Origin of the sequence: Tatumella sp. UCD-D_suzukii (assembly GCF_000611875.2) — a bacterium.
Taxonomy (GTDB): domain Bacteria; phylum Pseudomonadota; class Gammaproteobacteria; order Enterobacterales; family Enterobacteriaceae; genus Tatumella; species Tatumella ptyseos.
Genome location: NZ_JFJX01000057.1, coordinates 1 through 57,671, shown reverse-complemented (window position 1 = coordinate 57,671; position 57,671 = coordinate 1). Strand labels below are relative to the sequence as shown.

The window sequence follows — 57,671 nt, the reverse complement described above, 5'->3', positions numbered from 1 at the left end:
CATATGGTCAGTGGCGAATTTGATTACATTATGCTGATCCGTACCGCGGATAATCAGAGTTTTAATAAATTACATGCGGAGCAGCTGCTGTTTCTGCCCGGGGTCAGGCAAATTCGCTCTTTTATCGGTTTACGGGAAGTTTTCTCCACCACGCAAATACCGCTTTGAACTGTCGTCCTTTTTAAACCCCCGGTTTATTCTGCTGTCCCCCTGCTACGGCTGCCGGCCGTGGCCGGGAGATTCTCATGCTTTTTTCTTATCGCCGGGCTTTCCGTCATCACATTTTACTCTGGTAAAAACAGTCTCCGGATAATGCCTAGTCAGGCGTTATCCGGAGGGGGGCAGGGCCGGTGCAGAGTATTTATATAATGCATTGAAATATAATATATTTATCCCCGAATCCAGCACCAGGCTGATGTCCTTCGCTCAGGGGGTAGTTAATATTATTTTTCATATTGGGTGTTTATTGAAATTTTGATATGCAGATGAATTTAAGTGCTTATTTAAATTTCATTTCGACGTTATAAAACGAAATTTACAAAAATTCCGGTTGTTGTAAGGTGTTGGACAGGAAATCAGCGACCCTGATCACACTTTTAATGCTTAGGCCAACACCAGGAGATTAATAATGAATCTTGAAAAATTCGCCCGCTATCCGTTAACGTTCGGACCTTCCCCAATCACTCCGATGAAACGCCTGAGTGCTGAGCTGGGTGGCAAAGTAGAGATTTATGCCAAACGTGAAGACTGTAACAGTGGTCTGGCATTCGGCGGCAATAAAACGCGGAAGCTGGAATATTTAATCCCGGAAGCGCTGGAGCAGGGGTGTGATACCCTGGTATCTATCGGCGGCATCCAGTCCAACCAGACCCGCCAGGTGGCTGCTGTGGCGGCCCATCTGGGCATGAAATGCGTACTGGTTCAGGAAAACTGGGTTAATTATTCCGATGCAGTCTATGACCGTGTCGGTAACATCGAGTTATCGCGGATTATGGGGGCCGATGTACGTCTGGATTCGGCAGGATTCGATATCGGCATCCGTGAAAGCTGGAAACAGGCGATGGATGAAACCGAAAAGAATGGCGGTAAGCCTTTCCCGATCCCGGCCGGTTGCTCCGAACACCCTTACGGAGGCTTAGGGTTTGTGGCCTTTGCAGAAGAAGTCCGGCAGCAGGAGAAAGCATTGGGCTTTACGTTTGATTATATCGTCGTCTGTGCGGTGACCGGCAGTACTCATGCCGGCATGGTCGTCGGGTTTGCGGAAGATGGCCCCTCCCGCAAAGTCATTGGTATTGATGCTTCTGCAAAACCGGAAAAAACCCGCGCACAGGTACTGCGTATTGCCCAAAATACGGCAAAACTGGTAGAGCTGGATCGCGAAATTACCGAAGAAGATATTATCCTCGATACCCGCTATGGTGGCCCGGAGTACGGATTACCCAGTGAAGGGACGCTTGAAGCTATCCGCTTATGTGCCCGCACCGAAGGCGTGCTCACCGACCCGGTCTACGAAGGTAAATCGATGCATGGCATGATCGATATGATCCGAAACGGTGAATTCCCGGAGGGTTCCAAAGTGCTTTATGCCCACCTGGGTGGGGCACCGGCGCTGAGTGCCTATAGCTATATTTTCCGCAACGGCTAATCGCCCCGGCCCCGAAAAGGGGGATACTGTGACGTCCCCCTCAAGGCCAGCCTCGCAGAGGTGCAGCCTCTGTCACCGCACGTCCCCGTGGCAAATTTTCCCCCGGTACCATTGCATACACCCTGTCAGCGTCTTCGCTTACCCGTCCGGTTTGTCTTTTACCGGTCAGGGCAGGGCCGGAACCGTCAGACGTGACCTTCTTCCGGGTCTGGTTGCAGCTCTGCGGCACCCGGCGCTGAATGAAGTATGGCATTGGCGATGGTTTCGCCTATTTCCGCACTGACTGTCAGGCCCTGAATAAACGGCCTGTCATGCATCAGATAAGGTAATGCACCAAAAGCAATATGTCCGCGGGCAGACGCCGGTTCCAGTAACAGGTAATTCCCGGCCACTTGCGGTATTTCACCCCCGCTGTTCAGCATCTGTTTGCGTAAACCGGGAAATGGCAGATCGCGCGTTTTCAGGGGTTTCTGTCCCCGGGCATCAATGAAAATATCGTAGATATGCTGCGTCTCCCCGGCAAAAATCACGGTCTTATTACTGTATTTACGTGCACGGTAATCCTGCCCCAGCGGCAGGATTGTGAGAATACCGGCATCGTGTAATGCCAGTAACCGCCGCAAAGATTGTGGCGGTATGGCTGCATAATTATCGATAAAGACCCGCGCCAGCCCGGATCTGAAACGGACACTGTCTTCGGGGCTAAGATGAGGGACTATTCCGGCGATCGCTTCATGCAGGCGGAGGATCACATATCGCCAGGGCACGGTATATTTGGTCAGGGTATTCAGTCGTGTATCCTGCAGATTTTTTCTGGCGTAGCTAAAGGGATCCTGCCGGCGACGGGCCGCAAACCAGGCATCGCAAAAGTTATCAGCATTCAGGTGTTCAAGCCCGGTCTGACGGCTCCAGAGAGGGTCAGCGAGCGTGATTTCCTGCACCATCAGTCTGAACGCCCGGTCAAGTAATCCGGCGCTTCCCCCGGCAACCAGTGCCGCAATCGCCTCCGGAGTCACCAACTGCAAAGGCTGGTAGGGGATAGGGCAATAAAAATCTGCTTCAGGTAATACACCGGAACGAGACATCAGGACAATCTGTAGCGACCGGCTGCTGTCCCGGAGAATAAACTGCGGGCCCTGCACACCGTTTTCGCAAAAATGTCCGTGCTGTGTCACGACGGCCATTGCAGCATCGATCGCACTGAGCGATGTCCCGAGGATCCCCACCCGGCAGGCTGGCACGCTAGCCTTCATCAGTCCGGACCAGGGGCTGGGGAAGAAAGTATGTCGTCGGGTATTTTCGGCAGGCCAGACATGCCCGGTGGCAATCACGGCAAAATCGACCCATTCCGCCACCGGACGGCCCTGTGCTGTCACCTTTATCCCTTCCGGTAACGCCAGAATATCTGTGACCTGGCAAGAGGTATGAACATGCAGGATAAACCCCTGACTTTCCGCCTGATCCACCAGCTGTAAAAACTGCTGCCGGAAGTAGTCGCCCAGCAGGATCCTCGGTAAAAACTGTCGCTCATGGAGAGCACTGGCCGTGATACCAAAGCCAGCGAGCCTCTCAGGGCACTGCGCCCGTAGCCATGCAATATAGGTCGTCATGACCGGCGGGATCTCAATACTGGCGATATTGGCCAGCATCACCGGTGAACTGGCCTCGCGACGATAGGGCATACCGACTCCGGCTTCGGCGGTCTGTTCAAAAATGGTCACCGAACAGGGCGGGTGGTGTCTGATAAGCGATAACAGAGTGTAAATGCCTGTCGGACCGGTACCGATAATGGCGACTTTTTTCATCCCTTTCCCCTGCTGTTTTTTACCGGAAATGACCGGCATTAACTGACCGTGTCGTCTGCCGCAATCCTGCTGAACCGGGTGGCTTACCCGCTAAGTGTGGCTGAAAAACCGGCATTGGAGGAAATATTTATCAGAGGTACCCTTTTCGGGACTACGGGTGAGGGGAAAGGGACGAATTGCACTGACGAGCGGAAAAACTCACTTGTTATGTTCAGTGTCCCGGCTCCCCCGGGAGGATCAATATGACTACAGGCCAGATCCTCAGGGAGGATAGCAGGATGGCAGGCAGGGAACTACGGCAGCGCCGCAGGGAAGACAGATTTATCCGGAGACCCGGGGCGGGCGGTGTGGCGACCGTGGTGGCGGGTAAAGGAAATGCGTAAATGGCGGTACCGGGGGCACCGCCGCCTGTCTTATCACCCGTCAACGGTGGATATTCACGGTACAGCAATCGCCAATGAGACACTCCTTATTACCTGACGTTCCTCGATCCTTTATTGCAACACTAATCAAAATGATTATACTTCTCATTCTCTTTACATTGCTAATCTGTTCTTCCGGGTTGCAGGTACCTCAGAAATGGCGTTATGTCAGCGCTCTCCGGACAGGGAGAGGATGTCGCCTTCCGGGAACCCGTACGGATCCGGTGTCCGGAGTGGCTGGAATAATAAAATATATTTGAGGATGAGCATGTTTGCTGCCAGTTGTTCCGTAAGGCGTGGCCCCCGCACCGGCCATTTTACCCGTATGCCGGCGTTGTCTCTGCTGAGTGTGGTCATTGCCACGGCGTTACAGGTACCGTGCAGTACGGCGGCTGACAGTGACAGCAGTAAGACTGCGACGCTGGTGGTCACCGGCAGCGAAAACTCTGCAGATTCGCCGAAATCTACCGATTATGCGGTGCCGGTGACCCGGGCTGCGACCGGCCTGGCACTGACCAACCGCGATACGCCTCAGTCGGTCAGTGTGATCACTCAGCAGCGGATGCAGGACCAGCAGCTGGAAACGCTGAACGATGTTCTGAATAATACGACCGGACTGTCAGAGTCTAATTCCGGCGCTAACCGCAGTAATTTCTATTCCCGTGGCTTTTTGGTTGATAACTATCAGGTCGACGGCGTACCGGTACTGGTAGATTCGGCCTGGAATCTGGGCGATACCCTGTCGGATACGGCTATTTATCAGCGCGTGGATGTGGTGCGGGGGGCTACCGGCTTAATGACTGGTGCCGGAAGCCCTGCCGCGTCGGTGGATATGGTCACCAAACAGGCTGACAGTAAAACCTTTACCGGGGATCTGAACACCAGTTACGGCAGTTGGGGAAATCAGCGCTATGTCGCCGATCTTTCCGGGCCACTGAGTGAGTCCGGAAAGGTTCGCGGGCGCGTCGTGGCCGGGTATCAGCACAGCGGCAGCTGGCTTGACGACTATCATACGCAAAAGAAATTTCTTTACGGTGTGGTGGACGCGGATCTGAGCGATGCAACCACCGTGTCGCTGGGATATGACTATGAAGAGACCCATGTTAACGGTGCGACCTGGGGCGGGCTCCCCACCTTTTATCGGGATGGTAGCAAAACGAGTTATGCCCGCAGTACCAATATCGCGCCGGACTGGGCCTACAATGATGTACAGTCGAAACGGGTGTTTGCCGGTCTGGAACACAACTTTGCCAATGGCTGGCAATTCAACCTGAACGGCAGCCATACCGAAGCAACCATGGACAGTAAACTGCTGTATATCGACGGGTATTTCGATAAAAATACCGGGCTGGGTATCGGGCCGTATGCCGGCTATGATCTGTTGGGCGGTACCGGATACAATACGGCTAAACGCAGGGAGAATGCTGCCAGCGCCGTCCTTAACGGGAACTATGAGCTGTTCGGACGTCAGCACGAGCTGATGACCGGGGTGACGTATATCCGGCAAAATAACCGTTATTACAGTGCCTATACCAACCTGACGTCAGCAGATGTCGGCGATTTCAATGACTGGGGTAATTACCCGGAGCCGGACTGGGATCCGCAGGCATTGGCCGGTGATGACACTATCCACCAGAAATCAGCTTACCTTGCCACGCGCATTTCGCTGGCTGACCCGCTGCATATGATCCTCGGTGCCCGTTATACCCGTTATACGGCGGATACGATGACCGAGAATATGGTGAAGAATAATATCACGCCGTATGCCGGACTGGTGTATGACATCAATGACACTTATTCTGCCTATGCCAGTTACACCTCTATTTTCAAACCGCAGACCTACCGCAATGTCGACGGCGCGTATCTGAATCCGGTCACCGGGAAAAGTTATGAAACCGGGCTGAAAGGTGACTGGTTCAATAGCCGCCTGACGGCGACATTGTCTCTGTTCCGCATGGAACAGGATCATTTAGGGGCCACAGATTATGCGCTGGTGAAAGGCAGCAATGATTATGCTTATTATGAGCAGAACGGTACTGTCAGCCGTGGTGTGGAATTTGAAGTCAACGGCGCAGTGACGGATAACCTGCAAATGACCTTCGGGGCCACCCGCTATATCGCTAAAGATGGCAGTGGCGCTGCACTGAATCCGACACAACCACAGACGTCATTTAAACTGTTTACCAGTTACCGTTTACCGATGTGGCAGGATCTGACCGTGGGTGGCGGCATCAACTGGCAGAACCATACCTGGGACAGCGTGGCAGGGCCTGACGGCGCAACAAACCTGTATGCCGACCAGGGGAGCTATGCGCTGGTGGATCTGTTCGGACGCTATCGCGTGACCCGCAATCTGTCGGTACAGGCCAACCTCAATAACCTGTTCGACAAGACCTATAATATCGATGTCGGTCGTAATACTGTCTACGGAGAGCCGCGTAATATCTCTGTGTCAGCCAGCTATCATTTCTGATATCTCTGTTAAATGCCCCGTCAGGGGCATTTTTATCTCAGGACGCGGGCTGGTTGACATTAATCAGCTTGTCGACCGGGAAGCCCAGTTCCTGTGCCAGTGCGATATACCGCTGTCTGACCTCCTGAGGCATATCAGGGGTCCGGGATAACAGCCACAGATAGCTGCGGTTCGGTCCGCTGACCAGCGCATAACGATAGTCATCATCCAGCGCAATGACGTTGTAACCGCCATAGAATGGTCCGAAGAAGGAGACCTTCAGCGCGGCAATGTCATGGGCACCGGTAAAAAATGCTTTTCCTTCACTGGTTTTCCAGCGTTTCGACTGCGGATCGTAACCCCGGTTCACCACGCTGATCCCGCCATCGCTGCGCTGACCGTAGGTCGCTGTGACCTGCTGCAGACCACGCTCAAAGCGGTTGTTCAGCCTGGCCACTTCGTACCACTTACCCAGATAGCGGCTGGCATCGAAATTACCGATTGGCGTGACCCCTTTCGGCGGGACCGGCGACTGACATGCGACCAGCGTCAGCGATAAGGCAACCCCTGTCAGTACGGGCCATACTTTCATCATCACTCCTGTTTATTCCGGGATTATTGACCGCCATCACTGCGGTGTTTCTGTGTATAGCATAGCATCCGCCCTGTCCCGGGCCAGCAGAACACGCTGAAAAGGACGTAATACACATACTCAGGCACGTCCGGCCCTGAGAAAGCGTATCTCCCGCCAGTGACTCGTCAATATCGTTGACAAGGCGCTACCGCGAACCGACTGCAGGAAACGTCACTCCGTTCCTGTGAGTGGTGACGATGATAATCACCGTCAGTTGTCAGTAAACAGATCAAGGGTTGTGCGATGACGGAGAGAACAACCCGCGGTAGAAGACTCCTGCGCTCATCCGCCACACTGAGAGGAGACAGACTCTCAGAGGATTGACGATGACAGACACTATTATTTCTCAGCAACTGACCGTAAATGTCCCCGCAGACTATCCGGATATCCAGTCGGCTCTGGATGCGTTTGAAGGCAAAATGATCACGGGGGGCGTGAATATCCAGGTCGCAGATGGGGAGTACCAGATAACGGCGCCCCTGGTCTCACGTATACGTGATTACGACAAACTCACCCTGCGGGGCAATGAGCAGGATTGTTCGAAATGCGTGTTATATATCGATAACTCGGCCAATAAAGACGGCTTTTTGTTTGAAAATGGCTTCGGCATTTCCTGGCTTAACGGATTCACACTGGCCGGGGTGAATGGCTGGACGGCTTCCGGGGTCTGGAATGACCAATGCTACGGGGCGGGGATCCGCGCCACCGGCGGAGGAACGGTGATCCTGGGACCTGCGCTGAGCATTACCAAAATGTACTACGGTCTCCGCGCCATGGACGGTGCATTTATCTCCAACGAAACGGTGCCGGAGTCCGGCAAACCCGGCGGTGGCATCAAGGTCAGTAATGCGGGGGATGTGGCGTTTCATGCCTATGCCGCGACCCTGAAGGTCAATTGCGCAGAAGCCTGGTATGCCTCGCACAGCAGCGAGTCGCTGGGGTTTGGCTTCTGCGCCGAAGCAGGAGGGTTCCTGCAGTGTGAGTATGCTATTGCCAACGGAAATGAACGTGCCGGTTTTTATGCCTTAACGAACGGTACTGTCTGGGCTCACGGGACGACGGCACAAAGCAACCTTTATGGCGTACTGGCCTGGGGAGGGGTTATTGAGTGTAATTCTCTGGGGGATTATACCTCTTCATTTTCCCTCAACACGCAGGCCGGGATCTATGCGACCTATAACGGATTTGTCGGTGCAAACAAGGCCTGGTGCTCTCAGAATACCCACGGGGTGATGAGTGATAATGGCGGTCTCGTCGATATCACCTATCTGCGCAGTGAAAATAATACCGGTAACGGGTTTTACGCCCGTCAGCGGGGAACGATGAGCGGGGGATATTCTTCTGCACAGAATAATCAGAATAATGGTTACCATTGTGAGTACGGCAGTTGTATGGCGGTGAGTCATGCTGCAGCGAACGGAAATACTAACCACGGATTTTACGCCCGGAAAAACAGCGGGATCTATTGTGATGGTTTTGGCGGAACCGGCAATGGTTACTTCTGTTCACCGGTACAGATGAGTATCAGTGGCAGCACCGGAAACAGTGAGGCTTATATCGACGATACCCTGTGAGCCAGCGGCGGGAGGAGAGTACCAGGCATATCCTGTCTCCGGCACCTGCGCCACACCATGCCGCGACCCTGAGCTCCGGTTTGCCCCCGTACCGGCGGGCAACTCCGGGCGACGCTCAGCCGCTCCTCCGTCACGCCCCGGATGTTACAGGTGCTGGCGGAAGATCCATTCGCGCAGCGGTTCAATGGTATAGGCAATACGCCACGTATTACGGTGGCCGGAGGCACCTGCGGTGGACTCTCCGGCCGGGATCACGGTACCTTTGCGGAAGGTGACATAATTTACCGGCGTATGACGGGTATCCATACGGTCATACGCCTGACGAAACTGAGCCGCATCCCAGGTGCCATCCCATTCCGCCCGCGTGATTTTCGCGCCGTATTTCTCAAGCTCAGCAACAATGGCATTTTCACCCGGCCAGGCTTTCGCATCATCTTCAGAAACGACTATCCACAAGTTCTGACTCGCCAGAGGTTTGACCTGTGCCGGATCCCATTGTCCGGCCACCAGCAGCGAGGCGGCGAAGAAACCGGGATAATGAATATCCATAGCGATAGACATCATACAACCGCCGGACTGACCGGTGGTATAGCGACGTTTGCTGTCGATGTTATAGGTTTCGGAAAGGTGCCGGATCAGATTGATGGTGGTTTCCATCATCGACGACGTCTGATTATCGTCATCGGCGATGATTTCATCATACTGCGGAGCCAGCACAAAGCAGGGGCGTTTCGCCTGATCTTCCGGCGAAGCCCAACAGACGGCCCCGAGTCCCTGATAAAGCGTTGTCCGGGTCACATCGCTGGTGGCTCCGGCATCATGCATAAAAAGAACCAACGGCCAGGCGCGCTCTGCGGTATAACCGGCAGGAACAAAGAGATTATATTTCAGATGCCGGCCGGTCTTCTTGTCATGAAATTCAAGCTGACGGAAATCATCGACGATTAGGTTGTTAACCGCGGTACTGTGCTTAGCGGTCTGCTCCGGGGCCACGGTGTGACCATTCGCCAGTGGCAATGTGCCGGTTTGCTGGTAGGTCAGCATCGGTGCCGGATAAACGGTATCGGTCAGCGGAACGGAACCTGCCTTTCCCGGGCCACCCTGGCCGGAACCTGTATGATCCTTTCCGTCATCAGGCACGTTACGCGCCAGCGGGGCATTTTTATCTTCCGGGGAAAGCTGCACGATGACATACCGGCCCCGCGATGAACGCCCGGCCGGGTCTGAACTTTCACTGGTGAATATCCCGGTGATCCGGCGACCGGTGACCGTAAAATCATGGATGTTCAGCTGCGCACCGTCGACTGGTTCAGGATAGTAAAGTGCCAGGCCGGTCGCACGAATACCGTCACCAAACACCTGAGTGATCACCGTCGCTTCCGGCGGAACGGCACGCTTCTCCCGTGTTTTACGTTGACTGGCCGCGGCAAATACCGGCGCAGAAAATTGCAGTGCAATACCGGAAGCCACCGCAAGGCTGATGAATTCGCGTCGTGTTTTTACCATCAGAAACTCTCCTGATCTTTGAGTGGATGTAATGTTTTAATAATGGACTGACCGGCCAGTCCGGCCTCCCCAGGCATAAAAGCACAGCGGGCTTCATCGGTCATGCGATGATAACTAAGGGCATCAGGCAGATATTTGCCCCCCGGCAACATTTATATCGGCAATCACCTGCAGGATCAGCGGGTCGCGCAGGGGAGAGCGGGAAAGGTCGTGTGGTTCACTCATGATATCCACCTTATGATCAGCGAAGACGTCAGGACGATGACTTCATGAAAACATTGCCTATAGACTCGTTTATTTTATGGTACTATTCAAGTACCATTAATCTTTTGTCGTATTTCACTGCTTATCATGACGAATACCTTACACTGCGGACCGGCGAGGCGCGGACGCCCGAAAACACGCGATGCAGCCGGACTGCGGCAGTCGATTATCGACAGTGCCTGTCAGGCGTTCACTGAGCTGGGCTTCGCAAAAACCAGCACTGCGGAAATTGCCCGCAGAGCGAAAATTTCTAAACGCACACTGTACGAAATTTTTCCGGATAAAAAGCAGTTGTTTGCTGCAGTGATCGGTGAACATTACTATCTGCTGCTGGACCTGCCGCGGCCGGAAGGAGAACGATGCACCCCTGAAGCAGCCTTGTTCCGCATCTTCAGGCTGGATATCAGTGAGCAGGAACATCAGACCCGTGAAGCGCTGCTGAATCTGATGATCCGTGAATCCGTGTTATTCCCGGAGCTGGCGGAATATCTTTACCAGACCAAAGCGATACGTTCACGGGAACTGCTCAGACAGTGGTTATATCATCAGCCTCTTCAGGGGGGAATGACGGTGGAAGATATCGACGTATGTACCGGTATGCTGATGGATATTGTGTTTGGTGCACTGTTGCCGCGTCGTCGTGATCAGGACGCTGAGACACGGCAGTTACGTATTGCTCATATTAAGCAACGTATTCGCATTACGCTGGCGGGAATGTCAGCCCTGGGAGCCTCCCCGTCTGCGTTATCGCCCGAATGAGGTGTGAAGGTTTATAGGCTGATCGGGAGATGACCGGTGAGAGACTATCAGCCAGACCTGCGTTCTCCGGAAAGCATATTCTCCGGGTGCAGTGAAACTATGGACGTCCGTTGCCGCCCCCGTGAACTCATCAGACGGGGTCACGGGGCGCAGCATCTGCCGGAAGATCCGGTTATGAGTAATACCAGCGGATAGCTTTTTTAATTAATTCTTCAGTGGTATCGATATATTTTTCAGGCTGCTGTCGGCTCAGGTCATGGAGGATGAGCGGTATTTCTGTGCACCCCATAATAAAGTGTTTAGCTCCTGATTTTTCCAATTTTTCAAGGCAGGGGAGCAAGGTGTCATAAGCAGATTTACTCTTTCCTGATTTATAAAGCAGGATGCTTTTCATTATATTATCCTGATCTTTTTCGTCAGGAAGTAAATAAGTTATTCCGGCTTTTTCCAGCTTATTCTGATAAAGGCGCGTCCGGATAGTGGCAGTGGTCGCTAAAAGAGCAACCGGGTGTTTTTCTTCCGCGATAATACGTTCGCAGGTGGATTCTATAATGCTGATGAACGGAAGATCACTTTGTTTTCTCAGTTCGTCATACCAGTAATGTGCCGTATTGCAAGGCATAATAATACAGGAGGCACCTGCATTTTTTAATATGTTGAGTGAATTAATCATCGCCGGTAAAGGTGATGCTCCGGAATGTATGATATTTTCCGTTCTGTCAGGAATGTCTGGCAGAGAAGCGACAATCACCGGGATATGTTCCTGATCTTTTCTGGCGGGTGTGCTGGCAACGAGTTTTTCAAAAGCGTTCGCTGTTGCCCCCGGTCCCATGCCACCGAGAATACCGATAATCTTTTTCATCACGACTGCCTCAAATAAAAAGGATCATGTCATAATTTTATCGGGGCGTAATTGCAGACTTTAAAAGCCTCATGCTAAAATTGCATAGTGAATATAATCCATCCGGAGTAAGAAGATGTTAGGCAATATTGAAATTAAATGGATTTACGATATTCTTGCACTTGAGGAACTCCGCAGTTTCACACTGGCCTCGGAGCGCAGAAATATTTCTCAGTCATCTTTCAGTCGCAGAGTGCAGGCACTGGAGTCTGCCGTCGGTTTTGAAATATTTAATCGTGGTTCCACTCCACTACTGCTGACGTCCGAGGGAAAGAATTTCATTGTTTATGCCAGGAACCTTATCGATGATATGGATTTCCAAATCAATAATATTAAAGGCGTGAATAATATTAAGCAGAGGATCAATATTGCAGCAGCCCACTCGCTGGCAGTATTTGTCCTGCCTGAGTTTATCTCTGAATTTTCGGGTAAAAAAGACAATATTTTCTTTGTTGAGTCCATCAATGTGGATGAGGCCGTTTACAATCTGAAAGAGGGGCGCTGTGACTTTATCCTCTCTTTTTCCAACGAAGAGCTGATGTCATTTCCTTTTCTTCACCATGAAGTTTTCCAGACCCAATTGCACCTGGTCTCTCCCTGTCATACCAATGGGGAGCCAATCTATGACGTCAGTGATGAAAATATTCCGTTAATGAAATATGCGGATGAAAGTTACATGGGCCGCCAGGTCAATCAGTTACTGACCAGAGAATCAGCACTGTCATTTTCTCTTTCTTTTGTCTCTTCCATGAGTGACGTTCTGAAAATGATGATTATGAAAGGTAATGGTGTTGGCTGGTTACCGGATTATTCTATCGCTCAGGAGCTGGAATCCGGGAGTTTGTCAGTGATGGATCCTTCGTTGTCCATCAGAATGAGCGTCTATGTTTACCGGACCAGCGCACGGTTGAACCTTTCGTCTGAGCGTTTCTGGCAACAAATGAAATCACGGACATCGTTGTTCTGACCACCGGTGGTTAACTCCCCGGGTTATCGGTGGTGTCTTCCCGTCACCTGCCCGTCGGTTATTCCTGATCAAATAACCGACGGGCATAACGTTCTCTGATGTACTATTTCCGGAAGGCCGTTTTTATCTGTACGGATTATCGGAACGTATTATCCTTTTTTCGGTCTTCCAGTTTTGCAATCACGGCCGCTGAAATACTGTTGCCGACGACATTTGTCGCTGTTCTTCCCATGTCGAGGAACTGGTCGATACCCAGGATTAATAAAATACCGGACTCCGGTAAATTAAACATGGGTAGTGTTGCGGCAACCACGACCACTGACGCACGCGCTACTCCTGCCATGCCTTTACTGGTCACCATCAGGGTTAACAGAATAAGGACCTGCTCAGTAAAGCTCAGAGGAATGTTATATGCCTGAGCAATAAATAACACGGCAAATGCCTGATACATCATTGAACCATCGAGATTAAAAGAGTACCCCAACGGCAATACAAAACTGGATACTTTTTTAGGCACGCCGAATTTAGTCAGTGCATCCATTGTCTTCGGATAGGCTGATTCACTACTGGCGGTAGCAAAAGCCAGTGCCGTGGGCTCGTAAATCAGTTTTCCCAGCGTAAATACCGGTTTACCCAGGAATAGATACCCTACGGCAAACAAACATGCCCAGAGTACCACCAGCCCCAGATAGAACAGACCAATTAATTTCCCGTAGTCATAAATCAGTCCCAGGCCTTCAACCGTAATGGCAGCAGCAATGGCTGAGAAAACGGCAAAAGGGGTGAACTTCATCACATATTCGGTAACACGAAACATAATTCGCGTCAGGTCTTCAATAAACACAATCACCGGATGGTTACCGTCTTTGCTGATAAAGGAAAGTGCAGAACCAAAAAAGACAGAAAATACCAGGATCTGAATAATATCATTATTCGCCATCGCCCCGGCGAAGCTGGTTGGAAATATCTGGCTGATAAACGTTTTCAGCGAAAAGGCAGAGGTACTCAGGCCAGTGGCTACATCGGTATGGGGAATAACCATATTCAGGCCGACACCGGGCTTGAAAATATTAACCAGTGACATACCAATAAATAGTGAAATAAGCGCAGCAGAAATAAACCAGGTCATCGCCTTCAGTGCAATACTGCCCACAGAAGAAGACCCCTTCATGGAAACAATACCTGAGACGATTGTTGCAAAGACCAGTGGCGCAATGATCATTTTAATCAGTCTCAGAAAAACATCGGTAATAATGCTGAAATAAGAGGCTATCTCTTTGGCATTGCCCGGCGAAGAAGCATAGTGATGACACCCCCAGCCTGTCACTATTCCGAGCCCGATCGCGAATAGTATCTGTTTCATCAGGTTATTTCTGCTCATCTCAAAAGACCTCTGTATTGTAAGAATGATATCGTTCACCTCCGGTGCGGATTACCGGTTCGGGCAAAAGAGTCTCCTGACAATATTCCCTGTTTCAGAGAGCATGAGAAATGCAAATGGGCGCATCGTTATGCAAAAAATGCATAACGGCATGCTTTTATACGTAATTGTTTTTGCGAATAATTTCACTCATTATCATAGCATTTACTTATAGATACTTTGCCTGCTTATGCATCCGCAGATTGCCGATTGTTCTCTCTGAGGACGAAAAAGAATGATCTTTACAGGTATCAGAGCCGTGGTAAACGATATTGTTCTACAGGAGTCATAATACCCGATAAGTATTTTCAGGCGGAGTATCCCTGTAAAATCAGACATAGCTGGCCAAAAACTGTTCCAGACATAAGAGAAAATGGCGGTGAAATACTTGCTGATGATGGGCGTTAAACGCCGGGTGCCTCCCTCATGCGGCAATTTTCCTGCACGCAGAGGGCTGCACAGCCTTGCAGTCTCTGACTGCGGGGCGGAAAAAGATAAGAATAATGGTATTATCGTCACCGGCGGCTGCAGGCAGTCGCTGATATCCACTCTTACCCCGGGAATAAATTATGAATAATGACGTATCACTTAAATATTATGACATCGTGGATGAGTACGCGACAGAAACCGAAAAGACTGTTGCCGAAACAGAGCGGGATGCATTGGCACATTATTTTCAGTTGCTGATCAGCCGCCTGAATGACAATCAGGAGATCAGTGAACAAGCCCAGCAAGAGATGGCCGGGGAAGCAGGCATCGCCGCAGAGCGAATCGATGACATTGCTGATTTTCTGAATCGCTGGGGTAATGAGTAATTTCCGCCTCAGTCGGTGTTAAGCCGCGGGGGGTGACCTCCGCATGACCCGGCCTGATGGGAAATAGTTCACCGGGGGCGGACCCCGGGCGTTTATTTCGCCAGTGCCCGAAGGGCTTAGCAGTCTACGGTTTTTGCTGTCTGCCCGTGCCTGTTGTGATGCAGGCAGGGCTGACACAACGCTGATTGACGGGGTGCTTTACTGAAAATTCACCGTTAACCGCCGATTTTCTTCGTACAGACGCCAAAGACGTGGTCATTAGCGGCATTGTATTTTACACTGCGCGCTACGAAACTGAGTAGACAGAAGATTAAGCAGGTACTGACAGCGATGAACGGAACGATCACAACATGGTTCAAAGATAAAGGTTTTGGATTTATCAAAGATGAGAATGGTGATAACCGCTATTTTCATGTGATTAAAGTCGCCAATCCTGAATTGATCAAAAAGGACGCGTCGGTGACTTTTGAACCGACCACCAATAATAAAGGCCTGTCAGCGTATGCGGTGAAGGTTCTGCCGCCAAGCCAGTATATTTATATTGCCGGTGAGCGGGTGAAACTGGCGTCAATTCGCTCTTTTGTCGTCTATAACGAAGAAGTGCCTGCCGATGCGCCGCTGGATAAAGAAAAGAATGTCCTTTCTGTGGGGGCACTGCTGAGTAACATCCGGCCAAAAACGGATATCAAGCCCGGTGAAATGCGTTCACTGAAAAAGCTTGCTATCACCACCTTCCAGGGAAGTACGTTAATCTTCTCGGAAGATGAAATTGATATCGATTACACCGTTAAACTTCTGAAAGTCTGACGACGCGGCTCCCGGTGTTGACCTCTGACGGCCGCACCGGGGGCGCTGAATCACAACCTGTCACAGGATGCCACGCCTGTCCGCCGCGGCAGGAGCTTTGCGTTTATTCTGCGCTGACAAGGAAAGATCTGCAGGGAAATCTATCTCCTGTCACGTTTGTGCGTGTAGCATCCTATTGATATTTTCCTGACTGCCTGACTGCCTGACTGCCTGACTGCCTGACTGCCTGACTGCCTGACTGCCTTCGGGCCAGATTAACCGATTGTCTGAACCGGACGGCGGTGTTTCTGTTCTGAAAGGTCGTAGTCAGGTCCGTGAATAACAGCGGCCCGTCAGGCCCTGATGACCGGCACATATCCTCTGCGGGCAGGGTGCAGGCGGGCCTGCGGGAAGCTTTGTTGCCACGATCAGACTTCTGCCATCAAAAGGGAGCGGGGCAGTGGATCTGCAGAGGGGTGCCATTATCCGGGTGAACAATGTTCAGACTGCTGGCGTGCAGCATCATCCGCGGCGCGTTTTCAGTGCCCGGCCGTCGTTTTCCTCCGTACAGGTCACACCCCAGAATAGGATACCCTGCGGACTGGCAGTGAATACGTAACTGATGCGTCCGCCCGGTTTCAGGCAACAAGTCAACGCGGGTCACCGGCACCTCCTTCCTCTGAGGCAATTCATAATTAAACCGTCCGGTCACACGGTAACGGGAACGGGCAGGTTTGCCCCGGACTTCACACAGCGTCATGCGCGGGAAAAGGGCCGGATCTTTGGCAATCGCTGCGCTGATCACTCCCTTATCCTCCGGCATATGCCCGCAAAGTAGCGCTGTGTACATTTTGCTGACGGTACGTTCGCTGAACTGCCGGCAAAGAGCGGCATTAATGCTCTTATTGCGAGCCACCACCATAATACCGGATGTGCCGAAATCCAGCCGATGGACCAGTGTGCATCCGGGAAACTGTTGCAACAAACGGTAATGGACCGAATCATAATTTTCGGGGTTTTTGCCTGACAGGCTCAACAGTCCTGCCGGTTTATTGATCATCACCATCTGCGCATCCTGCCAGAGGATTTCAATCTCATCCGGGCATGGCGGTGCAATAAAAGTATCAGTAATTTCAGTCATCGGATCACCGGAAAAATCATCGGGGGCGGAGTGTAACTAATTTTTCTGTGTCAGGCGACTTATCCTCATCATCGGCATGTACAGACAGAAGGTCAGCGTGAGGTCCCGGTATCGGCCTGCCAATATGAGTATCCGGTACCGGAGGAAAAGAACCCGAATACGGGACAGAGATCATCCGCAGCGATGCATTCCCGGCGCGGAGTCTCGTTTGGCGATGATCCTATGAAAAAGTCAGGAAAAGTCATAAAACAGAAACCATTAAAACATTAAACATATTTAAAAAATTCACCAATATCTCTCATGATATGAGCCAAAAGGTGCCGGGGGAATTTAAATCATGGGGGTAAATACCAGGAGGAAGGACGGTACGGCATTAGAGTTTATGGCGATGACTTCCCGTTCGGGGCAATACCCATCAGGACTTTATTATTTTTATATTTATATCGTTCAGGTGATATTTATTACATCCTTTTTATAGATCTCTGCATCCCTTCACTTTCCCTTTTTAAATTAATTATTCTTATCATAGCTTGAGAGGAATAATGATACGTTATTCCTGGTTACTGGCGGTTATTTCAGAGGTTTTGTAATCGGTCATTGATTTTTTGCAACTATAAAATCAGGGAGGAATATCGTGCATCTTTAAAAATGAGAACATTTCAGAAACATTCTGTATTAACGATTAATTAATGATATAAATCAATATCACTTAGCATTTGTTATTAAGCTCTGTGTTTTTTGTTTAGTCTGGTTTTATATCCTGATTTTTTGCTCTTTATGTGTGTTTTTGGCTATATCCTTTCGAATTTCAATGAAATCCCTGATTTTTACCGGAGCAAAAAATTCCTGTTAAATTTATTTATTCGTTTTTTTTGAGCTACTTCATTGATTCGTCGTTACTGATTTATTTATTATTTCACCGAAGGGGAAAATCACACCCAAAATACCATGCTGCGATAAACAGAGGGACTTATTCATGGCAGATAGCTTTCAGTCTGAGGTGCCAAAGGCACGGATTAATTTAAAATTAGACCTGCATACCGGTGGGGCGACGAAGAAAACAGAATTACCCTTAAAATTACTGGTTGCTGGCGATTTTAGTCATGGTCAGGAAACGGCATCATTATCAGAGCGCAATAAAGTCAATATTTCCAAAAATAACTTTAATAGCGTTCTTTCCGGGTATTCTCCGGGCGTTAACCTTACCGTTAAAAATACCCTCGCCGATGACGGGAGTGAAGACAATATCAGTCTGACGTTCCGCGACATTAATGACTTCACCCCGGAACAGGTTGCCCGTCAAATTCCGCAACTGAAAGCCATGCTCGCGATGCGCAATTTGCTCCGCGATCTCAAAGCGAATCTTCTGGACAACCAGACTTTCCGGAAAGAACTGGAAAAAGTGCTGCTTGACCCGGCGCTCAGTGCAGAACTGAAAGCTGAACTGTCTGCCCTGGCGACCAAACAGCCGTAACCTGCGGCGTTTATTTAACGGATTAACTGAGGAATGCTGATGTCTGTACAAAATGGAAGTGTCGCCGGCGACGAAAATATCGTACTGGATCGCCCGTCAGCGGGCGGCGTGTACGCCTCCCTGTTTGAAAAAATTAACCTGAGTCCGGTCTCCGGGCTGAGCGCTCTGGATATCTGGCAGGACGCCCAGGCGATGTCTGATGCCAGTGCCGACGAGCGCCTGACGGCGGGGATGCAGGTGTTTCTGGAGTGCCTGAGCAAGGCAGGAGCAAAAGTTGAGAAGCTGGACAAGCACCTGATTGACCACCATATTGCCGGGCTTGATCACCAGATTAGCCGCCAGCTGGATGCGGTGATGCACCATCCGGAGTTTCAGGCGGTGGAAAGCCTGTGGCGCGGGGTTAAATCGCTGGTGGATAAAACAGACTTTCGTCAGAACGTGAAGATCGAGTTGCTGGACCTGTCCAAAGAGGATTTACGCCAGGACTTCGAGGATGCTCCTGAAATCGTCCAGAGCGGACTGTACCTGCAGACATATGTTGCAGAATACGACACCCCGGGGGGAGAGCCGATTGCTGCCCTGGTGTCCGCCTACGAGTTCGACGCCTCTGCACAGGACATGGCGCTGCTGCGTAATATCTCTAAAGTCTCAGCCGCGGCCCATATGCCGTTTATCGGCTCTGCGGGCCCACAGTTCTTTCTGAAAGATTCCATGGAAGAGGTGGCTGCCATCAAGGATATCGGTAACTACTTTGACCGTGCGGAATATATCAAGTGGAAATCCTTCCGTGAGACCGACGATTCCCGCTATATCGGCCTGGTAATGCCGCGCGTCCTGGGCCGTCTGCCATACGGCCCGGATACTCTGCCGGTACGTAGCTTTAACTACGTGGAAGAAGTGAAAGGTCCGGATCATGACAAATACCTGTGGACCAACGCTTCGTTTGCTTTTGCCTCCAACATGGTGCGCAGCTTTATTAACAACGGCTGGTGCGTACAGATCCGCGGCCCGCAGGCGGGTGGCGCGGTGCAGGACCTGCCTATCCACCTGTATGATCTCGGTACCGGTAACCAGGTAAAAATCCCGTCTGAAGTGATGATCCCGGAAACCCGCGAGTTTGAATTCGCAAACCTGGGCTTTATTCCCCTGTCGTACTATAAAAACCGCGACTATGCCTGCTTCTTCTCTGCCAACTCTGCCCAGAAGCCGGCCCTGTACGATACTGCGGACGCGACGGCCAACAGCCGTATCAATGCGCGCCTGCCGTATATCTTCCTGCTGTCGCGTATTGCGCATTACCTGAAGCTCATTCAGCGTGAAAATATCGGAACCACTAAAGACCGGCGTCTGCTGGAACTGGAGTTAAATACCTGGGTGAAAAGTCTGGTCACTGAGATGACGGACCCGGGCGACTCTCTTCAGGCTTCACACCCGCTACGCGATGCAAAAGTCACGGTTGAAGATATCGGGGACAATCCGGGCTTCTTCCGCGTGAAGTTGTACGCGGTACCGCATTTCCAGGTGGAAGGAATGGACGTCAACCTGTCGCTGGTTTCGCAGATGCCGAAAGCCAAATCCTAAGGCGAGGGGAAATCAGGGATGAAGATTTATCGCCCGCTTTGGGAGGACGGGGCTGTACTGGCCCCACAGCAGTTTCAGCAGCAATCCCGCTGGGATGCTTATGTTGCCGATAACGTTGCACGGATGAGCATTGCCCATCCGTGGGGCGTGATAGCCGCAGAATTTGACGATGCCGCGCTGGCATTCTCACGTCTGAATGCTACCCGCCTGGTGGTGCGCTTTCAGGACAGTACGCTGATTGATACGGATCTGGCGGATAACCTGCCGCCGGCCTGTGATCTATCCTCAGCTGCTGATAGCGAAAGTGTGGACGTCGTCGTGGCCCTGCCAATGCTGAGTGCCAGTGGCCGTAACCTGGATGATGGCCGGGACAGCGAACGGCCCCGGCGCTGGAAAGCGGAGCGGGTTGAGGTTCAGGAGCTGGCCGGGCATGAAAGGAGTGAGCTGGCCATTCTGCGCCATGCGGTGACTCTGCGCTTATCCGACCGGGAGAACGGCGCGTATCTGACCTGTCCGGTGGCGCGTCTGGTTCGCAATTCTCAGGGGCTGTGGAGCCGCGACCCCGCCTTCATCCCACCGTTGCTTTCTTTATCTGCCGGACCGCAGCTGATCACTGAACTGGAAGGGCTGCTGGTACGCCTGCAGGCTCGCCGCCGCCGCCTGATGGCGATGCGTCGTGAAAGTAATGAGCGTATGGCGGATTTTGCCGTCGCTGACGTGTCCCTGTTCTGGTTACTGAACGCCCTGAACAGCGCGGAACCGGTACTGACGGAGTTGCTGCAGACCCCGTCACGTCACCCGGAACTCCTGTACCGTGAGCTGACCCGTCTTGCCGGAAGCCTGCTGACGTTTTCCCTGGAGCACGACGCCGGAGATATCCCTGCTTATCAGCACGAGACTCCTGAGCGGGTGTTTGGCCCGCTACTGACCCTGCTCGATAAACTACTGGAAGCCAGTCTGCCGTCGCGGGTGGTGAGTATCCGCCTGGAGCATAACGACCAGATCTGGAAAGGCGCTCTGCATGATGCACGCCTGCGTGAAGGGGCAGATTTCTGGCTCTCGGTGCGTTCCTCTATGCCAAATCATGAGTTGCAGGTGAAATTCCCGCAGTTGTGTAAGGCGGGAAGTTTTGATGACGTTTCCGAGGTGGTCAATGTGGCTCTGAGCGGGATGACCATCAGACCTGTCAGCCACGTGCCGGCAGCGATCCCGTTGCGTCTGGAAAACCAGTACTTTTCGCTGGACCTGAGTACCGAGGCGGCCCGGGCGATGCTGGATATGGGGAGCTGCACTTTCTATACCCCGCGTTCACTGGGGGAGGTGGATCTTGAACTCTTTGCGGTATTGCGCTCATGAATGAATCCGAACAGCGTCAGATTGAACGGATCTTCTCTCCCGGCTGGCTGATGGCCAGCCAGTTGCGTGGCGGTCAGGAAGTCCGTGACGGGGAGAAGCTTTACCGGCGGGCCTGTCGTCTGGTGCAGGATGCCCGTAGTGCACTGACGGACGCAGGTTACAGCGATGTCAGTCGCGACCATATGGTGTATGCCCTGTGTGCATTGCTTGACGAGAGCGTCCTGAACCGTGGGGTCACTGATGATGGTTACCTGACCTGGCACCGGGACCCGTTGCAGGCACATTTCTTTGGCACCCTGAACGCCGGCGAGGAGCTGTGGGAACGTATCCGAAACCTGCTGAAAGAAACCGCTCCGGATACCGCTGTCCTGACCTGTATGTATCGGACCCTGCAACTGGGTTTTGTCGGTCAGTATCGCGCGCAGGATGACGAACGTCGTGAGGATATTGTTCGCGTACTCGGTGAGCGGGTTCCGGCATTTTCACTTGCCCGGGACGCTCCGATAGTTGCCCGGGCTTCCCCTGTCCGCAGTGGCCGCCGTCTGTACTGGATCTCCTGGATCCTCGGGGCAGCAGCGCTGGCGGTACTTTGGTTTTTCCTCTCGTCTTCCCTCACCGAACTGGTGAGTCAGACGGTCAGACCGGGGTAAAGAATGCGTGATATTTACCGGAGTCTGTTAACCACCCTGGCAGGCCTGCTGACGCTATGGCTGATCCTGGGCTTCTGGCCGCTGTCGGTCGGGAGCCGTATAGCGCTCAGTCTGCTGGTCATTCTGGTGTGCGGAGTGATGCTCTGGCGTGAGCACCGTATATCTCAGCCGCGCGGACCGGCACTCATAGACAGGCCGGATGAGAGCCTGCCCCCGGAAGACTTTCAGGGGGCGGTCATTCTGGTGTGTGGCGATAACAGTGCGCTGTTTGCTGAGTCAGCACAGCATATCGAAACCCGTCAGAGCTGGTATCTGCGGGTCAACGATGCAGAACAGCTGCCTTTGCTGACCCGGCACCTGAGTCAGGTCCGCCCGGCGCTGGTATCACAACTTTCTGTATTGCTGGCGGTATTGCCTGAACGCCATACCTCAGACGTCGATTTCACCCGGACTTTTCGCGGCTGGCAGCGGGCGGTGGTACAGAGCAGGGCAGCCTCTGGCCGCTTCCTGCCTTTCTGGATCGTGGTCTGGCTGTCACCGCCACCCGCCTGTGCGGATGCGGAACCGATCTGGTTTTCCACTGCCAGTCAACGGGCAGAGCTCCGGGTCCATCAGCCGGGTCAGGGCAATCTGTCGCTGACGGACTGGATACGGGAAACACCTGCGGGCGGGCAATTTTCCCGTTTGAGCCAGGGACTGTGGCTTGACAGCGGACTCGCCTGGATGAACTGCGCAGTCAACAGCCTGCTGTCGGGCTCCCCGGCAGAACGGCATGTCCTGAAACCCTGCATGCAGGGGCTGTGCATGGTACCGGTGGCGGGGCTTGCCGGTAATCTCTGGCAGCAACATATCACCACAGTCACTGCGCTGCCGCCGGAGGTGACTGAAAATACCGGACCTTTGCCGCTGCCTGAAGCACTTTTTCCGGCGCTGCCGCGCCGTCGGGGGATCAGCCGCCGTATGCTGTTCTGGCGTAATGCCGGACTGCTGGCAGGCATTTTTCTCTTGCTGGCGATGCTGGCCTCTTACTTCAACAACCAGCGGCTGGTTCGTAATGTGAGTGACCATCTGGCGCTCTATTACCATCTGGAGGGGCACCCGGCAGAGCCGAAACTCCGTGCACAGCAGCGTCTGCGCGCCGACAGTGCCCTGCTGGATGAATGGCAGCGCCGCGGCGAACCGGTACGCTACCGGCTGGGGCTGTATCAGGGAATGCATCTGGTATCGGTGGTGGAAGGGGCTGTAAACGACTGGGCGCCGCCATTGCCATCGCCGTCGTCACCACTTCCTGTCACCAAAACAATGGTTCAGGAACCGAAAAACATCCGCCTCGACAGCATGTCGCTGTTCGATTCCGGTCAATCAACCCTGAAAGCGGGCTCCACCAAAATGCTGGTTCACTCGCTGCTGGATATTAAAGCGAAGCCGGGCTGGCTGATTGTGGTATCCGGTCACACGGATAACACCGGCAATCCCAAACTGAATCAGACGCTGTCCCTGAAACGTGCCGAAGCGGTACGGGACTGGATGCGTGACACCGGCGATGTGCCGGAAAGCTGTTTTGCGGTGCAGGGCTATGGTGAAAGCCGCCCCATCGTGACCAATGACACTCCGGAAGGGCGAGCACTCAACCGCCGTGTCGAAATCAGTCTGGTAGCGCAGGCTAACGCCTGTCAGATACCGGGCAAACCCTCTGCGTCATCACAGGATGATGACGCTTCTTAAAGTAAGATACACACAATCATTCAGGCTGGATCGTGGTGGCCTCTGAATGCGTACCCGGGAACAGGGAACACTCTGTCACCGGGGAAAGTGAAGGTAGCCAGCACAGAGGCAGCCTGAAGGAGGAAGTGTATAAATGGAGAAATTATCATGGCAATACCTGTTTATCTTTGGCTGAAAGACGATGGCGGTGCAGACATTAAAGGCTCTGTTGACGTTCAGGATCGCGAAGGCAGTATCGAAGTGGTCGCTCAGGAACATAATCTGTACATCCCGACCGACAACAACACCGGTAAGCTGACCGGTACCCGTATCCATACGCCGTTCCTGTTCACAAAGGAAATCGATGCCTCCAGCCCGTACCTTTACAAAGCGGTAACGACCGGTCAGACCCTCAAATCTGCAGAGTTCCGGTGGTACAAAATCAACGATGCCGGTCAGGAAGTGGAGTACTTCAACACCAAACTTGAAAACGTGAAAGTGGTGAAGGTGAACCCTGAAATGTACGACGTGAAAGACCCCTCGAAAGAGAAACACAACCACCTGGAGCGCGTAGAGCTGCGCTACGAGAAAATCACCTGGACCTACAAAGACGGCAACATCATTCATTCCGATTCGTGGAATGAACGCGCCACCGCCTGATTACGCGTCATATTTCGCGCTGTAGCGGCGTTGGCTGTGTTTATGCCCCCCGGTGACGTCCTTGTCAGTCATCGGGGATGCACTCGCCTGCCGCCTTGCCACAACACGAACTATTTAGTGTAACCGCCTGACGGGCAGCCCGTTCTGCCCGTTTTTTCTTTGCTGAACGCCTGCGTGACGGGCCTTGAGCAAAGAACCCAATAATCTGCCTGACCGACCCTATGCGCTTTGGTCCCCTGAACGGGAAGCAGCGAAGGGCGGTAGCATGTCCGGAAGCCATTAAGAGAGAGAAACATGGAAAACCCAGCCATCCTGTTACGTCGTCTGAATCCGTATTGCGCCCGGGCACTGGAAGGTGCCGCCTCCCTGTGTCAGACCCGCGCCCATGCAGAAATTCAGCCTGAGCACTGGCTGCTGAAACTGCTGGAGCAGGGCGAAGGTGACCTGACGGTGCTGGCCCGCCGCTATGAATGGGATATGGATACACTCTGGCAGGACTTGCTGGCCTGGCTGGATAAGCAACCTCGTTCGGTACGCAGCCGTCCGCAGCTCTCTGACCCTATGCAGAGCCTGCTGCAGGAGGCCTGGCTGCGGGCTTCTCTTGCCGGAGAGGAGAGGATCCGTGGTATTCACCTGCTGATGGCCCTGACCGGTAAACCGGAGCTGCTGCGTTGTGACGGCCTGTGGCCGATGCTGACTCTGGCGCAATACCAGCTGGAACATCTGCGCCCTTTACTCGACGCACAGTCGGATGAACGTCCGGACGTGCAGCAGGAGGCCGGACTGGCCCGGACGGAAGGGGAGGCGAACATAGCGGACTGCCCTGCAGAGGCAACAGAAAGTACGGATGGTCTGAAGACCGGCAAGCTGAGCCCGGCACTGCAGAACGCGCTGGATAAATTCACACTCGATGTCACCGCTAAAGCCAGGGACGGGAAGATTGACCCGGTGTTTGGCCGCGATACGGAGATCCGCCAGATGGTGGATATTCTCTCGAGGCGTCGAAAAAATAACCCGATCCTGGTCGGTGAGCCGGGCGTCGGTAAAACGGCGCTCGTTGAAGGCCTGGCACTCCGTATCGCCGAAGACAATGTGCCGGACAGCCTGAAAACGGTGGTATTGCGCACCCTCGACCTCGGTCTGCTGCAGGCGGGGGCGGGTGTAAAAGGTGAATTTGAGCAGCGGCTGAAAAATGTCATCGATGCGGTACAGCAGTCACCGGTGCCCATCCTGCTGTTTATCGATGAAGCACACACCATTATCGGCGCGGGTAATTCCGCGGGCGGCGCGGATGCGGCCAACCTGCTGAAACCGGCACTGGCCCGGGGCGAGCTGCGTACCATCGCGGCCACAACCTGGAGTGAGTACAAGCAGTATTTCGAACGCGATGCCGCACTGGAACGCCGCTTCCAGAGGGTCAGCGTGGATGAGCCGGACGACGAGACGGCCTGCCTGATGCTCAGAGGACTGAAATCCCGCTATGCGGAACACCACGGGGTACACATTACCGATGATGCAGTACGTGCCGCCGTCACGCTGTCGCGCCGCTATCTGACCGGACGCCAGTTGCCGGATAAGGCCGTTGATTTACTGGATACCGCTGCGGCGCGTGTGCGAATGAGCCTGGATACCGTGCCGGAAGCTATCATTCGCCTGAAAGCACAACTGACGGCGCTGGCGCTGGAAGAACAGGCGCTGCTGGGCGATATAGCTGCCGGAGGTCACCAGCAGGACGACCGTCTGAGCCTGATCGGGCAGCAGCGCACACAGCTTGAAACCCGCCTGCAGCAACAGGAAACCCGGTTCGAGCAGGAAAAAGTGATTGTGCAGGCGCTGATGGCCTGTCGCCAGCTCGCTCACTCAGAGGACAACTGTCATCAGTCAGACATCCGTCACCTGCAACAGCAACTGGATAACGTACAGCAGGATGAGGCGTTGCTCCGGATTGATGTGGACACCCGTACCGTGGCCAGCGTGATTGCTGACTGGACGGGGGTACCGCTCTCCTCATTAATGAAGGATGAACAGACCGAACTGCTGACCCTGGAAGATGAAATCGGTAAACGTGTGGTCGGCCAGGGCACCGCCCTTAACGCCATCGCTCAGCGGCTGCGTGCCGCGAAAACCGGGCTGACGTCTGAAAATGGTCCGCAGGGGGTGTTTCTGCTGGTCGGGCCGAGCGGCACGGGTAAAACCGAAACCGCGCTGGCGCTGGCCGATGTGCTGTACGGCGGGGAGAAATCCCTGATCACCATCAACCTGTCGGAATACCAGGAGCCGCACACCGTTTCCCAGCTAAAGGGCTCACCGCCGGGGTATGTGGGCTATGGTCAGGGCGGGATCCTCACCGAGGCCGTGCGCAAGCGTCCGTACAGTGTGGTGCTGCTCGATGAAGTGGAAAAGGCCCACCGGGATGTCATTAACCTGTTTTATCAGGTATTTGACCGGGGTTTTATGCGTGACGGTGAAGGGCGCGAAATCGACTTCCGTAACACCGTGATCCTGATGACGTCTAACCTTGGCAGCGATCACATTATGCAGCTGTCAGATGAACAACCCGGGGCCAGCGAAGGGGCGTTGCAGGAGATGCTGCGCCCGATCCTGCGCGACCACTTCCAGCCTGCGTTGCTGGCCCGCTTCCGGACGGTGATATACCGACCGTTAGGCACAGCGGCGATGCGTACTATCGTGGAAATGAAGCTCGGGCAGGTGAGCCAGCGGCTGCACCGCCACTACGGCCTGATCACCCATATCGACGACAGCCTGTATGACGCCCTGACTGCAGCCTGCCTGCTGCCGGACACCGGGGCGCGTAACGTCGACAGCCTGCTGAATCAGCAAATTCTGCCGGTGCTGAGTCAGCAACTGCTGAGCCATATGGCAGCGAAGCAGAAGCCACACTCCCTGACGCTCAGCTGGGATGAGGAAGATGGCATTGGGCTTGAATTTTCAGGCGCGTCTGAAAGCTAACCCGGAGGCAGGGAATGTCCATTCATGATGCCAGTAAGAAAAAGAAGCACGACAAGAAACAGGAAGATGATCCCGTCAGAAAACTGACGACCGGAGAAATCGCCTTAGCCAGAACGGTATTTGGTAACAGGATCGATTACGAAAAGGTGAAAATTCATTATGGCAGTTATCTGCCATTTGGATTGCAGGCCGGGAATGTGGCAATGACACCTAATGGTGAGCTGTATTTTCGTACCACGTTATACAGAGAGGATTTTTCTCAGACACTGGATGACCTTCAGCATCTCTTCATTCATGAGATGAGTCATGTCTGGCAGCGGGCGAGAGGAATGAATGTGATTGGCCGGGGACTGGTGAGCTGGATGGTCAGTTATCGCTATACACTTGATGGTCGTTTGTTGAGTGAGTATCCAATGGAACAACAGGCGCAGATTATTGCAGATAATTTTACGTTACAAACCCAGGGATACAAGGTGTGGCATCGATTGTGGGGCGGTAAAAATCCAACCATCACTCTTGATGGTGATACTACTGAGTCAGTGGTACGCAAACAATACAAAATTGCATTGCGGGGGTTTCCATGGTGAAAGTACATGGTTTTCGTATGTTTTGTTCGGTTGTTCTTTCTGGTGTATGTCTGGTGATATTAACCGGATGCCCGGGTCCGGGGGATAGGTTTATCCTCCATGAAACCACATCTGTTAGCAAGCAGGGAAAAAATGTATGTTTTAACGTTAATGATGCTCAGGATTACCAACCTGCTGATATAGGAATAAATCCACGAGGAACCCCCTCGAAGGAAAAGGATTTTAATTTTTCCCCGGGCCTCACCATCTCTGATGGGAAATTATGTATTCCACCTTCTTTTTATCATTTCCCTGATGATGGGCGATTCATTGTTGAATATATATTAATTTCAAAGAAACATGATGATGAACCACGGAAGTTCGTTGTCGGCGTGGGGATAAATCATGGGGAGGTTTACAATTTTCCGTTGACCGATCGTGAAATTGCCAGGCCGTATGGTTCAATTAAAGTTTCTGAATAATATCCCGGTATAAAGTAATGAAGGTTTTTATCTTTATAGCTTTAGTAATGGTGGGAGTACTGTTTCTGCCGAATACCTATTTTTACACATTCGTAAAGCACTTTATCCCCATTAGTGGCGACGGTGAATACGGCATGAACAGTTTTGAAATGACCCTTTTGCTGATGAAAATTCTCGTCTGCACCCCCGGGGCCGGAGCCGTAATCACGCTTTTTCGTACTCGCTGAGTACCCCTGATTAAACCTGTTACCTTGCCCGTCGGCAAGAAAATCATGGACAGCAGGTTATCCCATGGAGTCAATATCATGAGTCTGACAGATACGCTTAAGAACACCCTGTCTGCGCTAACTGAAGGCGGACTGAACCGCTACCGTCTGGATATTCCGTCCTGCACAGCCTCACTGGATGTGGAAGAGTTTAACGGTAAGGAGTTCATGAGTGAGCTTTACCATTACAATATTATCTTTGCCAGTAGTGACCAGAATATCAGTTCAGCGCAACTGTTGACCAGGCCTGCCACGCTGGCCATGGGAACAGGACCACTGATGGGGCTGACCGGGCAGAAAGTGGTGCATGGTGTGGTGACACATTTTAAGCGTATCAGTGGTTCTCGCGACCAGGCGACGTACCAGATAATTATTGAGCCGTTCCTGGCGCTGTTGCGCAATCAGTTCCGTACTCACCGCTTTTTTGTCAACAAGTCGGTGCCGGAAGTGGTGGCGGAGGTGCTCACTGAGCATGGCCTGAAAGACTGGGAGTATGAGTTCACGCTGAAAGAGGATTACCCGAAGCGGGAGCAGATTAACCAGTACCGGGAAAGCGATCTCGCCTTTATTGAACGTCTGCTGGCTGAGGTGGGGATTTTTTACTTCTTTACCCTGCAACCGGATACGCAGACAGAAGTGGTGCACTTTGCGGACAAACAGAGTGCCTGGACATTCGGTAAAACGCTGCCACTGAGCAGCCCTTCGGGTACGAATGACAACGGCACGGATTCGGTATGGGGCGTACAGGTCTTACACAACGTGGCGGAACGCTCGGTGACGGCCAGCGACTATAATCCCCGCGACGCCGGGAACATCCTGACCTCTGTTCCGGCGGACATGACCGGGGGAGACGGCGAGGGGAACACCTACGGTGATGTGTACCATCACCGGCCGCGCCACCTTGAGCGTGGTGACAAAATTACCCCGCAAGCCGAAACCGGTAACTTTTGGGCACGTCTGGATCACGAGCGTTTCCTGTCAGGCCAGACCACGGTGACGGGCTGTAGCACGGACCACACCCTGGGTCCGGCACAGGTACTGACTATTACCGAAATAGCTATCCCGCCAACATTACCCCGTGAAACGGAAAACGGTCTCGTCATCATCAGCACCGGTTACTTTGCCAGCCGTAAAAATGCCCTGCAGGTGCAATGGATGGCGATGCCATACTACGAGAACCGTTGCTGGCGTCCGGCGGAGAAAAAGCGGCCGGTCATCAGCGGTACCCTGATGGCGCGCGTGACCAGCGCCAGAGAGAACGATATTTATGCCTGGCAGGATGCCTCCGGCATGTACCGGGTGAAATTCGATGCCGACTGTGACGATAAACGTCAGGGCATGGAAAGTATGCCGGTACGTTTCGCGAAGCCTTACGCGGGTGACAAGTACGGGTTTCACTTCCCGCTGATACAGGGCACGGAGGTGGCGATTGCCTTCCACGAAGGCGACCCGGATCGCCCGTATATCGCCCATGCCCTCCACGACTCCCGCCATGTCGACCAGGTTACGGAAGCCAACAGCACACGCAATGTTATCCGCACGGCAGGTCTGAACAAACTGCGTATGGAGGATAAACGCGACGAAGAGCATATCAAGCTCAGTACGGAATACGGCGGCAAAACCCAGCTCAATTTAGGGCATAACGTCAACGCAGACCGGGAACTTCGTGGTGAAGGGGCAGAACTGAGAACGAATGACTGGGTCAGTGTTCGCGGCGGAAAGGGTATTTTACTCACTGCTGATATTCAGCCGGATGTCGGCAGCAAAATGCTTGAAATGGATAGCGCTGTTGAACAACTTGAGCAGGCACTCACGCTGGCAAGAAGTCTGCAGGTTGCGGTGAAAAAGGCAAAAGCGACGTTATCCGATACCGAAAGCCAGAAAACTCTTAACAGTTCACTGAAATATCTCAAAACGCCGGGAATGGTGGCGAGTGCACCGGCCGGAATTGGTATTCTCAGCCCTGAAACTGTCCGGCTGGCTTCCGGGCGGGCAAGTATTGGCCTGATGTCCGGGAAAAATACGGATATCAGTGCCGGACAGTCTTTCACTGTAGCAGCCAGCGAATCGGTAAGTTTGTTTGCGCAGACTGCAGGAATGAAAATGTATGCCGGGGCAGGGGCGGTTGATATTCAGGCACAAGCAGATGCTATGAATGTTTCTGCACTACAGGACATCACCATCACCAGTGGTCAGGGAAGTATACAGGTCAATGCCAGTCAGGAACTGGTTTTAAGTTGCGGGGGTGCTTATATAAAGCTTAGCGGCGGTAATATTGAACTGGGATGTCCGGGAAATATTTTGCTCAAATCCGCAAATGTCAGTCAGACCGGACCTGCCAGTTTAGATACTCCACCTGTCACTTTTCCTAAAGGGTATTCTGGCACCTTCACTGTCAAAGATATGGAAACAGGTGAAATCAAACCATTCACTAAATACGTAGTTACCTCTGCAGAGGGCGATATTTTTGAAGGGATGACGGATGCATCAGGGAAGACCGTGCAACTTAATTCATCAATGCCAGGCAAAATGAAAATTAAATTCCCGGATATGTTGAGTGATGAACAATTCAGGGTAATCGATAAGTCGACAGGAACGCCTGTCTCCGGTTATGCATACTTTATTATTGCAGAAAGTGGTGAATCAGTATCTGGTTACACTGATAATAATGGAGAAACCCAACGAATTGAGACAAAAGAGGAGTCTTCTGTTGAAGCTTTCTGGGGAGAAGATGCACTTGAAAGAATGAGCAGGAGTTAAAATAATGCCTAACGAAAAAACAGTAGCTAAAACGAATGGTACGTCTAACTCACAAAAAAGTGTGTCATTAAAGGTTATTACATTCGATGAATTATGGTCGGCTTATCCTTCCGGTAAGATTGAACATATTGACCCGTCAGGTAAAAAAGATGTTTTTTCCGATCATTGTGCAATAAATGTCAGTGATGCTCTTTATCAATGTGGCATCCTTATGAAAACTTTCAGAAAAACCCGTTGTTGGAATTGTCCGACACCTGATCCAACGACGAAAAAGGGGATACACGCTATCAGGGCTGAAGAGTTGAGTGGATATCTTAAAACTCGCCCTTTTGCGGGGTGTCCTGTTCCGGTGAAATTGAACGGGAAAACTTTCAAGGAGAATGTCGAGGGGAAGACCGGTATTATCTTTTTTAAGGATTACTGGCTGAGAGGGAATGAACGGACTCCAACAGGGGATCACATCGATTTATGGAATAAAAGTAAATTAGCGGGTAGTGGTACATTAGCTTCTTATCTTCGGGTTAACTTCCCTAATGCAACAGAGAGTATTTCTGGTCTCTTTGGTTCAGATACCAGAATCACATCGCTTGAGAAAGCTATCGAAGTGTTATTTTGGGAAGTAAAATGAAAAGTAAAATAATAACCGGGCTAGGTTCGATGATAGCTCTATTATATACACTGCTGATGATTTTGACTGTGGGTGGATTTGAGCGGGTGGGCGTGATTAATAATGCTATAGATTTCCTTGATTTTGGAAGTGGTAATATTTATGGTGTCATTTTGTTTGTTTTCTTTGTGGCTACGTTAGTGCTTTACTATATTGCCATATCAAAAAATAAGAGCAATATTATAGGGGGGGTGTTAATTGTTTCATTTGTTATCGGTACTATCTTGTTAATGTTGGTTATTAAAGTTCATCCAATGCATAAATATCTTTTTGATTTCTATATGACCTGGTTTTATCATGGGGTGCTTTATGAAGGGGAAGATAAGATACCACAGGTCTTTTCATTCATTTCACGACTCATGACTTTTTGCTTCTTCTGCGGAAGTGTTATTTCATTCTTTATCATAAAATATATTAATCGAAATATGATTAAGATATAAAATAAATTCACGTCGTTATTTGCTCTTGGGCATAATTAAATAATGGGAAATGTAAAATAAAAACTTATAAGGATAGAGGTTTAATTATATGGTTAAAAATTCACTATTTACGTCTGTAACACATACTGACGCTGATGTTATGACCGGGCAGCAGAAACCGTATTGGGTTGAAATTCAATTGGTTGATGAGCAGAATGGTCCCGTGGCAAATATGGCATGGACCGTAGAAAGTGCTCATCCTGTTTCCGGACCGGTGGATAAATTTACGTATAGAGGTCGGAGCGATGCTGATGGGCTAATCAGGGTCGACATGCCGCACGGTCTGGAGCTGAGACTGACGTTAGACGGTAATCAACTGGCAACGGAAATGGAAAAGCGTTCTTTACGTGTTAGCCGCGATGCAGAAAATGATTCTATTGTGCGTCCTGAAGCCGAAGAGAACGGATATATCTGGCATTATGCCGTTATCGGTGAACTTTGTCAGAGCTCACCAAACCTGGAATTGAGACAAGCGGAGATGTTACCCGCATACCACTTCCCTGCAAAAACAGCCTTTAAGGGAGTTAAATTTCGCACAAATGAACTGGAAAAACGTCATGTAATTGAAATATGCCCTTTCAGGGCCTGGGAGCTTGTGCTGCACCACCAAAAGGAGTATTCCATTGCGAATGGAATTAATCTGGGGGCAGCAGCAACGCTCGCTTATGCTGATAACAGTACTCTGGATACTGTTTCAATTATGCGTTTCTTTATTAACCAGTGCCAGGATCTATCCCGCTTACCTCAGCTTTACAAAGATGGTTTTGCATGGAATACGCTGGTGCAGGATGTTCCATTTAGTCAGAGATATTATCCCCCGGTCTTTATGGATACCTCACGGGATACTTCATCTAAAACTGATGAGAAAAATAAAAATAATACTACAGCACAGGCAGACAATCCTGTAACAAAGGCAGACGGTGATACGCAGCTTTATTATGTCTATAATGCGGATAAGGTGATCATTGCCTGGCGTGGCACAGCCAGTTTGTTTGATGTGGGGACGGATCTTGCATTCAGACCGGTAAGTTCTGAAGTTTGTGATAAAGTTAAAACGCAATGTTCTACGTTAATTCCTGCCGGGAAAGTACATACCGGGTTTTGGAGTGGATACAAAAGAGTTGATAAAAAATTCAGTAAAGAAATATCAAAGTTGGAGCAATTAGCCGGTGAAAGAAAACTTTTTACTTGTGGTCATAGTTTAGGGGGCGCATTGGCATTAATCAATTCGGCAAAATTAAAAGATATTAATCCAATACTTTACACTTATGGAATGCCACGAACCTTTACCCGCGATGCCGTAATGCAATTATCAGAGATTACTCATTTTCGCCATATTAATGATAATGATCCGATCCCTGCGGTCCCGGCAGAAGCCAACCTGGATAATGAGCTATATAAACTCTGGGGATGGTTCGGAGGAACGCTGGGCTTTTTCTGGTCCTTGGGTCAACTCGTTGTCCACCAGATGGTTGCCTGGGGGGATTGCTTCTGGCACCACGGCAATACGGTAGCCTTTCTCACGGTAACCCAGAGTCGTGAATGGAAAGAGTGTAAGAGATCCCTCCCAACCCCGGCGGGGTGTATTGCCATCAGAAAGTTGCTTCCGATCAAAGCTAAACTCTATCTGGTGCCCGCTCTGGCACAACAAGATATGCAGCAGGCGGGCCAGAAGCAGAAAGAATTCAACGCGTCACTGTCACCGGTGGATTTAGCTGAATTTTTCCCCAAAGGTAGTAATCCGGACAGAGGGGTTAATTTAAAATTTTTTGAACACTTTATGACCTCCTATATGCCATACATGTGCAACAAGCTTCTTGAATTGATTGATAACGCCGGAATAGTGGAAAAAAGGACCTTTACTGAGCATCTGTATAACGTTGATTCATTCAGGGAGCAGATGGCAGAATATAAAAATGATGTACCGGATAAAGAGTTAGCAAGGAATGATATTTTTCTTAATATAGAAGGACTGCTTGGTGTATCGCTTATCCCGACGTTATCTATGCCGTCTGGTCACGATACCCTTTTACGATTTGCTAAATACCAGGAAGAGGTAATGGAAAATGTATAATTCATCAAAATTTATTCTGTTTACGCTGATGTTGTTTTCCCTGACAGGATGCAGCATTAGCAGGCCAGCAAACAAAACATTAGCCCCGCCGGCGGATACCAAATGGATCAATATTGAAATAAAAAATCCCTCTCAGTATACGGAACCGTTTCCTCTCGGGGTCAGATATATCTCGTATGAATGCAGGAAAAAAAGAATCAGTGGATTTGATGGCTCAGTGATCAGTGAGCCTTCTTATAACGTTATCAGGATCCCCATGCAGCAGGAGGACGGTGATATCTGGAAAGCAAAAGTCGCTATGACCGGGGGTGGCTCATGTAAATGGAGCCTGAGTGCGGTCACGTTAGGTATAAACTATACTGATGCGACACACCTTGGCAAAGACCTTGTACCCGGAACGGCGGTAGGGGTGACGCTTGCTTTTGATAGTGATGCCTCACGCGATGGGTACTATAGAGCTGTGTATGGAAATTTGAAATTATCGCCAAAATATTATCCTTATATAATAAGGTGGAGGTTGATTCGTAACAGAAATGATTTAACTCTTTTAGGTAGTCATGATTTTTTATTATATTATATCACTGATACAAGAAATGTTACATTTGAGCCATTAATAGATGAGGGTAAAATTATTCAATATATTGAGCCTGAAAAAAAAGTAGAAGGAGTTCATTCCAGGATAATATACCCGGATGGCAGTATTGTTTCCGACGGGACTGTCTTTCCGAGTTTTGATAAAGTCGATAAAATGAAGGTGGGTAAATAGAAGTGACGGATATTTCCTTTAATTCTTCCCCAGTCAATTAACTTATAGAGCTTATGCGTAAGTACTATGATTTCGCGATTTGCTAAATCCCAGGAGAATGTAATGAAAAATGTATAATTCATCTAAATTCATTCTGTTTACGCTGATGTTATTTTCCCTGACAGGATGTATTATTAGCAGGCCAGTAAACAAAACATTAGCCCCGCCTGCGGATACCAAATGGGTCAATATTGAAATAAAAAATCCCTCTCAGTATACGGAGCCTTTTCCTCTCGGGGTCAGATATATCTCGTCTGAATGTAAGAAAAAAAGAATCAGCGGATTTGATGGCTCAGTGATCAGTGAGCCCTCTTATAACGTTATCAGGATCCCCATGCAGCAGGAGGACGGGGATATCTGGAAAGCAAAAGTCGCTATGACGGGGGGGGGCTCATGTAAATGGAGTCTGAGTGCGGTCACTTTAGGTATAAGCTATACTGATGCGACACACCTTGGAAAAGACCTTGTACCCGGAACCGGAGCTGGGGTGAAGCTTGCTTTTGACAGTGATGCTTCTCGTAATGGACAATTTACCTTTGTCACTGGAAATGTAGATTTATATCCTAAATATTATCCTTATATAAGAGAGAAAAAAATGGGGGAGATAGAGAACAGCTTATCTCTATTTGGTAAGAAAGACTTCCTGTCATTGCGTGTTGGTGAAATTAGCTCTGTGAATTTTTCTCCTGAAATAGATGAGAGGAAAATAACAAGGTTTGTCGGGTTAGAAAAAAAAGTAAAAGGTAAATATCCAAAAATCATTTATCCGGACGGAAGTGTTGCTTCTGAAAGAACTCTTTTCCCTGATTTTGATAAGGTCGACAAAATGAACATTTATTGATTCGGTAATCCTCCCATTTTTAACGGAGGTGATAAGCAGAATCAGGTCAAGGCCCGGCGAAGCATGGCCCCTGGTTCATCAGAGACCGCCACCGGGATGTGTGTGTCTTGGAATTTATCATAATTTAAACACACCAGTGTGCTAAATATCTGTCAGTCATCCAAACCCCGGTTGGGTCAGGGCTGTCTGGAATATGCAGGGAGGAAAATCATGAAACCGATGAGCAGAATAATTTATGTATTATTACTTGTGGCTTCTGCCAGTGCCTGTTCTAAAGCGAAGCCTGACAGTCTTAAAGCGCCCTGGGATAAGTGGTTTTTTGCTTTTACTACTCCCAAAGCTTTGCCGGCCGAGGTGACATTGTTAAAGCTACTGGATGTTGACGGTTATGCATGGACATACAGAACTATTAATCAGCCACAAGGTATCAGTGTCGGAAAATGGGATGAAGAGAACTCAGCAGGGAATACGCATTTTAATAATGCCGACAGATTGCCGCAAATAATGATATTTTGCTGGGACTCACTCATTGATAGAAAGGTTTATCAGTCCACTTTATTTTTCACTCAGGACACATGGAATAAGATGGTTACCCCTTACCCGGATGTTTCAAATCCCGCAAAAAAAGCATACCGGCAAACCATGCTGATAGGTCTGGCTCCTGAGGGGAAAGTACGGGTCTGGCTAAGACAATATAGCCATTCAGATATCCCTCTGAATGATACAACCATAAGGACAGTCTCAGGGGAAGAGCTTGATATGTGTAAAGGGGTGACAGTAAGTAATTTTTCCTATGGATATAGCGATAAAACTAAAGAATTTATCGAGGGTAAAGAATATCCATATGGTTCATGGTGAATATTCTTATTTTGAAAATAGTGGGTATTTAATATCATCTGCTTATCTGAATGAGGGCTGAAGAGTTGAGTGGAAATCTTAAAGTTAGCCCTTTTTCGTAATTTCCTTTTACGGTGAAATTGAACGGGAAAACTTTCAAGGAGAATTATCGTCTTATGGAATAAAAGTAAATTAGCGGGTAGTGGTACATTGGCGTTTTATCTTCGGGTTAACTTCCCTAATGCAACAGAGAGTATTTCTGGTCTCTTTGGTTCAGATGCCGGAATTACATCGCTTGAGAAAGCTATCAAAGTGTTGTTTTGGGAAAAATACGTAAAATACGTATCTGAAAATAACAGATAAAAAAAGGCCGCACCGTCAGTACTTTTAATAAAAAATTTCCGTTGCTTCTTATTATTACTTATGATATCTATGTGGGGAAGAAATGAAACTTATCTTAAAACGGGATTTGGTGTTGTATTTATGGGCTTTTTTTGACTTCTTATATATTACCAGATTTATCTGGCTAAATGTGTCACAGGGACGGCTCCCATTAATTGATGATCTACGCTACTTTAATGAGTTTTATTATGAGCAGGGTAAATATGCGCTGGCCATTTTCTCTTTGTCGTTTTTACTTAATGTGTCAATACTATTTTCTTCTATGTTGTTTTTAATTAAATGGAAATATTCTCATTGGCTTGTTTATTTCCAGCTCCCTCTCAGATTACTCTTTTTGATACCTTCAGTATCATTATTTCCATGGTTGTTTAAAATCATGTCCACCAAAGCTTTGTGGTTGTTTTTTTCTGCTGTTATTGTCTCTGAAATAATTAAGGTCGCAACATTTTGTCTGCTCAGGAGAGAGAGTAAATGACTTTTTCTTACATCAAGTGATGGGGTGAATAGCATTATTTAATTAAAAAAACAAATAAAAGCAGATGCCATAAGTTGTTCTATCGTGCAGGGTATCGCTACCGGTCAGGTAAGTGAGCAGACCCATATGTTGGTCAGGAACGGATTTTAAGGTGCGTTGGCACTTATATAAAACTTAGTGGGGGATATTTAACCGGAGTGTGCGTAAGCAGATGGTTGCCTGGGGGGATTGCTTCTGGCACCACGGCAATACAGTAGCCTTTCTCACGGTAACCCAGAGTCGGGAATGGAAAGAGTGTAAGAGATCCCTTCTAACCCCGGCGGGATGTATTGCCATCAGAAAGTTGCTTCCGATAAAAGCTAAACTCTATCTGGTGCCCGCTCTGGCACAACAGGATATGCAGCAGGCGGGCCAGAAGCAGAAAGAATTCAATGCGTCACTGACACCGGCGGATTTGGCTGAATTTTTCCCCAAAGGCAGCAATCCGGACAGAGGGGCTAATTTAAATCTTTTCGAACACTTTATGACCTCCTATATGCCATACCTGTGCAACAAGCTTCTTGAATTGATTGATAACGCCGGAATAGTGGAAAAACGTACCTTTACTGAACATATGTATAACGTTGATTCATTCAGGGAGCAGATGGCAGAATACAAAAATGAAGTACCTGAGAAAGAGTTAGCAAGGAATAATATTTTTCTTAATATAGAAGGACTGCCTGGTGTATCGCTTACTCCGACGTTATCTATGCCATCTGGTCACGATACCCTTTTACGGTTTGCTAAATACCAGGAAGAGGTAATGGAAAATGTATAATCCATCTAAATTCATTCTTTTTACGCTGATGTTATTTTCCCTGACAGGATGCATTATCAGCAGGCCAGTAAACAAAACATTAGCCCCGCCGGCGGATAGCAAATGGGTCAACATTGAAATAAAAAATCCCTCTCAGTATACAGAACCTTTTCCTCTCGCGGTCAGATATATCTCGTCTGAATGCAGGAAAAAAAGAATCAGTGGATTTGATGGCTCAGTGATCAGTGAGCCCTCTTATAACGTTATCAGGATCCCTATGCAGCAGGAGGACGGGGATATCTGGAAAGCAAAAGTCGCTATGACCGGGGGTGGCTCATGTAAATGGAGTCTGAGTGCGGTCACTTTAGGTATAAGCTATACTGATGCGACACACCTTGGAAAAGACCTTGTACCCGGAACCGGAGCTGGGGTGAAGCTTGCTTTTGACAGTGATGCTTCTCGTAATGGAATATTTACCTTTTCCAGAGGTGATTTAAATATTGCACCTAAATATTATCCATATATATCCGAATGGAATCTTGGTGAGAAAAGCAAAGAGTTATCTCTCTTAGGTAAAGTGGCTTTTATATCTTTTAGGGTTTACGATTTGAAAAAAATTCAGTTTTATCCAGTGGTGGATGAACGTAAGGTTGTAAAATATATTGGGATAGAAAAAAAAGTAAAAGGTATTTACTCTAAAATAATATATCCGGATGGCAGTGTTGTTTCCGACGGGACTGTCTTTCCGAGTTTTGATAAAGTCGATAAAATGAAGGTGGGGAAATAGAAGTGACGGATATTCCCTTTAATTCTTTCCCAGTCAATTAACTTATCGCGCTTATGCGCCAGTGCTATGCTTTTACGATTTTCTAAATACAAGGAAGAGGTAATGGAAAATGTATAATTCATCTAAATTCATTCTCTTTACGCTGATGTTATTTTCCCTGGCAGGATGTATTATTAGCAGGCCAGTAAACAAACCCTTATCCCCCCCGGCAGATACCAAATGGGTCAATATTGAAATAAAAAATCCCTCTCAGTATACAGAACCTTTTCCTCTCGGGGTCAGATATATCTCGTATGAATGTAAGAAAAAAAGAATCAGTGGATTTGATGGCTCAGTGATCAGTGAGCCCTCTTATAACGTTATCAGGATCCCTATGCAGCAGGAGGACGGGGATATCTGGAAAGCAAAAGTCGCTATGACCGGGGGTGGCTCATGTAAATGGAGCCTGAGTGCGGTCACTTTAGGTATAAACTATACTGATGCGACACATCTTGGCAAAGACCTTGTACCCGGAACCGGAGCTGGGGTGACGCTTGCTTTTGACAATGATGCTTCACGCAATGGGCAGTTTGATATTCTATCTCATAATAAACCAATTTTTTCTCCGAAATATTTTCCATTAATTAAAACTAATAAAATGATCCGTAAAACTGATTCTTTGAGTATTTTTGGTAAGGAGGATTTTTTACAAAAGAGAATATCTAATTTAAATGATTCTGTAACTGTTAAATTTATACCAGTTTTAGATGAGTCGAGAATAGTGAAAATGGTTGCGCCAGCAGAGTATAAGGTGGGCGCATACTATAAAATCATATATCCTAATGGTACTGTTGTATCCGATGGTTCGACTCACCCTGATATAAGGGTAATGGAAAAATAGGAAAATGTATAATTCATCAAAATTCATTCTCTTTACGCTGATGTTATTTTCCCTGACAGGATGCATTATTAGCAGGCCAGTAAACAAAACATTAGCCCCGCCGTCGGATACCAAATGGGTCAATATTGAAATAAAAAATCCCTTTCAGTATACAGAACCTTTTCCTCTCGGAGTCAGATATATCTCGTCTGAATGTAAGAAAAAAAGAATCAGTGGATTTGATGGCTCAGTGATCAGTGAGCCCTCTTATAACGTTATCAGGATCCCCATGCAGCAGGAGGACGGGGATATCTGGAAAGCAAAAGTCGCTATGACCGGGGGTGGCTCATGTAAATGGAGCCTGAGTGCGGTCACGTTAGGTATCCGTTATACTGATGCGACACACCTTGGCAAAGACCTTGTACCCGGAACGGCGGTAGGGGTGAAGCTTGCTTTTGATAGTGATGCTTCCAGAAATGGGCAGTATAGATTTCAGCAAGGGGATTTGATTTTATCACCAAGATATTATCCTTATATAACAGAGTGGAACCTTAATAAAAAACTGAAAGATCTGTCTCTTTTCGGAAAGGAAAGTTTTTTAACGTACAGGCTTATGGATGGGTTGAATATTTTATTTTATCCATCATTAGATGAGAGTAAAGTAATCAAATACATTGAGCCAGGAAAGAAAATAAAAGGGGTTTTTCCCAAGATAATATATCCGGATGGCAGTGTTGTTTCCGACGGGACTGTCTTTCCTAATTTTGATAAGGTCGATAAAATGAAGGTGGGTAAATAGAAATAGCAGGTATTTACTTTAATCCTTTCCCGGTTAATTAACGTGTCGCGCTTATACGCCAATGCTATGTTTTTACGATTTTCTGAATGCCAGGAAGAGGTAATGGAAAATGTATAACCCATAAAGATTCCTTCTGTTTCTCCTGGCAGGATTCAGCATTATACAGAGGGGAGTATCCAGATAAAGCACTATGCATTCGACATTCAGCGAACGGAAAACCTTTTCAACACAGGCATTATCCTGCCCCCAATACTCTGCCGGCATAGGTTGTATTGTTAAAACTGTCAGATGCAGATAGTTATACATCAATATATCGGACTATTGATCAGCTTCAAGGCATCAGTACAGAAGAATGGAGTAAACTAAAATCTACAGGTAATACATAGTTTAACAAAGCTAATAAATATTGCCCAAACGAGGGGCATATCATTAATACCTTTATTTAAGGGTCACCTGAATGGATCCCGGATGGTCAAGTCATTGTCGTGCGTGGCAGCCACTGTGAATGGAATTACCAGGTGATCTCCACTGCGCCGGATTGCGCAATAGGATAAGTAATGAGCTGGGAGCGTCAGAAATCACCTCTATCGGCTAAGCCGGAAGAACCTTCATTTATCCTGTGGATGCTATCGGGAGGGCTGGCACTGGTCGGGTGCGTACTGTTGTTTGTCCTGCATGCTAATCAACTGGCAGGGCCACTTCAGACATTCAATCTTTGGGTTGTTACTGTATTCCCTGCGGTGACCTGGTTTTTCTTTTTCTGTTTTCGTGGCTGGCTCTATAACAATGCTTATGACAGACACGAATTCGAATCCGCTGAAGCCCGGTTTGCACAACAACAGTGGATGGAATGGGCTGGTCGCAATATCGCCGTATTGTACAGCGGTGTTGTACTGCCTGCACATCTGACACCGAAAATATTTTTAGCTCCCCCGCCAACACTGGAGAAGAGCACATCTCTGCCCCGACGAATTTTTCTGCGCGATGATGAAACGCATTTTTCTGTTTTGCTGGCGGGGTTAAGTCCGGCTCTGGCTGCGTTGCCTTCAGAGATAGTCCCCACGGTTACGCTGCTGACAGATTCTCACGATGACGCTCCGACCCTGCAGGATGCATTTGTGCATGCCTGGCAGACAGATCTGCCGGACCGTTCGGTACCACCGCTGATTATTGTTACGTCAAAGTCCTTCATTTCACTGGATGAACGAATTAAGTCTCCGACGCTGGATGTGGATTTACTCCTTATTCACCAGTCACAGGGACGGGATGCGTACAGCGATGCGCTGGCTATCCTGCTGTTGACCTCCGATGATGTCGCCACAAAATACCAGCTTTCTCCTGATGCCCGTCTTTTACGTCCTATGGCACTGGATAGGGCAATATCAGAAAAGTCCCTGGAGACATTTTTCGCGATACAGACTCAGGCCTGTGCCACTGCCTGTATTGTTGGCGACAAGGTGGAGTGGGGGAATACATTTTCCGATCTGCTCGATGTCACCAAAGATCATGGCTGTCTCTGGAAGCCTGAACAGCTTCATTGGCTTGAGCAATATGCCGGACTCAGCGGCCCCTTTTCTCCATGGATACTGGCTGCCGTTGCCAGCGATATCGTGAAGATACAAAAAGCAGACTGCCTGATGCTTTCGAGCGATAGCGAGCAGAAATTTATCAATACAGTGCAAACAGGGAACAGAAATAATGACCACAGGTAATTCGTCATGGCGTGGAGGGTGGGGCAGGCTGGGTTTCTTAGCCCTCATTGCAGGGGGAATTGCCTGGCTGATTTGGTACTTTGGCGACCAGGCGGGGCTGCACACTCCGCTGATGAAAAGCCTGGCGTTTGCCGGTGCGTTATTTCTGTTACTGGTGGTTCGCCATGGCAAAACAGTTGGCCTGGCTATCAGGCAGGTCTGGCATCGTAGTCAGGCTAAGCGGAAGAATGTTCTGCCGGGGGACGAAAGTCGCGTCAAACAGACGGCTCCCGTTAACGTTACCGTGGCAGCCATTCGCGAAGCGATGCGTAATCTCTATTGCCGCCATTGGGGCAGAAAAGTTCGCATTTTGCTGATCACCGGCTCCGTCAGTGACGTGGAGCAACTGACCCCGGGGCTGACGGGCCAGCTCTGGCAGGAAGACCGGGGCACGCTGCTGCTATGGGGTGGTGATCTCAATACCCCGGCCGACAGTGCCTGGCTGACCGCACTGCGCAAACTGCGTCGTCGTCCGGTGGACGGCATGGTGTGGGTGACCTCCGCCTTTGACCAGCTTTCTGCCCCTGGTCTGGAGCAGCCGCTGCCGGTGCCTTCTGAAAGCACTCTGGACTCTCTGTCTCATGCCATCAGTACGCGGATGGATGCGCTGGGATGGAAGCTCCCGCTGTATGTCTGGTCATTGCATCCGCGTGCCGGTCAGCCAGAGGGGCGTATTGTGCAGGCGACAGGTTGCCTGCTGCCTGCCGGGTGCCGGACTGAGGGGCTGACTGAACAATTGGCTTCCCTGACACCGGTTCTGACCACGCAAGGTCTGCAGCAGACCTGTGATGATGTTAAACACAACTTTCTGCTGATGCTTGCCGGGCAGCTCATTCATGCACCGGAGAGCCTGACCGCACCGCTGTCGGTGATGCTTAATCCGTACCGTCCGCTGCCGTTGGCCGGGGTGGTGTTCAGCCAGCCTTCGGCAGGAGCTGAGCGCAGTGTGCGGCATCACTGGGCCATGGATAAGCGTTGGGAGGTTTTGCCGCAATCTGTCAGGAAGCTTCCTGCAGCACTGCGTCCCGTCAGGCCAGGCCCGCCCTGGGGCAACATGCTGGCCTCTGTTGCCGGGCTGCTGATGGTGTTTTCGGCAGTATGGATGGGCGTGTCATATCTCAGTAACCGTAACCAGATTAACAGTGCCTATGCCCAGGCAACGCTTGCTCTCAGACAGAATATGCCGCCGGAGCAGCGTCTGCAGGCACTGTCTGAACTGCAGAAAACGCTCGCCCGGTTGCAGTACCGCGCTGAGCACAGCGTGCCGTGGTACCAGCAGGCGGGTCTGAGCAGGAATGATGCCTTGCTGGCGGCACTCTGGCCACATTATCAGAACAGCGCGCAGCCTTTGCTGCGTGATGCTGCCGCTGACCATCTGCAGACACAGCTCAATGCCTTTAATGCGTTACCCGCGGGCAGTCCGCTGCGTGAGCCGCGGGCCAAAACCACCTATGATCAGCTTAAACTTTATCTGATGCTGGCGCGCCCTGAACATATGGATGCCACCTGGTTCAGTTCTGTGTTACTGAATGACTGGCGGAAGCGTCCCGGTGTGAAAGAGAGTGTCTGGCAGGGGATGGCTCCGTCACTGTTATCGTTCTATGGCGCGCAGCTGATGGCGCATCCGACGTGGAAGATCCGTACCGATGAGGCCATGGTCAGTCAGGCGCGTACCCTGCTGGTTCGCTTACTGGGCGTACGCAATAGCGAATCGACCCTCTATCAGAAAATGCTCTCTCAGGTGGCGCATTTGTACGCCGATATGCGTCTGGAGGACATGACCGGTGATACCGACGCCGCCCGGCTGTTCAGCACTACCGAAATCGTGCCGGGCATGTTCACCCGCCAGGCCTGGGAGCAGGCGGTACAGCCTGCGATTGATAAGGTGGTGAAGGCGCGCCGGGACGAACTTGACTGGGTGCTCACTGACAGTAAACGTCAGGTTAATACACAGGAAGATGCCTCCCCGGCGGTGCTGAAAAGTCGTCTGACGGCGCGTTACTTTGCGGACTTCGGCGGTGCGTGGCTGGCGTTCCTCAACGGCCTGCGCTGGGAGCCGGCAGCGACGCTGTCAGATTCCATTGATCAGCTGACCCTGATGGCTGACGTGCGTCAGTCACCCCTGGTGGCGCTGATGAACACCCTGAATGCTCAGGGACGTACCGGACAAACCGGCGAGGCGATATCAGATTCGCTGGTGAAGTCAGCAAAAAACCTGCTCGGTGCTAATAACAGAGGTGTCATTGATCAGAACACCGGCACCCAAGGCCCGCTGGATGGAACCTTTGGTCCGGTGCTGGCGCTGATGGACAAAAGCAATACCGGGGCACAGGCGCTGAGCCTGCAGTCCTATCTGACCCGCGTGACGCAGGTGCGTCTGCGTCTGCAGCAGGTGACCAATGCCGCCGACCCGCAGGCGATGACCCGGACCCTGGCTCAGACGGTCTTCGAGGGCAAGGCGGTCGATCTCACTGATACACGTGACTACGGCAGCCTGATTGCGGCCAGTCTGGGTCAGGAGTGGAGCGGCTTTGGCCGCACGATATTTGTGAGCCCGATGGAGCAGGCCTGGCAGCAGGTGCTGACGCCGGCGGCCGAAAGCCTGAATGCGCTGTGGCAGCAGGCGGTGGTTGCGGAGTGGAACAGAGCCTTCGGCGGACGTTATCCGTTCAGCAACGCCAGCAGCGATGTATCCCTGCCGTTGCTTGCCAAATACCTCAATGCGGATACCGGGCGTATCGTTCAGTTTTTGCAGACCCGTCTGCAGGGGGTGCTGCACCGGGAAGGCAGCCGCTGGGTACCGGACAGCATCAATTCTCAGGGGCTGACCTTCAACCCGGCATTCCTTAACACCATCAACACCCTCAGCCATATCGCGGATGTAGCCTTCACCGGCGGGAATGCCGGGATGAACTTCGAGCTGCGGCCGGGGACGGCGGCCGGGGTGATGCAGACCGATATCATTATCGATAGCCGCAAGCTCAATTACATCAACCAGTTACCGGAATGGAAACGTTTCAGCTGGCCTGCGGATACCGTGGCACCCGGAGCCAGCTTAAGCTGGATCAGCACCCGGGCCGGCACCCGGCAGTATGCGGATATCCCGGGTGCCTGGGGCTGGATACGTTTGCTGGATAAAGCGGTGGTCAGCGCTTACCCGGGCGTTGGCAGCAGCTACAGCCTGAGCTGGAAAACACAGGACGACCACCTGCTTAATTATACCCTGCGTACCGAAGCGGGCGAGGGGCCGCTGGTACTGCTTAAGCTACGCAATTTCCGTCTGCCGGATACCATTTTCAGCACGACCGCGGTGGCAGCATCAGACCAGGTCGCCAGCGCGGCCAGTAATACAGAGGATGTTTACTGATGAGTACATTGAATGCCTTACTGAGTGCCTGTCAGACTGAACAGACACCACTGCTTGAGGCTTCCCGTGAGCGCGCCGCGCAGTGGGATAACTGGCTGCAGCCACTGTCAGGGTCTTCGCCCGCGGGCGAAGACCCTGGTTATGATGATGATTTCCAGCAAATGCGGGAAGAAGTCAACAAACTCACCGGAGCAGATACGGAGCTTATCTGCCAGCTGGCGGAGAAGCTGCTGACCACGACCGCCAAAGATATTCGTGTTGCTACCTACTACTGCTGGGCAAAACTGCACCGGGAGGGCGAGCAGGGCCTGGCCGAAGGGCTGGAACTGCTGGCCGGGTTGATAGAACGTTTCGGCTCGCAACTGCATCCGCAGCGTGACCGCAGCCGCAAGGCAGCGCTGGAATGGCTGGCCGGTTCGCGTATGACGGATTCTCTGTCTCTGTACCCGGAAGTGGTCCGGCAGGATGCGGTGCGGACCGCCGGGGCGCTGCTGCTGATAGCGACGCTTACCGAAAATGATCCCGATGAAACCCGACCGCAGCTAAACGCGCTGTATGGCGCACTGGAAAGCCGTCTGCAAAAAGCCGGAGGCATGGATGCGGTGGTGCCGCAGAATGCCAGTCACCATGAAGCCTCTCCTGCGGTGATCCCCGGTGATGCTCCGGCCATCGGACGTATTACCTCCGGTCAGGATCTACTGGCACAGGGCAGGACGCTCGCTGAATATCTGCGTGAGCAGCCGGATGGCTGGCTTTCTGCGCATCACCTGATGAAAAGTCTGCGCCACGATACGCTGCGGGCGATCCCGGCACCGGATGCGCAGGGCCGAACGCGCATTGAGCCGCCAAGGGCGGACCAGCGTGCGTTGCTCAAGCGTCTGTATCTGCAACAAAGCTGGGCTGAAATGCCGGAGGCTGCGGACAACGCTTTTTCCCGCGGCGCTAACCACCTGTGGCTGGATTTGCAATGGTATATCCATCAGGCGCTGATGAAGTCCGGCCAGCACACGCTGGCTGACATTATTACCGCTGACCTGAAAGGTCTGCTGACTCGTTTGTCCGGGCTGGAAACACTGGCGTTTAGTGACGGTACGCCATTTGCCGACGAAGTCACGCTGAACTGGATCCGCCAGAGCGTGCTGGATCCCACCGACGGATGGGGCAACGATGCGCCCTCTGTTCCTGTCAGCGCCGGTCACGATGACATTCTGGCACTGGAGCCGGAGGCGCTGGCGCTGGCTGACAGTAACGGCCCGGAGGCGGCGCTGGGGTGGTTGCAGAACCGTCCCGGTATCACGACGACACGTCAGCACTGGCTGCTGCGTCTGCTGATGGGGCGTATCGCGGAGCAGTACGGAAAGAATGATCTGGCAATACACCTGTTTGCTGAACTGGGAGAACGTGCCGGAAAGGTGAGGCTGAGTGACTGGGAACCCGCGCTGTTATTTGAGGTTCAGGCCCGTCACCTGAAACTCCTCAGGCTGAAAGCCGGTCGCAGTGAAACGGATAAGGTTCACCTGGGCCCGCTGATGGAACAATTACTGTCCGGACTGATTGCGATTGATCCGGTCCGGGCTTCTGTCTTGTGTGCGTAGTCTGTTTCCAAATAAAACGAATGGGAAAGGTAATGAACAAAAAATTTTTCGCGGTAATGCTGTTTATCTCAGTTTATTTACTGAGCGGATGTGCTACGGGACTTCTCTGGACGTTAAACAGTCCGGGTAGTGGTCCAAGTTATGAACGTATTGAAGTCTATACGGATGAAATCCAGTCGGCTTTTGAATACAAAAATGTCAACCTGAGGACTCAATCATCTTCGGGACGAACCGGAAATATAGCACTGCCTTCTGAAGGTGTTGGATTCGTGGGTAAAGATAATGTGTATTTTGTGACGCACAATGGCAATGATTTGCTATTACTTCATAAACTCATGAAAGAGATCCCGCTTAAAGCCGGCGGGAAAAGTAAGTATATAGATATTAGTCTGAGCGGCGTTTATCCGAAGTATGGCAACGGCGGGTTTTATCAGCAAATCAATATAAAAAGCCAGCAACCTGCATCATCATTAACCGATGAAGAAAAAAAACAACTTACGGATGCTTCTTTTCAGTTAACTAACGGATTTTACCAACGGTCTGTTGTGATCAAAGGGGCGATTATCAAAAAATCAAGATTCGGGGGCGCTATTGCGGGTGAAGCCTCCCTGAATAAGAGCTATCAGGTTCGTTTTTACAGGGACAAATATAGCAGTGGCATATCCGGCAAGACGCTTGCATTCAATTTACTGATGACCCCGGTGACGCTAACCGGCGATATCCTGCTTATTCCTGTGTATATCGTCGCGATGTTAAGAGATTGATAAATCATTGCGCATCATGGACTGAATTATCAATGACACGACCTTTCTGAGGCGAGGGATTTATGTCGAAAAGTTTCCGGAGTTGCTACTGGTCTGTGTGGAAAAAGACGTTTGTTTATTCCGGGTGTACTACCCGATATGAATTCTGGTCATTTATCATCATCAATATATTTATTTTTTTGCTTATCGCGGCAGGGAGCTATTATCTGCTTGTCAATAGCGTAGCCGATGGGATCACTGCCCGGGTGATGGCATGGAAGTGGGTATATTATATTTATATTCCTTTACGCACCTTTGTACCTTTAATTTTATTCTTTCCGGTTCTTTCGGCTGGAGTGCGTCGTATGCATGACATCGGAAGATCAGGAGGATGGTTTGTGGGTCTGGTGATCACCGAACTTTTTGTTTTACCGGCGATCAGCCTGCTGGTGTATCACATGTTAACGCATTTTCTGCCGGAGACTGAAAGCCAGAGGATAGTCGAGGGGATCAGCATCAGCATGAGTCTTATTGTGGCGGTTATCCTTGCAGGACTATGTTGTAACGCCACAAAAATACAAGACCCGGCCTTATCTTCTGACGTAATGAACTAATTTTCCGGGGGATTGATTTTATGGAAGATTTAACCCTGCGCTATTACGACGCCGAAATGCGCTATCTGCGTGAAGCGGCGAAAGAATTTGCACAAGCCCATCCGGATCGGGCGGCGATGCTGGATCTCAATAAAGCCGGGACGCCGGACCCCTATGTGGAACGTTTATTCGAAGGTTTTGCCTTCTCGATGGGGCGGTTGCGCGAAAAGATAGATGACGACCTGCCGGAACTGACCGAAGGGCTGGTCAGCATGCTCTGGCCACACTATCTGCGCACCATTCCCTCGCTTTCGGTGGTGGCTTTTACCCCGGCACTGCATGCGATGAAAATGGCAGAAGTGGTACCGGCCGGTCTTGAGGTTTATTCCCGGCCGGTGGGGCCAAAGAATACCGTCTGCCGCTACCGTACCACCCGGGATCTGCAGCTTAATCCCCTGAGTGTGGCAGAGGTGGTCATGACCACGGAGGCGGACGGACGTTCGCTGCTACGGATACGCTTTGCCTGCAGCAACCAGGCCGACTGGTCCCGGGCTGACCTCAGCCGACTGAGCCTGTATCTCGGGGCGGATGCCCCCGTCAGCAGCCAGTTGCATCTGATGCTGACCCGGCGGCAGGCGGCCCTTTACATGCGGCTGCCCGGCCAGACAGATCGTATCCGGCTTGACGGGTATTTCTCTCCCGGGGGGTTTGCCGAAGAGGACGGACTGTGGCCGAAAGGGGATACCGCGTTCAGCGGCTACCAGCTGCTGTTGGAATATTTCACCTTCCCCGACAAGTTTATGTTCGTTCACCTTCACGGGCTGGAAGGCATTACGCCTCCTGCCGGAACGGAATATTTCGACATCGAGGTGGTGTTCAATACCCTGTGGCCATCTGATCTGCCGGTGACCGGCAATGCCGTCCGGCTGCACTGCGTACCGGTGATAAACCTGTTCCCTCTGGAAGCCGACCCGCTCACTATCACCGGGCTGGAAAGTGAATATCTGCTGCGGCCCAAACGCCTTCAGGACGGGTATACCGGGATTTATTCAGTGGATTCGGTCACCGGGTCCCATCGGACAAATGACGCAGAGTATGTCCCGTTCAGCAGTTTCCGTCATAAAGGAGGAATGATGCGCCGCCATGCGCCGCCGCGTTATTACCACACGCGTGTGAAGCGCAGCGTCACCGGGTTATATGACACCTGGCTGATCCCGGGCGGGCATCAGTGGGAAGATGATCGGTTATTTGAACGTGAGACGGTGTCGCTGAAAATTACCGGGACCAACGGCCAGTTACCGCGCCGCGCGCTCACCAGTACGCTGCTTGACCGCTGCGAGCAGGTGGTGCAGACGCCACTGTCGGTGATCAACCTCTGCAAACCGACGCTGCCGGTTTATCCCCCGGCCGAAGATCGTTTTCACTGGCGGGTGCTGAGCCATCTCGGTTCAGGATTCCTCAATATGATGAGTACTGCGGAGGTACTGCGTGGCACCCTGGCGCTGTACAACTGGCAGGAAGATGAACTCAACACCCGACGTCTGGAGGCGATCCTGCACGTGGCGCACCATCGACTGCAACGTTTTGAGCAGGGCTATCTGCTGCGCGGGCTGGATATTGAGGTGACTCTCGACGGCAACGGATTTACCGGAGAGGGGGATGTTCACCTGTTCGGCGAAATGCTCAACCGCTTCTTTGCGCTCTATGCCGATATGAACCAGTTTAATCAGCTTACCCTCATCGTTCAGCCAGAAGGAAAATGCATCCGGTGGAAAGAGAATCACAGTCAGCGACTGCCCGGCTGATAGCACAGTTGGGGGATCGGTTACCGTACATTAATTTTTACCGATTCTGCCAGTTGCTGGAGCAGAGCCAGCCGGATAAACCGGTGACCGGCAGCAGCTGGCAGGTGCAGCATGAGCCGATACGCTTCCGGCCCCATCCGGGGATGGGTTTTCCGGCCTCTGAAATCAAAGGCGCAGAATTGCCGGAGCATCCGTACCTGCCGCCGACCCTGCGTATCACCTTTATGGGGCTGTACGGTGTGGAATCGCCTTTGCCGACGCACTATATCGATGATATTGCACAGCAGAGGGAAGGGGTCGGGGCGACCATGGATTTCCTCGATATCTTCAATCACCGTCTGATTGCCCAGTATTACCGTATCTGGCGTAAGTACTCGTATCCGGCCACGTTTGAAGCGGGAGGAAAGGACCGGACGTCGCAGTATCTGCTGGGGCTGGCCGGACTCGGGATCAATGGCTGTACGGACAGCATTGCGGCACCGGCGTCACGCTTTCTGGCACTGTTGCCGGCCATGCTACTGCCGGGACGCACTTCAGAAGGTATGGCCTCACTGGTACGTTTGCTGGCACCCGGGACACAGGCCAGCGTCTGGCACCATGACAAACGCCGTGTGCCGCTGAGAAAGCCGCTGACAATGCGTGTCAGTCAGCCCGTTACCCTGAAAAACCGTCCGGTCATGGGCCATTATGCCACGGATGTGAACAGCCAGGTGCTGATGAGGTTAACTACCCGTGACCCGGACGAAGTGCAGGGCTGGCTGCCGGGAGGGGAGCTTCACGCGGACCTGATGGCGCTGCTGCATGTGTATCTCGGGTCACGTCTGGATGTCCGTCTGCAGTTATGTGTCGACCGCCGCCTGCTGCCTGATGCCATCCTGACGACGAAAGCCACTGCCAAAGCTGTGCAACTGGGGCGCACTGCCGTGATGCGGCCGCTGAATGCGGCCAACACTGGCACAGGCCCCGACACTATAACCATTAATCCTGGCCGTTATGAGCGGCTACAGGAAAATATTCACCGCAGGGAGACCGATGAAGATGGCGATTACCGCTGGTAAATTTCCTCTGGCTGCAATGGCCGCGGGTATCACACTGATACTGGCGGGCTGCGGACTGACCCGGAGTGTCACAGACGGCACGGTTGCCGTCACCAAAGCTATTTTTTATAAACAGGTAAAAACCCTGCATCTCGATATCCTCGCCCGTGAAGCGGTAAACAGCAACGATGGTGGTGTGGCGTTATCCACCGTGGTACGCATTTACCAGTTAAAAGACAGAAAAAGCTTCGACAGTACGGACTATCCGTCACTGTTTAAGGCGGACAGTCAGGCCCTCAAAACGGACCTGGTGGCGGAAAAAGATATTCGCCTGCAACCGGGCGGGGCGGTGGCAGTGGATATGCCGATGGAGGAAAGTGCGAAGTTTGTGGCGGTGGCCGGGATGTTTATGTCACCGGACCAGGTGAACAACACCTGGCGGGTCGTTCTGAGTCGTGATGACCTGGACCCCGATAAGGCCCGGGTGATTGAAGCCGGAAATAACCGGCTGACGCTGAAGGGGGTAAAAGATGAATGATGCCCCGCGTCCGTCGCTCTATGAAACCCTGTTTGGCAACGTCAGCGGTGGCCTCGATTTAGAGCAGATCAGTGAACAAAATCAGCTGATATTGTCGGTGCTCGACAATATGCAACGTATCCTCAACAGCCGGGCAGGAACGCTGGCACATTTACCCGATTACGGGTTACCGGATATGACCAAAATCCTGCAGGGTATGCCCGGTACCGCTCATCAACTGATGGGCACGCTATCTGCCGTGTTACTGAAATATGAACCCCGGCTGAAGAAAATTGAGGTGCTGTTGCAGGAGCAAATCCGGCCCGGTGAGCTGCGTTACGCCATTGACGCGGAGCTCAAAGGCGTGGGCCTGGTGCGCTACGGCACTGAATTTATGCCCGAAGGCAGGGTACTGCTGCGTCATCTCAGACAGCAACAGTATCTTGATCCCCGTAGCAGGCTTTGAGTGACCTCCGATACCAGGGATACACGATACCGTATGTCAGCCAAAACAAACTTTTTTAAAAAACTTCAGGCGCAGCAGGCGTCTACCCGGGAGACTAACAGTAAGGGCGAGGCCGATATTGAGGCATTTCGTCGGGGGCTGGGGGCGCTTCAGGAAAACGTCGTCGCCTGGCTTTCAGGAACCGGGATACAGGTCAGCGAAGAAAGCTGCGCCCTGACGGAAATGCTTATCAGCAATGCCGCTTTCACCGTTCCCTGCTTTTCCCTGCATTACGAACACCGGACAGTAAAATTTACGCCGCTCTTTTTGTATGGTCAGGGGGTCACCGGATGTGTGGAAGTGACCCTTGCTGCCGGCGGGCGGGCAGCCTCTCTGTGCCGGTTGTTTATGCGATCAGCGGAAAACCCTGTCTGGACGTACATCCCGGCCGGCACGCCGGGCGGACAGCGGGCAGTGTTCGACGAAGACGCCTTTTTCAGGATGATCGAAAGTCTGCTGCCATGACCGGTGGTATGTTTTTCTGAAGTCAGACCCTTTTTCTTTCTTTGCCTGCCGGTTCAGGGAGAACCTATGCAACGTACAGAACCCAGACATATCCGTACCGGGACCGATCCCCGATCATTCCCGGATTTCACCGCACTGCGTGATGAAATGAGTAAACAAACCCATCCCGCCCGGCCCGATATTCGCTGGGACCAGGTGGAACAACTGGCACTTTCGCTGTTTGAAAAAAATGGCATCGAGCTACAGACCGGTGCCTGGTACACGCTGGCCCGCAGCCAGCTGGCACGATATAGCGGAATGAACGAAGGGCTGAGTATTCTCAGTGCAATGCTGAACTACCAGTGGGCGCAGTTCTGGCCGCAAAGCCCCCACGCGCGCGTGGAGATACTGGCCGGTTTATTTCAGCGGTTGCGGAATGTGTTTCGCACATTTTCGCTGAGCCATGAGGATCGCCCGTCACTTTTACAACTGGAAACGACGCTGAGCGCCCTGAATGCGTTGCTGGTTCGGCAGACGTTACAGCAGGTCAGCCAGATCACGCCTTTATTACAGCAGGTACGCAGCGCCATTACGCGTCTGGAAAATACGCCATCCGCTGAACTGCCACCCGTGGGGATCACGCCGGTCGGGCCGGGAGTCTCAGAAGAGGCGGTGGCAGAGCAGACGACACTCAGCACGCCCCGGTTACTGTACGTCATCCGCCAGGCGCCGGCGGTTCAGGTTGATGTGGCTGACGAGGCTCCGCCACCGCCGAAACAGGGACGGGCTTTTATCGGCGGCATGGTAACCGCCTTTATGCTCAGCGCGATGGTATTTGCAGGCAGTTATGTTGTCAGCCGTCAGTCTCCGGCGGTGCAGTTACTCAATGCGGCATTACCGCCGCTCCCCCGGACCCTGACCCCCGCAGAAATTGCGGCGTTTAAAGAGGATAACGTGAAAGATGAACTGACGACGCAATGGATAAGCCAGGCATCTGCCCGGCTGAATGCGCTGACTGCACTGCCGCCGGACTGGAATATACGCTACGGACAGGAGCTGGTATCGCAGGCTCGCGGGCTGTGGCCGCAGCGCTCAGAGGTAAAGCAGCTGGAGGCCCGGTGGCAGCAGCATCTGGCACAGAACGGAATGTCCGCAGAAATGCTGAATGGCTGGCATGAAGGAATGCTCATACTGCAGGAACTGACGCAGGATCTGAATGCTCTGGATGGCCGGAAAGGAAAATACCTCACCGTCAGCGAGCTGAAATCCCGGGTATTCTCTGCGACCCGGGCATTTAATCAGTCAGTGCCTGTCGGGGAACAACTGCGCCGGATGTTTGCGAACCCTGAGCCGAAAACGATCCCCGAGGCGCAACGGGTACAGGCCGGAGAGCATCTGAAACAACTGATTGCGGGATATGCGGCACTGAACCGGGATCCCTGATCCGTAAATAATGGTATCCGTATCCTGCGATACCCCGCCAGGGCAGTCAGTGCCTGCTGCTCAGGTTTTTTGCCGGCACGCTTATCACTGTATGAAAAAGGAACTGATATGGAACATCAGTATGATAATACTCTCCTCCCGGCGGTGAACGTTTCGCCGGAACAGCCTGACATTCAGGCAAAACAGAAGTCCCCGATGCGGGAAGATGCAAAACCGTATAAGGGGAGGCCGCTCGCTTATCTTCGCGGGGATCCTGTGGTGGTGAGAGAGGGTGTCGCTGCAGAGAGTCGCCTGACCGCCGGAGGCCGATGATAATGCTGACACACAGAGGCTGTTATGTGCACGGTAAAAACGTCGGGCTGGACGGGGATAAAACCTCCACCGGTGCAATATGCATCGCGGCCCGCTCCGGCATGTCGGTCATGGGGAAGCTCAAGCTCTATATCGGCGATAAAACTACTCCCTGCCCGAAGTGCGGAGAAGCGGGGGTTATCATCAGCGGTGACTACCGGCAGACAAACGATGCTGCCGTTGCGGTGGACGGGGCGCAGATACGCTGCGGATGCCCGGCAGGGACACATTTTCTGATTGCCCCGGACACGGTGTCAGTGGCGGACCTGCCCCGGAATATAATGGCTGCACCGTCTGCACCGTCTGCACCGTCTGCACCGTCTGCTCCGTCTGCTCCGGCTACGGAACCGGAGCAGCATGCGCAGTCAGCCAGGAAAAAGCAGCCGGTACGGGAAATTACGCTGACTATTGGCGTGTTTTTTGACGGTACGGGCAACAATGCCGTTAACACTCAGAATATGATGAAAGCCTGCACCGGAGGCCATTACGCTCTCAGTCGTGCGGATGCCGGGTCCATCCTGAGTAAATGCGTCGATGAGAAATTTAACTTAACGGACGGGAAGGCGACAAGCTATAACGGGTATTACACCAATATTCACTGGCTGAGTACTTTGTATAAAGCAGACATCCCTGCAGATACAGGCACAGTTCAGTCAGCGCTTTATATTGACGGGATCGGTACCGATGCGGGTAAACCGGACAGCTATCTGGGGCAGGGGCTTGGTATCACTGACTCCGGGGTTGTTGCTAAAACAGATAAAGCCGTCTCTATGCTTGCAGACTGTATTCAGGACGTGCTGGATACAGCAGGTAAAAAGCAGAGTGAAGGCAGGGTTATTGTCAGCTCTCTGCAGTTCGATATCTTTGGCTTTAGTCGTGGTGCCGCCGCCGCGCGTCATTTTGCCAACCGTATTCAGTCTGAAGACCCGGCCATTATCAGCGCTATTCGCCAGGGGATGGCAGGTAAACCCTTTACGGGGTCCCCGTACGGGAAAACCCGCTTTATCGGCCTGTTCGATACCGTTGCCGCTATCGGTACGCCGGCCAACGGCCTGAATCCGCACAGCGCAGATACCGGTGACGTGAACCTCAGCCTGCGGCCGGGGGTGGCGGAGAACGTTTTCCATATCACCGCCGCGAACGAATGCCGTTTTAACTTTGCGCTGAACAGCGTGAAACCGGTATGGCCGGAGCTGGCGCTGCCCGGTGCACATTCCGATATTGGCGGCGGCTATCTGCCCGTCACCGGGGAAGATCTGTTCCTGACCCGACCGGCCGCGGAGACCGTGCCGTACAGCCTGCCCGGGGAAAAGACCCGGGTTTACCGGCAGGCAGTGGCTCAGCTACAGGCACTGGATACATACCCCTATCTGGCACCGCTACTGCGGACCCATAATATTTCGGCAGAAACCTGGTATGACGGCAGGCTTCCTGCGGATCATTACGGCCAGCTGCAGAAGCGCAGCTATGCGGCACTGACGCTGCGCGGACGGGTGGTCAGAAATGACTGGTCACGGGTGGTGCTGCGGGTCATGCTTGAGGCGGCGGAGGATGCCGGGGTGGTATTTGACCCCATCGACACAGCTAATCCGGATATGACTCTTTCTGATGAATTGTCTTCGCTATGTGATAAAGCACTGGCGATGGGGAAGGCGACCCGTAGCGGGCGGACACCACAGGCGTTTAGTCAGGATGAGCTGGACGTGATTGCGAAAAAGTATATTCACTGCTCAGCCCACTGGAATGCCATGGCGATAACTAAGAAGGGTCTTATTCGCGGGGGAGCATTTTTCTCTGAACTGCTTGGCTTTATCAATCGCCCGGATGAGCAGTGGCAACGGACCGTTTACAACATGGATGGACAGAAAGTATGAAACTGAACCCCCTGATCCCGCTGCTGATGACGGTAATGGTCAGCGGCTGCCATACCGGAGAGCCGCAGACACCGGAAGAGACAGGAGAGATGCCTTACGGCAAGGTCGGTTTTGCCTTTTTCACGCCCAGAGCCTTACCGGCGGTGGTGACCCGAGCGCTGATTATCGATAATGAGCAAGTCGTATCAACGTTCCGGACACTGGACAGTACTCAGGAAAATCCCGACAGCGTGGGCCGCTGGAGCAGTAAGGTAGGCCGTCGTGC

48 protein-coding genes and 1 pseudogene (1 of these 49 running past the window's edge) are annotated in these 57,671 nt (G+C 51.4%); 43 read left to right on the top strand and 6 right to left on the bottom strand.

Annotated features, from left to right (window positions below):
• Both CG67_RS13650 and CG67_RS13645 read left to right on the top strand, forming a co-directional pair.
• Positions 1 to 168 carry the final stretch of an Lrp/AsnC family transcriptional regulator gene (locus CG67_RS13650; protein WP_025903504.1) on the top strand. 315 nt of this gene lie to the left of the window's left edge, so the window shows 168 of its 483 coding nt (coding positions 316-483); its start codon lies beyond the left edge, outside the window; its stop codon occupies positions 166 to 168.
• 460 nt (positions 169 to 628) lie between these two features.
• Positions 629 to 1,645 (top strand): 1-aminocyclopropane-1-carboxylate deaminase, encoded by a 1,017-nt coding sequence (locus CG67_RS13645; RefSeq protein WP_025903503.1) that lies wholly within the window; start codon positions 629 to 631, stop codon positions 1,643 to 1,645.
• 185 nt (positions 1,646 to 1,830) lie between these two features.
• On the opposite strand, the gene CG67_RS13640 is transcribed toward CG67_RS13645, so the two are convergent.
• Positions 1,831 to 3,450 carry an FAD-NAD(P)-binding protein gene (locus CG67_RS13640; RefSeq protein ID WP_025903502.1) on the bottom strand — a complete coding sequence of 540 codons (1,620 nt, stop codon included), beginning with the start codon at positions 3,448 to 3,450 and terminating at the stop codon, positions 1,831 to 1,833.
• A 242-nt stretch (positions 3,451 to 3,692) separates the two neighbouring features.
• Between CG67_RS13640 and CG67_RS18345 the strand changes: the two genes are divergently transcribed.
• Together CG67_RS18345 and fhuE are read left to right on the top strand one after the other, a co-directional pair.
• Entirely contained in the window at positions 3,693 to 3,833 is a 141-nt protein-coding gene (locus tag CG67_RS18345) for a hypothetical protein (RefSeq protein ID WP_156022683.1), read from the top strand.
• Between the two features lie 307 nt (positions 3,834 to 4,140).
• Positions 4,141 to 6,345 carry a ferric-rhodotorulic acid/ferric-coprogen receptor FhuE gene (fhuE, locus tag CG67_RS13630; RefSeq protein WP_025903500.1) on the top strand — a complete coding sequence of 735 codons (2,205 nt, stop codon included), beginning with the start codon at positions 4,141 to 4,143 and terminating at the stop codon, positions 6,343 to 6,345.
• Positions 6,346 to 6,382: 37 nt separating this feature from the next.
• Here the strand turns inward: fhuE and blc are convergent, their stop codons facing one another.
• Positions 6,383 to 6,916 carry an outer membrane lipoprotein Blc gene (gene blc, locus CG67_RS13625; protein ID WP_025903499.1) on the bottom strand — a complete coding sequence of 178 codons (534 nt, stop codon included), beginning with the start codon at positions 6,914 to 6,916 and terminating at the stop codon, positions 6,383 to 6,385.
• A gap of 368 nt (positions 6,917 to 7,284) precedes the next feature.
• On the opposite strand from blc, the gene CG67_RS13620 reads away from it, so the two are divergent.
• Positions 7,285 to 8,532 carry a hypothetical protein gene (locus tag CG67_RS13620; RefSeq protein ID WP_025903498.1) on the top strand — a complete coding sequence of 416 codons (1,248 nt, stop codon included), beginning with the start codon at positions 7,285 to 7,287 and terminating at the stop codon, positions 8,530 to 8,532.
• A gap of 144 nt (positions 8,533 to 8,676) precedes the next feature.
• On the opposite strand, the gene CG67_RS13615 is transcribed toward CG67_RS13620, so the two are convergent.
• Positions 8,677 to 10,038, bottom strand: a complete 1,362-nt coding sequence (locus CG67_RS13615) for a peptidase (RefSeq protein WP_025903497.1) — start codon at positions 10,036 to 10,038, stop codon at positions 8,677 to 8,679.
• A 351-nt stretch (positions 10,039 to 10,389) separates the two neighbouring features.
• Between CG67_RS13615 and CG67_RS13610 the strand changes: the two genes are divergently transcribed.
• Positions 10,390 to 11,061: a TetR/AcrR family transcriptional regulator gene (locus CG67_RS13610; RefSeq protein ID WP_025903496.1), complete on the top strand. Its 672-nt coding sequence runs from the start codon at positions 10,390 to 10,392 to the stop codon at positions 11,059 to 11,061.
• 172 nt (positions 11,062 to 11,233) lie between these two features.
• On the opposite strand, the gene CG67_RS13605 is transcribed toward CG67_RS13610, so the two are convergent.
• Positions 11,234 to 11,923: an aspartate/glutamate racemase family protein gene (locus CG67_RS13605; protein WP_025903495.1), complete on the bottom strand. Its 690-nt coding sequence runs from the start codon at positions 11,921 to 11,923 to the stop codon at positions 11,234 to 11,236.
• 115 nt (positions 11,924 to 12,038) lie between these two features.
• Here CG67_RS13605 and CG67_RS13600 point away from each other — a divergent pair, with 115 nt between their 5' ends.
• Positions 12,039 to 12,929, top strand: a complete 891-nt coding sequence (locus CG67_RS13600) for a LysR substrate-binding domain-containing protein (protein WP_025903494.1) — start codon at positions 12,039 to 12,041, stop codon at positions 12,927 to 12,929.
• 136 nt (positions 12,930 to 13,065) lie between these two features.
• Here CG67_RS13600 and CG67_RS13595 read toward each other — a convergent pair whose 3' ends face one another.
• Positions 13,066 to 14,310, bottom strand: a complete 1,245-nt coding sequence (locus tag CG67_RS13595; protein ID WP_029990174.1) for a dicarboxylate/amino acid:cation symporter — start codon at positions 14,308 to 14,310, stop codon at positions 13,066 to 13,068.
• A 608-nt stretch (positions 14,311 to 14,918) separates the two neighbouring features.
• On the opposite strand from CG67_RS13595, the gene CG67_RS13585 reads away from it, so the two are divergent.
• Together CG67_RS13585 and CG67_RS13580 are read left to right on the top strand one after the other, a co-directional pair.
• Positions 14,919 to 15,164: a DUF2543 family protein gene (locus CG67_RS13585; protein WP_025903492.1), complete on the top strand. Its 246-nt coding sequence runs from the start codon at positions 14,919 to 14,921 to the stop codon at positions 15,162 to 15,164.
• Positions 15,165 to 15,494: 330 nt separating this feature from the next.
• The gene (locus CG67_RS13580; RefSeq protein ID WP_025903491.1) at positions 15,495 to 15,971 is read left to right on the top strand and encodes a cold-shock protein; all 477 of its coding nucleotides are present in this window, start codon (positions 15,495 to 15,497) and stop codon (positions 15,969 to 15,971) included.
• A 421-nt stretch (positions 15,972 to 16,392) separates the two neighbouring features.
• Here the strand turns inward: CG67_RS13580 and CG67_RS13570 are convergent, their stop codons facing one another.
• Positions 16,393 to 17,091: an RluA family pseudouridine synthase gene (locus CG67_RS13570; protein WP_025903489.1), complete on the bottom strand. Its 699-nt coding sequence runs from the start codon at positions 17,089 to 17,091 to the stop codon at positions 16,393 to 16,395.
• Between the two features lie 976 nt (positions 17,092 to 18,067).
• Here CG67_RS13570 and tssB point away from each other — a divergent pair.
• From tssB to CG67_RS13390, 34 genes and pseudogenes are all read left to right on the top strand, one after another.
• Positions 18,068 to 18,565 (top strand): type VI secretion system contractile sheath small subunit, encoded by a 498-nt coding sequence (tssB, locus tag CG67_RS13565; RefSeq protein ID WP_025903488.1) that lies wholly within the window; start codon positions 18,068 to 18,070, stop codon positions 18,563 to 18,565.
• Between the two features lie 33 nt (positions 18,566 to 18,598).
• The gene (gene tssC / locus CG67_RS13560) at positions 18,599 to 20,146 is read left to right on the top strand and encodes a type VI secretion system contractile sheath large subunit (protein ID WP_025903487.1); all 1,548 of its coding nucleotides are present in this window, start codon (positions 18,599 to 18,601) and stop codon (positions 20,144 to 20,146) included.
• Between the two features lie 18 nt (positions 20,147 to 20,164).
• The gene (gene tssK / locus CG67_RS13555; RefSeq protein WP_025903486.1) at positions 20,165 to 21,502 is read left to right on the top strand and encodes a type VI secretion system baseplate subunit TssK; all 1,338 of its coding nucleotides are present in this window, start codon (positions 20,165 to 20,167) and stop codon (positions 21,500 to 21,502) included.
• Complete coding sequence (gene tssL / locus CG67_RS13550; RefSeq protein ID WP_025903485.1) at positions 21,499 to 22,152, top strand: type VI secretion system protein TssL, short form; 654 nt, start codon at positions 21,499 to 21,501, stop codon at positions 22,150 to 22,152. Before tssK ends, tssL begins: the two co-directional genes overlap by 4 nt.
• A gap of 3 nt (positions 22,153 to 22,155) precedes the next feature.
• Entirely contained in the window at positions 22,156 to 23,877 is a 1,722-nt protein-coding gene (locus CG67_RS13545; protein ID WP_025903484.1) for an OmpA family protein, read from the top strand.
• 147 nt (positions 23,878 to 24,024) lie between these two features.
• Entirely contained in the window at positions 24,025 to 24,516 is a 492-nt protein-coding gene (locus CG67_RS13540; protein ID WP_025903483.1) for an Hcp family type VI secretion system effector, read from the top strand.
• A 294-nt stretch (positions 24,517 to 24,810) separates the two neighbouring features.
• A complete protein-coding gene (tssH, locus tag CG67_RS13535) occupies positions 24,811 to 27,486 on the top strand; it encodes a type VI secretion system ATPase TssH (RefSeq protein ID WP_025903482.1) in 2,676 nt (891 codons plus the stop codon).
• A 14-nt stretch (positions 27,487 to 27,500) separates the two neighbouring features.
• Positions 27,501 to 28,073, top strand: a complete 573-nt coding sequence (locus CG67_RS13530; protein ID WP_025903481.1) for a hypothetical protein — start codon at positions 27,501 to 27,503, stop codon at positions 28,071 to 28,073.
• Positions 28,067 to 28,534 carry a putative T6SS immunity periplasmic lipoprotein gene (locus tag CG67_RS13525; protein ID WP_025903480.1) on the top strand — a complete coding sequence of 156 codons (468 nt, stop codon included), beginning with the start codon at positions 28,067 to 28,069 and terminating at the stop codon, positions 28,532 to 28,534. The genes CG67_RS13530 and CG67_RS13525 overlap by 7 nt, the downstream gene beginning before the upstream one ends.
• Positions 28,535 to 28,839: 305 nt before the next feature.
• Positions 28,840 to 31,560, top strand: coding sequence for a type VI secretion system Vgr family protein (locus CG67_RS13515; protein ID WP_025903478.1), 2,721 nt, complete (start codon positions 28,840 to 28,842; stop codon positions 31,558 to 31,560).
• Positions 31,561 to 31,564: 4 nt separating this feature from the next.
• The gene (locus CG67_RS13510) at positions 31,565 to 32,188 is read left to right on the top strand and encodes a type VI secretion system amidase effector protein Tae4 (protein WP_025903477.1); all 624 of its coding nucleotides are present in this window, start codon (positions 31,565 to 31,567) and stop codon (positions 32,186 to 32,188) included.
• Complete coding sequence (locus tag CG67_RS13505; protein ID WP_025903476.1) at positions 32,185 to 32,667, top strand: hypothetical protein; 483 nt, start codon at positions 32,185 to 32,187, stop codon at positions 32,665 to 32,667. Before CG67_RS13510 ends, CG67_RS13505 begins: the two co-directional genes overlap by 4 nt.
• 88 nt (positions 32,668 to 32,755) lie before the next feature.
• The gene (locus CG67_RS13500) at positions 32,756 to 34,780 is read left to right on the top strand and encodes a lipase family protein (RefSeq protein ID WP_025903475.1); all 2,025 of its coding nucleotides are present in this window, start codon (positions 32,756 to 32,758) and stop codon (positions 34,778 to 34,780) included.
• Positions 34,773 to 35,546, top strand: a complete 774-nt coding sequence (locus tag CG67_RS13495) for a hypothetical protein (RefSeq protein WP_025903474.1) — start codon at positions 34,773 to 34,775, stop codon at positions 35,544 to 35,546. The genes CG67_RS13500 and CG67_RS13495 overlap by 8 nt, the downstream gene beginning before the upstream one ends.
• A gap of 109 nt (positions 35,547 to 35,655) precedes the next feature.
• The gene (locus tag CG67_RS13490) at positions 35,656 to 36,426 is read left to right on the top strand and encodes a hypothetical protein (RefSeq protein ID WP_025903473.1); all 771 of its coding nucleotides are present in this window, start codon (positions 35,656 to 35,658) and stop codon (positions 36,424 to 36,426) included.
• Between the two features lie 210 nt (positions 36,427 to 36,636).
• Positions 36,637 to 37,284 carry a DUF2931 family protein gene (locus tag CG67_RS13485; RefSeq protein ID WP_025903472.1) on the top strand — a complete coding sequence of 216 codons (648 nt, stop codon included), beginning with the start codon at positions 36,637 to 36,639 and terminating at the stop codon, positions 37,282 to 37,284.
• A gap of 1,055 nt (positions 37,285 to 38,339) precedes the next feature.
• Entirely contained in the window at positions 38,340 to 38,957 is a 618-nt protein-coding gene (locus tag CG67_RS18575) for a hypothetical protein (RefSeq protein ID WP_235501137.1), read from the top strand.
• Positions 38,950 to 39,723: a hypothetical protein gene (locus CG67_RS13470; RefSeq protein ID WP_025903469.1), complete on the top strand. Its 774-nt coding sequence runs from the start codon at positions 38,950 to 38,952 to the stop codon at positions 39,721 to 39,723. Before CG67_RS18575 ends, CG67_RS13470 begins: the two co-directional genes overlap by 8 nt.
• 109 nt (positions 39,724 to 39,832) lie before the next feature.
• A complete protein-coding gene (locus CG67_RS13465) occupies positions 39,833 to 40,603 on the top strand; it encodes a hypothetical protein (RefSeq protein WP_025903468.1) in 771 nt (256 codons plus the stop codon).
• A 4-nt stretch (positions 40,604 to 40,607) separates the two neighbouring features.
• A complete protein-coding gene (locus CG67_RS13460) occupies positions 40,608 to 41,381 on the top strand; it encodes a hypothetical protein (RefSeq protein WP_025903467.1) in 774 nt (257 codons plus the stop codon).
• Between the two features lie 557 nt (positions 41,382 to 41,938).
• A complete protein-coding gene (locus CG67_RS13455; protein WP_025903466.1) occupies positions 41,939 to 43,093 on the top strand; it encodes a hypothetical protein in 1,155 nt (384 codons plus the stop codon).
• Positions 43,080 to 46,499 carry an ImcF-related family protein gene (locus tag CG67_RS13450; RefSeq protein WP_025903465.1) on the top strand — a complete coding sequence of 1,140 codons (3,420 nt, stop codon included), beginning with the start codon at positions 43,080 to 43,082 and terminating at the stop codon, positions 46,497 to 46,499. Before CG67_RS13455 ends, CG67_RS13450 begins: the two co-directional genes overlap by 14 nt.
• The gene (gene tssA / locus CG67_RS13445) at positions 46,499 to 48,094 is read left to right on the top strand and encodes a type VI secretion system protein TssA (protein WP_025903464.1); all 1,596 of its coding nucleotides are present in this window, start codon (positions 46,499 to 46,501) and stop codon (positions 48,092 to 48,094) included. Before CG67_RS13450 ends, tssA begins: the two co-directional genes overlap by 1 nt.
• A 32-nt stretch (positions 48,095 to 48,126) precedes the next feature.
• Complete coding sequence (locus CG67_RS13440; RefSeq protein WP_025903463.1) at positions 48,127 to 48,858, top strand: hypothetical protein; 732 nt, start codon at positions 48,127 to 48,129, stop codon at positions 48,856 to 48,858.
• 62 nt (positions 48,859 to 48,920) lie between these two features.
• Positions 48,921 to 49,451, top strand: a complete 531-nt coding sequence (locus CG67_RS13435) for a DUF805 domain-containing protein (protein ID WP_025903462.1) — start codon at positions 48,921 to 48,923, stop codon at positions 49,449 to 49,451.
• A 20-nt stretch (positions 49,452 to 49,471) separates the two neighbouring features.
• Positions 49,472 to 51,235, top strand: coding sequence for a type VI secretion system baseplate subunit TssF (tssF, locus tag CG67_RS13430; protein ID WP_025903461.1), 1,764 nt, complete (start codon positions 49,472 to 49,474; stop codon positions 51,233 to 51,235).
• A complete protein-coding gene (gene tssG / locus CG67_RS13425) occupies positions 51,190 to 52,293 on the top strand; it encodes a type VI secretion system baseplate subunit TssG (RefSeq protein ID WP_038024831.1) in 1,104 nt (367 codons plus the stop codon). The genes tssF and tssG overlap by 46 nt, the downstream gene beginning before the upstream one ends.
• A complete protein-coding gene (gene tssJ / locus CG67_RS13420; RefSeq protein WP_025903459.1) occupies positions 52,274 to 52,810 on the top strand; it encodes a type VI secretion system lipoprotein TssJ in 537 nt (178 codons plus the stop codon). The genes tssG and tssJ overlap by 20 nt, the downstream gene beginning before the upstream one ends.
• On the top strand, positions 52,803 to 53,255 hold the full coding sequence (tssE, locus tag CG67_RS13415; RefSeq protein ID WP_025903458.1) for a type VI secretion system baseplate subunit TssE: 453 nt from the start codon (positions 52,803 to 52,805) through the stop codon (positions 53,253 to 53,255). Before tssJ ends, tssE begins: the two co-directional genes overlap by 8 nt.
• A gap of 33 nt (positions 53,256 to 53,288) precedes the next feature.
• Positions 53,289 to 53,759, top strand: a complete 471-nt coding sequence (locus tag CG67_RS13410; protein WP_025903457.1) for a hypothetical protein — start codon at positions 53,289 to 53,291, stop codon at positions 53,757 to 53,759.
• 66 nt (positions 53,760 to 53,825) lie between these two features.
• Positions 53,826 to 55,181: a VasL domain-containing protein gene (locus CG67_RS13405; RefSeq protein ID WP_025903456.1), complete on the top strand. Its 1,356-nt coding sequence runs from the start codon at positions 53,826 to 53,828 to the stop codon at positions 55,179 to 55,181.
• Positions 55,182 to 55,289: 108 nt separating this feature from the next.
• Positions 55,290 to 55,493 (top strand): hypothetical protein, encoded by a 204-nt coding sequence (locus tag CG67_RS13400; protein ID WP_025903455.1) that lies wholly within the window; start codon positions 55,290 to 55,292, stop codon positions 55,491 to 55,493.
• Between the two features lie 2 nt (positions 55,494 to 55,495).
• Complete coding sequence (locus tag CG67_RS13395; protein WP_074011245.1) at positions 55,496 to 57,406, top strand: phospholipase effector Tle1 domain-containing protein; 1,911 nt, start codon at positions 55,496 to 55,498, stop codon at positions 57,404 to 57,406.
• Positions 57,403 to 57,671, top strand: a pseudogene (locus CG67_RS13390) (hypothetical protein); the annotation flags it as partial. The gene CG67_RS13395 and the pseudogene CG67_RS13390, both read left to right, overlap by 4 nt.

Excerpts from the sequence above, each read along its gene's own strand:
- CG67_RS13645 (WP_025903503.1), top strand. The coding sequence starts at position 629 with ATGAATCTTGAAAAATTCGCCCGCTATCCGTTAACGTTCGGACCTTCC.
- CG67_RS13640 (WP_025903502.1), bottom strand. The coding sequence starts at position 3,450 with ATGAAAAAAGTCGCCATTATCGGTACCGGTCCGACAGGCATTTACACT.
- CG67_RS18345 (WP_156022683.1), top strand. The coding sequence starts at position 3,693 with ATGACTACAGGCCAGATCCTCAGGGAGGATAGCAGGATGGCAGGCAGG.
- fhuE (WP_025903500.1), top strand. The coding sequence starts at position 4,141 with ATGTTTGCTGCCAGTTGTTCCGTAAGGCGTGGCCCCCGCACCGGCCAT.
- blc (WP_025903499.1), bottom strand. The coding sequence starts at position 6,916 with ATGAAAGTATGGCCCGTACTGACAGGGGTTGCCTTATCGCTGACGCTG.
- CG67_RS13620 (WP_025903498.1), top strand. The coding sequence starts at position 7,285 with ATGACAGACACTATTATTTCTCAGCAACTGACCGTAAATGTCCCCGCA.
- CG67_RS13615 (WP_025903497.1), bottom strand. The coding sequence starts at position 10,038 with ATGGTAAAAACACGACGCGAATTCATCAGCCTTGCGGTGGCTTCCGGT.
- CG67_RS13610 (WP_025903496.1), top strand. The coding sequence starts at position 10,390 with ATGACGAATACCTTACACTGCGGACCGGCGAGGCGCGGACGCCCGAAA.
- CG67_RS13605 (WP_025903495.1), bottom strand. The coding sequence starts at position 11,923 with ATGAAAAAGATTATCGGTATTCTCGGTGGCATGGGACCGGGGGCAACA.
- CG67_RS13600 (WP_025903494.1), top strand. The coding sequence starts at position 12,039 with ATGTTAGGCAATATTGAAATTAAATGGATTTACGATATTCTTGCACTT.
- CG67_RS13595 (WP_029990174.1), bottom strand. The coding sequence starts at position 14,310 with ATGAGCAGAAATAACCTGATGAAACAGATACTATTCGCGATCGGGCTC.
- CG67_RS13585 (WP_025903492.1), top strand. The coding sequence starts at position 14,919 with ATGAATAATGACGTATCACTTAAATATTATGACATCGTGGATGAGTAC.
- CG67_RS13580 (WP_025903491.1), top strand. The coding sequence starts at position 15,495 with ATGAACGGAACGATCACAACATGGTTCAAAGATAAAGGTTTTGGATTT.
- CG67_RS13570 (WP_025903489.1), bottom strand. The coding sequence starts at position 17,091 with ATGACTGAAATTACTGATACTTTTATTGCACCGCCATGCCCGGATGAG.
- tssB (WP_025903488.1), top strand. The coding sequence starts at position 18,068 with ATGGCAGATAGCTTTCAGTCTGAGGTGCCAAAGGCACGGATTAATTTA.
- tssC (WP_025903487.1), top strand. The coding sequence starts at position 18,599 with ATGCTGATGTCTGTACAAAATGGAAGTGTCGCCGGCGACGAAAATATC.
- tssK (WP_025903486.1), top strand. The coding sequence starts at position 20,165 with ATGAAGATTTATCGCCCGCTTTGGGAGGACGGGGCTGTACTGGCCCCA.
- tssL (WP_025903485.1), top strand. The coding sequence starts at position 21,499 with ATGAATGAATCCGAACAGCGTCAGATTGAACGGATCTTCTCTCCCGGC.
- CG67_RS13545 (WP_025903484.1), top strand. The coding sequence starts at position 22,156 with ATGCGTGATATTTACCGGAGTCTGTTAACCACCCTGGCAGGCCTGCTG.
- CG67_RS13540 (WP_025903483.1), top strand. The coding sequence starts at position 24,025 with ATGGCAATACCTGTTTATCTTTGGCTGAAAGACGATGGCGGTGCAGAC.
- tssH (WP_025903482.1), top strand. The coding sequence starts at position 24,811 with ATGGAAAACCCAGCCATCCTGTTACGTCGTCTGAATCCGTATTGCGCC.
- CG67_RS13530 (WP_025903481.1), top strand. The coding sequence starts at position 27,501 with ATGTCCATTCATGATGCCAGTAAGAAAAAGAAGCACGACAAGAAACAG.
- CG67_RS13525 (WP_025903480.1), top strand. The coding sequence starts at position 28,067 with ATGGTGAAAGTACATGGTTTTCGTATGTTTTGTTCGGTTGTTCTTTCT.
- CG67_RS13515 (WP_025903478.1), top strand. The coding sequence starts at position 28,840 with ATGAGTCTGACAGATACGCTTAAGAACACCCTGTCTGCGCTAACTGAA.
- CG67_RS13510 (WP_025903477.1), top strand. The coding sequence starts at position 31,565 with ATGCCTAACGAAAAAACAGTAGCTAAAACGAATGGTACGTCTAACTCA.
- CG67_RS13505 (WP_025903476.1), top strand. The coding sequence starts at position 32,185 with ATGAAAAGTAAAATAATAACCGGGCTAGGTTCGATGATAGCTCTATTA.
- CG67_RS13500 (WP_025903475.1), top strand. The coding sequence starts at position 32,756 with ATGGTTAAAAATTCACTATTTACGTCTGTAACACATACTGACGCTGAT.
- CG67_RS13495 (WP_025903474.1), top strand. The coding sequence starts at position 34,773 with ATGTATAATTCATCAAAATTTATTCTGTTTACGCTGATGTTGTTTTCC.
- CG67_RS13490 (WP_025903473.1), top strand. The coding sequence starts at position 35,656 with ATGTATAATTCATCTAAATTCATTCTGTTTACGCTGATGTTATTTTCC.
- CG67_RS13485 (WP_025903472.1), top strand. The coding sequence starts at position 36,637 with ATGAAACCGATGAGCAGAATAATTTATGTATTATTACTTGTGGCTTCT.
- CG67_RS13470 (WP_025903469.1), top strand. The coding sequence starts at position 38,950 with ATGTATAATCCATCTAAATTCATTCTTTTTACGCTGATGTTATTTTCC.
- CG67_RS13465 (WP_025903468.1), top strand. The coding sequence starts at position 39,833 with ATGTATAATTCATCTAAATTCATTCTCTTTACGCTGATGTTATTTTCC.
- CG67_RS13460 (WP_025903467.1), top strand. The coding sequence starts at position 40,608 with ATGTATAATTCATCAAAATTCATTCTCTTTACGCTGATGTTATTTTCC.
- CG67_RS13455 (WP_025903466.1), top strand. The coding sequence starts at position 41,939 with ATGAGCTGGGAGCGTCAGAAATCACCTCTATCGGCTAAGCCGGAAGAA.
- CG67_RS13450 (WP_025903465.1), top strand. The coding sequence starts at position 43,080 with ATGACCACAGGTAATTCGTCATGGCGTGGAGGGTGGGGCAGGCTGGGT.
- tssA (WP_025903464.1), top strand. The coding sequence starts at position 46,499 with ATGAGTACATTGAATGCCTTACTGAGTGCCTGTCAGACTGAACAGACA.
- CG67_RS13440 (WP_025903463.1), top strand. The coding sequence starts at position 48,127 with ATGAACAAAAAATTTTTCGCGGTAATGCTGTTTATCTCAGTTTATTTA.
- CG67_RS13435 (WP_025903462.1), top strand. The coding sequence starts at position 48,921 with ATGTCGAAAAGTTTCCGGAGTTGCTACTGGTCTGTGTGGAAAAAGACG.
- tssF (WP_025903461.1), top strand. The coding sequence starts at position 49,472 with ATGGAAGATTTAACCCTGCGCTATTACGACGCCGAAATGCGCTATCTG.
- tssG (WP_038024831.1), top strand. The coding sequence starts at position 51,190 with ATGCATCCGGTGGAAAGAGAATCACAGTCAGCGACTGCCCGGCTGATA.
- tssJ (WP_025903459.1), top strand. The coding sequence starts at position 52,274 with ATGGCGATTACCGCTGGTAAATTTCCTCTGGCTGCAATGGCCGCGGGT.
- tssE (WP_025903458.1), top strand. The coding sequence starts at position 52,803 with ATGAATGATGCCCCGCGTCCGTCGCTCTATGAAACCCTGTTTGGCAAC.
- CG67_RS13410 (WP_025903457.1), top strand. The coding sequence starts at position 53,289 with ATGTCAGCCAAAACAAACTTTTTTAAAAAACTTCAGGCGCAGCAGGCG.
- CG67_RS13405 (WP_025903456.1), top strand. The coding sequence starts at position 53,826 with ATGCAACGTACAGAACCCAGACATATCCGTACCGGGACCGATCCCCGA.
- CG67_RS13400 (WP_025903455.1), top strand. The coding sequence starts at position 55,290 with ATGGAACATCAGTATGATAATACTCTCCTCCCGGCGGTGAACGTTTCG.
- CG67_RS13395 (WP_074011245.1), top strand. The coding sequence starts at position 55,496 with ATGCTGACACACAGAGGCTGTTATGTGCACGGTAAAAACGTCGGGCTG.